This is a genomic window from Streptomyces sp. NPDC002734 (genome assembly GCF_040295685.1).
Lineage (GTDB): Bacteria > Actinomycetota > Actinomycetes > Streptomycetales > Streptomycetaceae > Streptomyces.
Genome location: NZ_JBEOVU010000027.1, coordinates 1 through 56,772 on the forward strand (window position 1 = coordinate 1; position 56,772 = coordinate 56,772).

Annotated in this window: 49 protein-coding genes, 2 pseudogenes and 3 riboswitches (1 of these 54 only partly in view); of the genes and pseudogenes, 22 read left to right on the forward strand and 29 right to left on the reverse strand. The window is 73.5% G+C overall.

Going from position 1 to position 56,772, the window contains the following annotated elements:
* Positions 1-77: 77 nt before the first annotated feature.
* The 11 genes from ABT026_RS22635 to ABT026_RS22685 form a co-directional block, all read right to left on the reverse strand.
* Complete coding sequence (locus ABT026_RS22635) at positions 78-1,265, reverse strand: 3-hydroxybenzoate 6-monooxygenase (protein WP_351116793.1); 1,188 nt, start codon at positions 1,263-1,265, stop codon at positions 78-80.
* Between the two features lie 12 nt (positions 1,266-1,277).
* Positions 1,278-2,561, reverse strand: a complete 1,284-nt coding sequence (gene aroA / locus ABT026_RS22640) for a 3-phosphoshikimate 1-carboxyvinyltransferase (RefSeq protein ID WP_351116795.1) — start codon at positions 2,559-2,561, stop codon at positions 1,278-1,280.
* 40 nt (positions 2,562-2,601) lie between these two features.
* Positions 2,602-2,934: a hypothetical protein gene (locus ABT026_RS22645; protein ID WP_351116797.1), complete on the reverse strand. Its 333-nt coding sequence runs from the start codon at positions 2,932-2,934 to the stop codon at positions 2,602-2,604.
* Complete coding sequence (locus ABT026_RS22650; protein WP_502968031.1) at positions 2,922-4,826, reverse strand: anthranilate synthase family protein; 1,905 nt, start codon at positions 4,824-4,826, stop codon at positions 2,922-2,924. The genes ABT026_RS22645 and ABT026_RS22650 overlap by 13 nt, the downstream gene beginning before the upstream one ends.
* Positions 4,823-5,464, reverse strand: a complete 642-nt coding sequence (locus tag ABT026_RS22655; protein WP_351116799.1) for an isochorismatase family protein — start codon at positions 5,462-5,464, stop codon at positions 4,823-4,825. The genes ABT026_RS22650 and ABT026_RS22655 overlap by 4 nt, the downstream gene beginning before the upstream one ends.
* Before the next feature lie 27 nt (positions 5,465-5,491).
* On the reverse strand, positions 5,492-6,262 hold the full coding sequence (locus ABT026_RS22660; protein ID WP_351116800.1) for a 2,3-dihydro-2,3-dihydroxybenzoate dehydrogenase: 771 nt from the start codon (positions 6,260-6,262) through the stop codon (positions 5,492-5,494).
* A gap of 20 nt (positions 6,263-6,282) precedes the next feature.
* On the reverse strand, positions 6,283-7,449 hold the full coding sequence (locus tag ABT026_RS22665) for a 3-deoxy-7-phosphoheptulonate synthase (protein ID WP_351116802.1): 1,167 nt from the start codon (positions 7,447-7,449) through the stop codon (positions 6,283-6,285).
* A gap of 270 nt (positions 7,450-7,719) precedes the next feature.
* Positions 7,720-8,481, reverse strand: coding sequence for an SDR family NAD(P)-dependent oxidoreductase (locus ABT026_RS22670; protein ID WP_351116804.1), 762 nt, complete (start codon positions 8,479-8,481; stop codon positions 7,720-7,722).
* Between the two features lie 71 nt (positions 8,482-8,552).
* Positions 8,553-10,019 carry an MFS transporter gene (locus tag ABT026_RS22675; protein ID WP_351116806.1) on the reverse strand — a complete coding sequence of 489 codons (1,467 nt, stop codon included), beginning with the start codon at positions 10,017-10,019 and terminating at the stop codon, positions 8,553-8,555.
* An 8-nt stretch (positions 10,020-10,027) separates the two neighbouring features.
* Positions 10,028-11,689 carry an FAD-binding oxidoreductase gene (locus tag ABT026_RS22680; protein WP_351116807.1) on the reverse strand — a complete coding sequence of 554 codons (1,662 nt, stop codon included), beginning with the start codon at positions 11,687-11,689 and terminating at the stop codon, positions 10,028-10,030.
* Positions 11,690-11,764: 75 nt separating this feature from the next.
* The gene (locus ABT026_RS22685; RefSeq protein ID WP_351116808.1) at positions 11,765-12,253 is read right to left on the reverse strand and encodes a cupin domain-containing protein; all 489 of its coding nucleotides are present in this window, start codon (positions 12,251-12,253) and stop codon (positions 11,765-11,767) included.
* Between the two features lie 286 nt (positions 12,254-12,539).
* Here ABT026_RS22685 and ABT026_RS22690 point away from each other — a divergent pair, with 286 nt between their 5' ends.
* Positions 12,540-13,655, forward strand: a complete 1,116-nt coding sequence (locus ABT026_RS22690; RefSeq protein ID WP_351116810.1) for a transaldolase family protein — start codon at positions 12,540-12,542, stop codon at positions 13,653-13,655.
* Between the two features lie 154 nt (positions 13,656-13,809).
* Here the strand turns inward: ABT026_RS22690 and ABT026_RS22695 are convergent, their stop codons facing one another.
* Positions 13,810-14,526, reverse strand: a complete 717-nt coding sequence (locus ABT026_RS22695; protein WP_351116811.1) for a 50S ribosomal protein L11 methyltransferase — start codon at positions 14,524-14,526, stop codon at positions 13,810-13,812.
* A gap of 281 nt (positions 14,527-14,807) precedes the next feature.
* Between ABT026_RS22695 and ABT026_RS22700 the strand changes: the two genes are divergently transcribed.
* On the forward strand, positions 14,808-16,790 hold the full coding sequence (locus ABT026_RS22700; RefSeq protein WP_351116813.1) for a helix-turn-helix domain-containing protein: 1,983 nt from the start codon (positions 14,808-14,810) through the stop codon (positions 16,788-16,790).
* Here ABT026_RS22700 and ABT026_RS22705 read toward each other — a convergent pair.
* Positions 16,775-17,956, reverse strand: a complete 1,182-nt coding sequence (locus tag ABT026_RS22705; RefSeq protein WP_351116814.1) for an IS701 family transposase — start codon at positions 17,954-17,956, stop codon at positions 16,775-16,777. The two genes, ABT026_RS22700 and ABT026_RS22705, sit on opposite strands and share 16 nt — an antisense overlap.
* Positions 17,957-18,591: 635 nt before the next feature.
* Here ABT026_RS22705 and ABT026_RS22710 point away from each other — a divergent pair.
* From ABT026_RS22710 to ABT026_RS22730, 5 genes are all read left to right on the forward strand, one after another.
* Positions 18,592-19,989 (forward strand): condensation domain-containing protein, encoded by a 1,398-nt coding sequence (locus tag ABT026_RS22710; protein WP_351116816.1) that lies wholly within the window; start codon positions 18,592-18,594, stop codon positions 19,987-19,989.
* Positions 19,990-20,182: 193 nt separating this feature from the next.
* Positions 20,183-20,297, forward strand: a riboswitch (cobalamin riboswitch).
* Positions 20,298-20,339: 42 nt separating this feature from the next.
* Positions 20,340-23,936: a cobaltochelatase subunit CobN gene (gene cobN, locus ABT026_RS22715; RefSeq protein WP_351116947.1), complete on the forward strand. Its 3,597-nt coding sequence runs from the start codon at positions 20,340-20,342 to the stop codon at positions 23,934-23,936.
* A complete protein-coding gene (cobF, locus tag ABT026_RS22720) occupies positions 23,933-24,676 on the forward strand; it encodes a precorrin-6A synthase (deacetylating) (RefSeq protein ID WP_351116818.1) in 744 nt (247 codons plus the stop codon). The genes cobN and cobF overlap by 4 nt, the downstream gene beginning before the upstream one ends.
* Complete coding sequence (locus ABT026_RS22725; protein ID WP_351116819.1) at positions 24,673-26,154, forward strand: cobyric acid synthase; 1,482 nt, start codon at positions 24,673-24,675, stop codon at positions 26,152-26,154. Before cobF ends, ABT026_RS22725 begins: the two co-directional genes overlap by 4 nt.
* Positions 26,151-26,879: a cobalt-precorrin-6A reductase gene (locus tag ABT026_RS22730; RefSeq protein ID WP_351116820.1), complete on the forward strand. Its 729-nt coding sequence runs from the start codon at positions 26,151-26,153 to the stop codon at positions 26,877-26,879. Before ABT026_RS22725 ends, ABT026_RS22730 begins: the two co-directional genes overlap by 4 nt.
* Positions 26,880-26,891: 12 nt before the next feature.
* Here the strand turns inward: ABT026_RS22730 and ABT026_RS22735 are convergent, their stop codons facing one another.
* The 6 genes and pseudogenes from ABT026_RS22735 to ABT026_RS22765 all read right to left on the reverse strand — a co-directional run bounded on the left by ABT026_RS22735 (position 26,892) and on the right by ABT026_RS22765 (position 34,056).
* Positions 26,892-27,269 carry a cupin domain-containing protein gene (locus ABT026_RS22735; RefSeq protein WP_351116821.1) on the reverse strand — a complete coding sequence of 126 codons (378 nt, stop codon included), beginning with the start codon at positions 27,267-27,269 and terminating at the stop codon, positions 26,892-26,894.
* 104 nt (positions 27,270-27,373) lie between these two features.
* A pseudogene (locus ABT026_RS22740) lies at positions 27,374-27,877 on the reverse strand (GNAT family N-acetyltransferase); the annotation flags it as partial.
* Positions 27,878-27,897: 20 nt separating this feature from the next.
* A complete protein-coding gene (locus ABT026_RS22745) occupies positions 27,898-28,890 on the reverse strand; it encodes a cobalamin biosynthesis protein (protein WP_351116823.1) in 993 nt (330 codons plus the stop codon).
* A complete protein-coding gene (gene cobBC, locus ABT026_RS32195) occupies positions 28,872-31,322 on the reverse strand; it encodes a bifunctional hydrogenobyrinic acid a,c-diamide synthase/histidinol phosphate aminotransferase CobBC (RefSeq protein ID WP_502968032.1) in 2,451 nt (816 codons plus the stop codon). The genes ABT026_RS22745 and cobBC overlap by 19 nt, the downstream gene beginning before the upstream one ends.
* Positions 31,316-31,930, reverse strand: a complete 615-nt coding sequence (cobO, locus tag ABT026_RS22760; protein WP_351116825.1) for a cob(I)yrinic acid a,c-diamide adenosyltransferase — start codon at positions 31,928-31,930, stop codon at positions 31,316-31,318. Before cobO ends, cobBC begins: the two co-directional genes overlap by 7 nt.
* Complete coding sequence (locus tag ABT026_RS22765) at positions 31,930-34,056, reverse strand: VWA domain-containing protein (RefSeq protein WP_351116827.1); 2,127 nt, start codon at positions 34,054-34,056, stop codon at positions 31,930-31,932. The genes cobO and ABT026_RS22765 overlap by 1 nt, the downstream gene beginning before the upstream one ends.
* A gap of 42 nt (positions 34,057-34,098) precedes the next feature.
* A riboswitch (cobalamin riboswitch) is annotated at positions 34,099-34,245 on the reverse strand.
* 32 nt (positions 34,246-34,277) lie between these two features.
* Here ABT026_RS22765 and cbiE point away from each other — a divergent pair.
* Positions 34,278-35,558, forward strand: coding sequence for a precorrin-6y C5,15-methyltransferase (decarboxylating) subunit CbiE (cbiE, locus tag ABT026_RS22770; protein WP_351116829.1), 1,281 nt, complete (start codon positions 34,278-34,280; stop codon positions 35,556-35,558).
* On the opposite strand, the gene cobM is transcribed toward cbiE, so the two are convergent.
* Genes cobM through ABT026_RS22790 form a run of 4 tightly spaced genes read right to left on the reverse strand, consistent with a single transcriptional unit; the run spans position 35,530 to position 39,435 of the window.
* On the reverse strand, positions 35,530-36,297 hold the full coding sequence (cobM, locus tag ABT026_RS22775) for a precorrin-4 C(11)-methyltransferase (RefSeq protein ID WP_351116830.1): 768 nt from the start codon (positions 36,295-36,297) through the stop codon (positions 35,530-35,532). The two genes, cbiE and cobM, sit on opposite strands and share 29 nt — an antisense overlap.
* The gene (locus ABT026_RS22780; RefSeq protein ID WP_351116832.1) at positions 36,294-37,853 is read right to left on the reverse strand and encodes a precorrin-2 C(20)-methyltransferase; all 1,560 of its coding nucleotides are present in this window, start codon (positions 37,851-37,853) and stop codon (positions 36,294-36,296) included. Before ABT026_RS22780 ends, cobM begins: the two co-directional genes overlap by 4 nt.
* Positions 37,850-38,542: a precorrin-8X methylmutase gene (locus ABT026_RS22785; protein ID WP_351116834.1), complete on the reverse strand. Its 693-nt coding sequence runs from the start codon at positions 38,540-38,542 to the stop codon at positions 37,850-37,852. Before ABT026_RS22785 ends, ABT026_RS22780 begins: the two co-directional genes overlap by 4 nt.
* Entirely contained in the window at positions 38,539-39,435 is an 897-nt protein-coding gene (locus ABT026_RS22790; protein WP_351116835.1) for a ferredoxin-like domain-containing protein, read from the reverse strand. The genes ABT026_RS22785 and ABT026_RS22790 overlap by 4 nt, the downstream gene beginning before the upstream one ends.
* Positions 39,436-39,490: 55 nt before the next feature.
* A riboswitch (cobalamin riboswitch) is annotated at positions 39,491-39,694 on the reverse strand.
* Between the two features lie 55 nt (positions 39,695-39,749).
* Between ABT026_RS22790 and ABT026_RS22795 the strand changes: the two are divergent.
* Positions 39,750-40,282 (forward strand): annotated as a pseudogene (locus tag ABT026_RS22795) (DUF1028 domain-containing protein); the annotation flags it as partial.
* 147 nt (positions 40,283-40,429) lie between these two features.
* Positions 40,430-40,594, forward strand: a complete 165-nt coding sequence (locus ABT026_RS22800) for a putative peptidoglycan binding domain-containing protein (RefSeq protein WP_351116950.1) — start codon at positions 40,430-40,432, stop codon at positions 40,592-40,594.
* Between the two features lie 311 nt (positions 40,595-40,905).
* On the opposite strand, the gene ABT026_RS22805 is transcribed toward ABT026_RS22800, so the two are convergent.
* From ABT026_RS22805 to ABT026_RS22815, 3 genes are all read right to left on the reverse strand, one after another.
* Positions 40,906-41,673 carry an alpha/beta fold hydrolase gene (locus ABT026_RS22805; protein WP_351116837.1) on the reverse strand — a complete coding sequence of 256 codons (768 nt, stop codon included), beginning with the start codon at positions 41,671-41,673 and terminating at the stop codon, positions 40,906-40,908.
* A 64-nt stretch (positions 41,674-41,737) separates the two neighbouring features.
* Complete coding sequence (locus ABT026_RS22810; RefSeq protein WP_351116839.1) at positions 41,738-42,373, reverse strand: GNAT family N-acetyltransferase; 636 nt, start codon at positions 42,371-42,373, stop codon at positions 41,738-41,740.
* Positions 42,374-42,418: 45 nt separating this feature from the next.
* Positions 42,419-42,943: a YcxB family protein gene (locus tag ABT026_RS22815; protein WP_351116840.1), complete on the reverse strand. Its 525-nt coding sequence runs from the start codon at positions 42,941-42,943 to the stop codon at positions 42,419-42,421.
* Positions 42,944-43,108: 165 nt separating this feature from the next.
* Here ABT026_RS22815 and ABT026_RS22820 point away from each other — a divergent pair, with 165 nt between their 5' ends.
* From ABT026_RS22820 to ABT026_RS22845, 6 genes are all read left to right on the forward strand, one after another.
* Positions 43,109-44,188: an MFS transporter gene (locus ABT026_RS22820; protein ID WP_351116842.1), complete on the forward strand. Its 1,080-nt coding sequence runs from the start codon at positions 43,109-43,111 to the stop codon at positions 44,186-44,188.
* Positions 44,185-46,485 carry a molybdopterin oxidoreductase family protein gene (locus ABT026_RS22825; protein WP_351116844.1) on the forward strand — a complete coding sequence of 767 codons (2,301 nt, stop codon included), beginning with the start codon at positions 44,185-44,187 and terminating at the stop codon, positions 46,483-46,485. The genes ABT026_RS22820 and ABT026_RS22825 overlap by 4 nt, the downstream gene beginning before the upstream one ends.
* A gap of 8 nt (positions 46,486-46,493) precedes the next feature.
* Complete coding sequence (locus ABT026_RS22830) at positions 46,494-47,093, forward strand: 4Fe-4S dicluster domain-containing protein (protein ID WP_351116846.1); 600 nt, start codon at positions 46,494-46,496, stop codon at positions 47,091-47,093.
* On the forward strand, positions 47,090-47,767 hold the full coding sequence (locus tag ABT026_RS22835) for a QcrA and Rieske domain-containing protein (protein WP_351116848.1): 678 nt from the start codon (positions 47,090-47,092) through the stop codon (positions 47,765-47,767). The genes ABT026_RS22830 and ABT026_RS22835 overlap by 4 nt, the downstream gene beginning before the upstream one ends.
* Positions 47,764-48,147 carry a hypothetical protein gene (locus ABT026_RS22840; protein ID WP_351116850.1) on the forward strand — a complete coding sequence of 128 codons (384 nt, stop codon included), beginning with the start codon at positions 47,764-47,766 and terminating at the stop codon, positions 48,145-48,147. Before ABT026_RS22835 ends, ABT026_RS22840 begins: the two co-directional genes overlap by 4 nt.
* Before the next feature lie 186 nt (positions 48,148-48,333).
* Positions 48,334-49,503, forward strand: coding sequence for a nitrate/nitrite transporter (locus ABT026_RS22845; RefSeq protein WP_351116952.1), 1,170 nt, complete (start codon positions 48,334-48,336; stop codon positions 49,501-49,503).
* 57 nt (positions 49,504-49,560) lie between these two features.
* On the opposite strand, the gene ABT026_RS22850 is transcribed toward ABT026_RS22845, so the two are convergent.
* Positions 49,561-50,472: an aminoglycoside phosphotransferase family protein gene (locus ABT026_RS22850; RefSeq protein WP_351116852.1), complete on the reverse strand. Its 912-nt coding sequence runs from the start codon at positions 50,470-50,472 to the stop codon at positions 49,561-49,563.
* Between the two features lie 256 nt (positions 50,473-50,728).
* On the opposite strand from ABT026_RS22850, the gene ABT026_RS22855 reads away from it, so the two are divergent.
* Positions 50,729-53,215, forward strand: a complete 2,487-nt coding sequence (locus ABT026_RS22855) for a molybdopterin oxidoreductase family protein (RefSeq protein WP_351116854.1) — start codon at positions 50,729-50,731, stop codon at positions 53,213-53,215.
* On the forward strand, positions 53,212-53,721 hold the full coding sequence (locus ABT026_RS22860; RefSeq protein WP_351116856.1) for a hypothetical protein: 510 nt from the start codon (positions 53,212-53,214) through the stop codon (positions 53,719-53,721). Before ABT026_RS22855 ends, ABT026_RS22860 begins: the two co-directional genes overlap by 4 nt.
* 24 nt (positions 53,722-53,745) lie before the next feature.
* Here the strand turns inward: ABT026_RS22860 and ABT026_RS22865 are convergent, their stop codons facing one another.
* On the reverse strand, positions 53,746-54,165 hold the full coding sequence (locus tag ABT026_RS22865) for a VOC family protein (RefSeq protein WP_502968033.1): 420 nt from the start codon (positions 54,163-54,165) through the stop codon (positions 53,746-53,748).
* A gap of 206 nt (positions 54,166-54,371) precedes the next feature.
* On the opposite strand from ABT026_RS22865, the gene ABT026_RS22870 reads away from it, so the two are divergent.
* Positions 54,372-54,524 (forward strand): hypothetical protein, encoded by a 153-nt coding sequence (locus ABT026_RS22870; RefSeq protein WP_351116859.1) that lies wholly within the window; start codon positions 54,372-54,374, stop codon positions 54,522-54,524.
* Positions 54,525-54,547: 23 nt separating this feature from the next.
* Here ABT026_RS22870 and ABT026_RS22875 read toward each other — a convergent pair whose 3' ends face one another.
* Positions 54,548-55,267, reverse strand: coding sequence for a TetR/AcrR family transcriptional regulator (locus ABT026_RS22875; protein WP_351116861.1), 720 nt, complete (start codon positions 55,265-55,267; stop codon positions 54,548-54,550).
* A gap of 124 nt (positions 55,268-55,391) precedes the next feature.
* Here ABT026_RS22875 and ABT026_RS22880 point away from each other — a divergent pair, with 124 nt between their 5' ends.
* The 3 genes in view from ABT026_RS22880 to ABT026_RS22890 are tightly spaced (at most 26 nt apart) and all read left to right on the forward strand, a layout consistent with a single transcriptional unit that may run on beyond the window.
* Positions 55,392-55,856 carry a hypothetical protein gene (locus ABT026_RS22880; protein WP_351116863.1) on the forward strand — a complete coding sequence of 155 codons (465 nt, stop codon included), beginning with the start codon at positions 55,392-55,394 and terminating at the stop codon, positions 55,854-55,856.
* Positions 55,857-55,882: 26 nt separating this feature from the next.
* Positions 55,883-56,353 (forward strand): low molecular weight protein-tyrosine-phosphatase, encoded by a 471-nt coding sequence (locus ABT026_RS22885; RefSeq protein WP_351116864.1) that lies wholly within the window; start codon positions 55,883-55,885, stop codon positions 56,351-56,353.
* Positions 56,350-56,772, forward strand: the beginning of a protein-coding gene (locus tag ABT026_RS22890) for a fructosamine kinase family protein (protein ID WP_351116866.1). 441 nt of this gene lie beyond the right edge of the window; 423 of the gene's 864 nt are visible here — the first part of the coding sequence; the start codon lies at positions 56,350-56,352; its stop codon lies off the right edge, out of view. Before ABT026_RS22885 ends, ABT026_RS22890 begins: the two co-directional genes overlap by 4 nt.

The following is a 56,772-nucleotide window of genomic DNA, read 5'->3' on the forward strand; positions in this document are numbered from 1 at the left end:
GCCGGCCGGAAGTCCTTCCAGCGTCGCGACGAGTGCGGGTCCGTGGGACTCCCCCGCGGTCAGCCAGCGCAACCTGCTCAACGGTGCTCCTCCTGTCCACCGATGCGAGCGCCGTGCAGCCACTCGACCTTGTCGTACAACTCGTCGACCGTGAGGGAGGACAGCATGGCGTTGCGGGCGACCGCGGCGTGACCGGCCGGATGGTAGAGCTGCTCACCCATCGCCCGTGCCACCATCTGCGTCCTGGCGGCACGCTCGTACCGCTCCGCGTTGTACTTCTCCAGGCGCTGGGGGACGTCCGCAGTGGCCCCCGCGAGCAGTTGACCGATGAGGACGGCGTCCTCCAGAGCCATGCAGGCGCCCTGTGCCGCGTACTGGAGCATGGGGTGCGCGGCATCGCCCAGGAGGGCGACGCGGCCGTCCGTCCAGCGGTCGGCCGGGTCACGGTCGCACAGGACCCATTGCTTCCAGTCGGTGCCGAGCTCCAGCAACTGTCGGGCGGTGTCGCCGAGTTCTGGGAACTCGGACAGGACGTGCCTCCGGTCGGCGGGCCTGCCGACCACCGCCTCCCGGGCACCGTCGTCGCGGGTGGCCGCGAGGTTGAGAAATGTGCCGCCGGCGATCGGGTAGTGGACGAAGTGCCACTTCGGCCCGGCCCACAGGGTGACGGTGTTCCAGCGCAGTTCCCGCGGCACTTGTTCCATAGGGATGACGGACCGGTAGATGGTGTGGCCGGACACCCGCGGCGGACCGTCGTCGAGGAGCTGCCGGCGCACGGCGGAGCGGATGCCGTCGGCCCCGATGAGCACCTCGCCCGTGTGGCGCTGCCCGGCGCCGGTGATGGTGGTGACGCCGTCCTCGTCCTGCTCGTAGCGTTCCACGGAGGAGTGGGTGTGCAGCGTGACGCGGGGCTCCGCGACGCATGCGTCGAGAAGCGCCTGGTAGAGGTCACCGCGGTGCACGACGGCATACGGGTTGCCGAAGCGGGTGCGATAGGCCCCGGTGAGCGGCATGCTCGCGACCCGCCGTCCGGTGGTCCCGTCCATGAACCGCAGTTCGTCGATGTGGACGGCACGTTCGCGCACTTCCGCGCCGACACCGAGACGGTCCAGGGCGTGGAAGGCGTTCGGCCCCAGCTGGATGCCGGCACCCAGTTCGGCGAACGTGTCCCTTCGCTCCAGCACGGCGACCTGATGGCCGCGTCGCGCGATGCCGAGCGCTGCCGCGAGGCCGCCGATGCCGCCCCCCGCGATGAGTGTCTTCATGTCTGCTCCTTGTCACTGTCGAGAAACGGATGGGGCGGCCGGGGGAAAGAGCCGGCGCAGTTCCTCGTGGAATCCTGGGAAGGTCTTCCCGACGCAGGAGGGGTCGTCGAGCGTGATGCCGGGGACGCGAAGACCCAGGACGGAGAAGGCCATGCCCAGCCGGTGGTCACGCCGGCAGGCCACTCGGGCGCCGCGGGGGGAGCCGGGGTGAACGGTGATCCGGTCGTGGCCCTCTTCGGTGCCGACGCCGAGGGCCCGCAGGTTCTCCGCCACGGCGGCCACGCGGTCCGACTCCTTGAGCCGGGCGTGGGCCACGCCCCGGATGGTGATGGGCGCGTCGGCGAGCGGTGCGACGGCTGCCAGCGTCATGAAGGTGTCGGAGATCTCGCCCATGTCGACGTCGAAGCCGCCACGCAGGCGGCCGGTGCCGGTGACCGTGGTGCCGGTCCCGGTGACCTCGACCCGTGCCCCCAGCCGCCGCAACACCTCCACGAAACGCAGGTCGCCCTGGAGGCTGCCGTGGCCCAGCCCGGGCACGGTGACGGACTCGCCGGTGACCGCGGCGGCGGCGAAGACGTACGAGGCGGTGGAGGCGTCCGGCTCGACGGTGAGGTCGACGGGACCGTAGCCCCCCGGCCGCACCTCGATGACGTCACCGGGCCCCTGGGAGACCTCTGCGCCGAACCGGCGCATCAACGCCAGCGTCATGGTGATGTAGGGGCGGCTGACCAGGCTGTCGACGGCGAAGATCACCGGCGTGCGCATCAGAGGGGCCGCCATCAGCAGCCCGGACAGGAACTGACTGCTCATCGAGGAGTGCACGGTGACCGCACCACCCTCGAGTCCGCCGGTCTCCACGGTCATGGGCAGCGCGCCGCCCGGAGCGGTCCGGACGAGGGCTCCCAGAGCGGTGAGGGCGTCCGCCAAGGGCCGTAGCGGCCGGGCTCGGAGCTGGGCGCTCCCGTCGAAGGCGAACCGTCCGCTCCCGGCGGCCGCGAAGGGCGGGAGGAACCGGGCGGCCGTCCCGGCGTCCTCGCACCAGATCTCGGACTTCCCGGTGGGGCCGCGCCCCGTGCCGGTGACCTCCCAGACCACGTCGCCCTCCGGCGCGTCGACGCGGAAGCCGAGTTCCACCAGCGCTCGGCGAAACGCGACGGTGTCCGCGCTGACCAGCGGCAGCCGCAACCGGGAGGTGCCCGTCGCGGCCGCCGCCAGCAGCAGGGCCCGGTTGGTGATGCTCTTGGAGCCGGGGACACGAGCGGTTCTCCCGGCGCGACGCGGAGCCGCGTCCGTCATGATCCTCCTCCAGCACGCAGGTCGTCGGGGCGGTGCGGACTCAGCCCGTGAAGGCGAGGCCGAGGCGGGCCAGGCCGGCGGTGTCGTACAGGCCCTCGGCGGTCGCCTCCACGTCGAAGGCGTGCCTCACGGTGGGCGGGCGGCCGATGAGTTCCGCCGCTCTGGCCGGGACGGGAGCCTCCGCGGCCTGCTCCGACTCCCACAGGAAGACGGCGCCCCACCGGTCGGCGCTCCGGTCCGAGATCCACACCTTGAGGCGCAGTCCCGGCACCTGGGAGAACCGGTCCACGGCCTCGTCGCGCAGGAAGTCCCGGAGCGAGGTGATGGTCTGTCCGGAGCCTTCGAGGTCCCACCAGGCGATCACCACGCGCATCGGCGCAGCACCCCCGCCAGCGCGTCGCCGACGATGCGCATCCCGTCCGGGGTGAGCACCGACTCGGCGTGGAACTGCATCGAGGCGAAGCCAGGCCCGCGCAGCGCGTGCACCTCTCCGGAGTCGCGGTCCCTGCTCACCTCGACGGTGCCCGCACCGGGAACCGTCAGGGCGTCCGCCGGGCAGCGGGCCGCGAACGTGTTGTAGAAACCGACCCGTTCACGAGCGCCGAACAGGTCGATCTCCCGCTGCGCCCCTTGGTTGGGGACGGGCCGGCGCACCAGCTCCAGGCCGAGGAGGGTGCTGAGCACCTGGTGGCTCAGGCAGACCGCGAGGAACGGCCGGCGCTGGTCCAGGAGCGTCCGGACGGCGGACCGCAGGTGCGAGATCTTCGGATGGTCGACGGCGCGCGGATCGCCCGGTCCGGGTCCCATGACGACCAGGTCGTGCCCTTCGAAGCTGTAGGGCTCGTCGAAACGCCTGACCGTGGGGCTGAGCCCCAGCGCGCGCATCTGGTGACCGATCATGGAGGTGAAGGTGTCCTCCGCATCCACCACCAGGACGCTGCGGCCGGCGAGTTCCGGCCGCGCTCGGCCCGAATTGGCCGGTCCGTCGATCCAGAACCCCGCGAGGGAGCTGTTGCGTTGCTCGAGGGCCTCGCGCACCCGTGGGTGGCCGGCGAGGCCGCGAGGGTTGTCCGCGCCCAGCGCGGAGAGCAGGCCGGCCGCCTTAGCCCGGGTCTCGTCGACCTCGGAGGCCGGGTCGGAGTGCCGGACCAGGGTGGCGCCGACGCCGATGCTCAGCCGTCCCGCCCCGTCGATGTCGGCGGTGCGGATGAGGATGGACGAGTCGAGCGTGCGCCGCCCCTGCCCGTCCCGCCCGATCAGCGCCAGGACCCCGCTGTAGTAGCCCCGCCCGTGCGGCTCGTAGCGGTTGATCACCTGGCAGGCGCTCTCCAGTGGACTGCCCGTCACCGTGGGTGCGAAAAGGGTCTCCCGCAGGATGCTGCGGGGATCGTGGTCGCTCAGCCCCTCGATGAAGTACTCGGTGTGGGCGAGCCGCGCCATCTCCTTCAGATAGGGCCCCACGACCCGCGGAGCGGGGTCGCAGATCCGGGACATCATCTTGAGTTCCTCGTCGACGACCATGTACAGCTCGTCGGCCTCCTTGCGGTCGGCGAGGAAATCCATCACCCCTTGCAGGGTGGGGCCGGAGGGCGGGTAGCGGTAGGTGCCGCTGATGGGGTTCATGACCGCCCTGCCGGCCAGCAGGCTCACGTGCCGCTCGGGCGTGGCGCCGACGAAGGTCCGGTCGCCGGTGTGCACGACGAAGGTCCAGTAGGCTCCCTGCTCGCGCTCCAGCAGTCGCCGGAAGAACGCCAGGGCGCTGCGCACCGTGTAGTGGGAGATGTCGGCGACGAACGACCGCTTGATGACGAAGTTCGCCCCCTCGCCGGTACCGATCTCGTCGTTGATCACCTTGCGCACGATCCCGGCGTACTCGTCGTCGTCCACGTCGAAGGCGCCACCGCTGAGCACGACCGCCTCGCCGGGCAGTCGCCGCAGCGCGTCGCTCACGGCGACGCTCGTCTGCTCCTCGACCGACATCACGATCAGCGGTTCGCCGTCGTCGGTGCAGGCGTATCCGCGCTCGGTGATCTGACGGAAGGGGACCACCGCCAGGACTTCCTGGCGGGCGCCCGCCCCGGCGACGGGCGTCCCGTTCACGGGTATCCGGTCCACCGTGTCGACCGTCGACGTCGTGCCGGCGAGGACTTCGAGGGCCCCCGGATCGCCGGCCTCGGGCCGGTGCAGCAGGGCGAAGGCGGACGCCTGCGACCGGAGCACCCGGTCGAGCAGGTCGTGCGTCGGGTCGGGCCTCTCCTCGCTCACCGGCCCAGCTCCTCGACGACGGACTTCGTCGTGGTCACCAGGGCGCAGCGTTCGGCCGCGTAGTCCAGGGCCAGCCGGTGGTACGCCTCGGTGAAGTCGGCGACGGCGTCGGCGACCAGGAAGGTCTGGATGTCGTTGGTGAAGGCCTCCACCGCGGTCGACAGCACACCGATGTGCGCGTACACGCCGCAGAGGATGAGCTGGTCGCGCCCGCGGGTCCGCATCCGCTCCAGCAGGTCGGAGCGGAAGAAGGCGCTGTAGCGCCACTTGGTGAGGACCCAGTCCTCGGGGCCCGGGGTGAGCGGTTCGACGATCTCCCGGTCGGCCGGGTCGACCCGCATGCCCGGCCCCCAGAAGTCCTGGAGCAGACCCCGCTGTTCTTCGGTCATGCCACCCGGCTGAGCGGTGTACGCCACGGGCATGCCGGACGCGACCGCCTGTTCGCGCAGCCGGACCGCGTTCCGCACGAGGTCTCCACCGGGCGCCTCTCCTTCGGGGAAGTTCCGGAGGAAGAACCGTTGCATGTCGTGGACGAGAAGAACGGCGCGGTCCGGATCGGCCTGCCATGTGGCCGTGTTGTCCGGCAGGTCACCGGCCTGGGGCATCGGATAGGGCTGGATGGAAGGTATCCCTGGCATGGTCTTCCTCGTGTGGGGATGGGGTGGTCAGACGCCGAGGGTCGCGCCGCCGTCAACGGTGAGGGAATGCATCGTGATGTGGGAGGCGCGGTCGGAGAGGAGGAACACCACGGCCTCCGCCACGTCCGACGGACGGGCCAGCTTGCCCAGTGGTATGCCGACCCGGTAGGCGCCCGGTGAGCCCTCCAGGGTCGCGGTGCGTCCCTGCTCGTCCTTCCACATGGACGTGAGCATCGGAGTCTCGGTGGAACCGGGGGCGACCACGTTGCAGCGGATGCCGTACTCGGCGGCCTCGAGACCGAGGCACTTGGTGAACATGGCGGCCGCGGCCTTGGACGCCGAGTAGGCGGCCATGTCCGCACGTGCCGTGCCCGCGGCGTTGGAGGCGATGGTGACGACGGCCCCCGACCGCCGGGGAATCATCCGCCTGACCACCGCGCGCGACATGAAGAACGCACCCGTGACGTTGACCGCGAAGGTCTCCGCCCAGTCCCGGTCGGTGAGTTCCCACGCCTTCGCCAGGCGCAGCACACCCGCCCCGTTGACGAGGTGACCGAGGGGGCCCACGGTGTCCTCGACGTCCGCGACCAGCCGCTCGGCCCCGTCACCGGTGGTGACATCGGCCGGGAACGCCCGTACAGGCAGTCCCTCGGCAGTCAGCTTGCCGACCACCTCCTCCAGCCTGGCGGCGTCCTTGTCCACCGCGGCCACGGTGACCCCGAGGCCGCCCAGCGCGCGGACGACCGCCTCTCCTATTCCTCCGGCGGCTCCGGTGACCAGTGCCGTCCTGTCCCGCATCATCGGATCGTGCCCGCCTTTCATCGACGCCAGGAGGAAGCGACCTCCGCGGCCTGGACCGGATTGAGCCGCGGGTCGCAGAAGCTTGTGTACTTGTCGCCGACCGAATCGAGGGAGGAACGGTCGGCCACGCATTCCGTGACCGGATCGGGCGTGGTTTCCAGGTGCAGGCCGCCGAGAATTCCTCCGGCCGCTGCGACAGATTTCTGAAATTCCTCGAGTTCGCGCACGACGCTCGTCACGAAACGTGTTTTGAGGCCGTCGGGTCCACATTCGGTGTTGCCGTGCATCGGATCGCACAGCCAGATCGCGGGGTGTCCGGCCTCCCTTACCGCGGCGGCGAGCGCGGGGAGCTTCCCGGGCCCCACGCCGGCCCCCATGCGCGAGATGAGCGTCAGCCGTCCCGGGACGCGATCCGGGTCGAGCCGCTCGCACAGGCGCAGCAGTTCGTCAGGATCCATGGTCGGGCCCACCTTGCAGGCCACCGGGTTGCGCACGGCCGCGAGCAACGCCACATGGGCGCCGTCCACCTGCCTGGTGCGCTCGCCGATCCACGGCCAGTGGGTCGAGGCGAGCAGCAGGCCGCCGTCCTCCTGCCGGCGCACCATGGGCAGTTCGTAGTCGAGCAGGAGCGCCTCGTGGCTGGTCCACACGGGAGCCTGCGCGCGGGGGACCCGGCTGCCCCAGCCGAGGTGCCGCACGACTTCGCTCGCGGCGTGGTATCCGGTCAGCAGGCGGCGCGGGTCGGGCTGCCGCAGGACCGGGTCCGGATTGGGGTCGTTCACCATGTGACCGCGGTAGACGGGCAGTTCCACGCCTTGGACCACTTCGGTGGGCCGGGACCGTGGCTTGGCGTACTGGCCGGCGAGCCGCCCCACGCGTACCACGGGCCTGCCCGTGCTGACGCGCATGACGCCCGCCAGCAGATCGAGCACCGCGGCCTTGCGCTCGACGTCCACGGGGCTGTTCTCGGCCCAGTCCTCGGCGCAGTCGCCGGCCTGGATGACCTGGGCCTTGCCTTCGGCGACCGCCCGGAGGTGGTCGTGCAGCCCGGCCACGTCCGCGGCGTCGACGAGCGGCGGCAGCGCACCGAGTTCCCGTCTCACCCGCTCCGTCTGCGGATTCCCTTGCCAATCGGGTTGCTGGAGTGCGGGCGAGGACTCGATGTGAGCTAGCTCGCTGTTCAACTTTTTTCCTCTCGTGGGCGTGATGAAGGACTTCTTCAGCTGAACACGTGAGTTGCTGTGCTTGATTCTGCGGAATTGCGGAACTCCAGTGAAGAGAGGAATCGTTACTTCGTCAGGTTCCGCGATGAGGGCGTGAATTACCGCAAGAGACGGCAGGGGTTCTCGGGTCGTTTTCCGGAGAGCAGAAGAAAAAACGCGTCCCGGTCGCGTGGACCTCTCGGGTCCACGCGACCGGGACGTATGCGCGCGGTGATGGGGACGGTCAGCGGATCAGCTGGTGACCCCGCCGTCGACGACGAGGTCCTGACCGACCACGAAGCTCGACTCGTCGGAGGCCAGCCACAGCACCGCGTTGACGATCTCGTCCGTCGTCGCCACGCGGCCGATCGGGACCGTGGTGGCCAGCCGGGCCGCGCGGTCGGCGTCGGTCTCCCCGGGCCGCAGGGACATGTTGGTGTCGGTCGCCCCGGGGCTCACCGCGTTGATGCGCACGCCATCCTTGATGTGGTCCAGCGCTGCGACCCGCGTGAGGGTGCTCACGGCGGCCTTCGACGCGGCGTAGGCGGCCATCCCGGGACGGCGGCCGTGATAGCCGATGTTGGAGGCCGTGTTGACGATGACACCACCGCCGTGCGCCCGCATGTGCGCGATCTCCTGCTGCATGCTGTGCAGGACGCCGTCCAGGTTGACGTCCAGCACCGACCGCCACAGGGACAGGGGCAGATCGCCGACCGGGGTGGGCCGGCCGAAGACGCCGGCGTTGTTGTGCGCGACGTGGAGACCGCCGTGGCGCTCCACCGTGGTGCGCACCAGGCGCTCGATGTCCTCCGGCCGGGTGACGTCGGCGACCACGGCCTCGGCGTCGCCGCCCTCGTCCACGACGAGCCGTACGGTCTCCTCGATGGACTCGTGCCTCGCTCCCGAGGCGACGACGGTGGCCCCCTCGCGCGCGAAGGCCCTGGCACTGGCCCGGCCGATACCGGATCCGGCCCCGGTGACGATGACGACCTTGTCCTTGAATCGGGCAGACATGGGGGTACTCCTTGCAGCGTGTGTAGTGGGATGAGACTTCCGCCGGCTCGCACGGCGGAGGCGTGCGGTCCTCAGGTGCCGTCGTGGGGCGTCCGAGGACGAAGGAGGAAGCCCGCGCAGACCGCGGCGACGGCGAACACCACCGCCGCGACGGTGAAGGCGAAGCCGTACCCATCGGTCTGGGCGGACGACGCGCTCGCGCCGGCGTGCTCCAGCCGCGTGGCGTGCCCCGTGGCCAGGGTCACCAGCACGGCGAGACCGATGGCCGGCCCGGCTTCCAGCGCGGTGTTGACCACGGCGCCGGCCAGTCCGGCCTGTTCCCGCGGAACGTCCGTCGTCGCCGTCACGGTGGAGGAGGCGAACACCAGGGCCACGCCGGCGGGGAAGAGCACCAGCCCCGCCAGCACCGCGCCGGCATAGGGCGTGTCCGTGCCGATCAGGCCCAGCGCCGCCAGCCCCAGACCGGAGAGCGTCAGCCCCGTGACCAGGACCACGCGCGGTCCGAAACGCTGCACCAGCCTGCCCACGCACATGCCGCTGAGGACCAGCGTCAGACCGAAGGGCAGGAAGGCGGCCGAGGTCTCCAGTGCGGAATAGCCCCTGACCTGCTGGAAGTACAGGGCGAGCATGAAGAAGATCGTGGTGATGCCGGCGGCGCCCAGGAAGACCGCCAGCAGCGCCACGGCCCTGCGGCCCGACGCGGGGAACGCCAGCGGCAGCAGCGGCTGCGGCACCCGTGCCTCGACGACGACGAAGCCCAGGAGCAGTGCGACACCGCCGGCCAGCGGACCGAGCGCCGCGGGGGACGTCCATCCGCGCTCCGGGGCCTCCACCAGGCCGTAGCTGAGAAGAGCGATGCCCGCGGTGACGAGAACCGCTCCCAGGAGGTCCAGCCGTTCGCTCCGCGAGACCGGGCCCTCGGGAATCAGCCGCGGGGCGGCGGCCAGGGCGACCACCGCCACCACGACCGGGACGACGAAGACCCAGCGCCAGGAGTCCGACGCGGCCACCACGCCGGAGAGGATCATGCCCGCCGTGCCCCCGGAAGCCGCGAGCCCGCCCCAGACCGCCATGGCACGGGCGTGCCGCGCGGGCTCGGGGTGCACGACACGTACCAGGGCCATGGCGGCCGGCACCGCCAGAGCGGCGCCGGCTCCCTGGAGGAAGCGTGCCGTCAACAACGTCCACAGCCCCGGGGAGATCCCCGCGAGGGCCGAACTGGCGCCGAACACCAAGGTGCCGACGAGGAACATCCGACGGTTCCCGTACAGGTCCGACAGCCGCCCGCCCAGCAGCAGCAACCCGCTGAACGACATTCCGTAGGACGCGGAGAGCAGGGCGAGTTCGGGGCGGTCGAGCCCGAACTCACGCTGGATGTCGGGCAGAACCACGTTGAGCACGCTCATCGCGAGGATGAGGACGAACTGGACGGACGCCAACAGGGCGAAGGCCAGGCCCCTTCTCCCGCCGGGCGCCGCCGGGGCAGCCGAGCCGGCCGGAACCACCGGTTTCGACGCGGTGACATCACGCTGCTGCACGGCTCGCCTCACGTGTGGTCGGGAAGGGTGACGGACTGGGAGTGCCGGAAGACGTTCCGAGGGTCGTAAGCGGCCTTGATCCGCTGCAGACGGGGGTAGTTGCCCTTGTAGTACAGCGTGTGCCAGGGCACCCCGGTCGTGTTCACCCTGGTGTCGGTGATGTCGGCGTCCGGGTAATTGATGTAGCAGCCGTCGGTCGCCGCACCCGGCACCGGGTAGCCGCCGGTGGCCGAGAAGACCTCGCCGAACACATCACGCGTCCAGCCGATGTTCTCGGCGTCGCCCTCCGCGCCGGACCAGAAGCTCTGGAACAGTCCCTTGAAGATCGAGTCGCGCTGCGCCGCCGCGGTGTCGCCGGACCCCACCGTGTTGATCTTCCCGCCGTACGAGAGCAGGACGACCATGGACTGAGGATTCGGGTGGTCGGCGCGTGTCAGGTGACGGTACATCGCGGCCGCCTGTCCGTCGCTGACGTTCTTGCGCAGGTAGGCGGACTTGTGGTGACCGCGCAGCGTCGGATTGGTCAGGGTGGGGTTGCTGGTACCCAGCAACTTGACCGAGTGCAGCCAGGGAAGGCGCTGCGGCGTGAACAGGGCGGGCAGCGGCCCCAGTTCGCCGACCGGTTCGGACATCGGTCGCACGGCGGCGTCGGACAGCGGCGAGGTGACCTCGGTGAGGAAGTCCTGCAGCACCTGCTGCGCGTCCGGAACGGTGGCGTCGATCTGGGTGAGCAGGCCGATGCTTCCGTTCGCCTGGTGGTTCATCATCAGGAAGCTGCACAGTGAGGCGGCGGAGGTGCCGGTCCCGGCGTTCCTCTCGTGCCAGGCGCCGAACTTCTGCACCATGGCGGTGAAAGAGGACTTGTCCAGCTCGCTCCACGGGAGGGCGATCGCGCTGACGAGCACCTCCTTCGGAGGCCTGGGCAGCAGTGCGGAGGGGTTGGCGCCGGTGGCCCCCGGGCTGCGGAACCAGTAGCGGGTGACGACCCCGAAGTTGCCCCCTCCGCCCCCGGTGTGGGCCCACCACAGGTCGCGGTGGGGGTCGGCGGCCTCCCGCGTGGCCACCACGCTGCGCGCCTTGCCGCTCGCGTCCACGACGACGACCTCCACGGCGTAGAGGTGGTCCACCGTCAGGCCGTGCCGGCGCGACAGCATCCCGTACCCGCCGCCGCTGATGTGACCACCGGCTCCCACGGAGTAGCACATGCCGCCGGGAATGGTGACCCCCCACCCCTTGAAGAGCGCTTCGTAGATATGGAGGAGCGTGGCTCCCGCTCCCACCTCGAAGGCGTTGAGCCTCTCGTCGAAGGCCACCCTGGTGAGCAGGGAGGTGTCGATGACCACCTTGACGTCGGCGTTGAAGACGAAGTCGGCGTAACAATGGCCGCCGCTGCGGACCGAGATCCGCTTGTTCCCGTCCACGGCTTCCTGCACGGCCTGCACCACCTGCTCGGTGGTGCGCACCAGGCGGACGGCGTCGGGTTGTGCGACCCAGCGCGCGTTGTTCCCGACGACGAGATCGGCGTAACGGGGGTCGCTCGGAAGGACGGTGACGGCGCCGGCGGCCGTGGCGTCGGCGGCGGCCGTCGCGACCGTCGCGGAGGGACCGGCCTCCAGGGCCGTGGCGGCTATCGCGGCGGCAGTGCCGGTCAGGACGCTTCGTCTTCTCATCGGCTCGCGTTCTCTTTCTGCTTCGGTGCCATCTTGGGCTGCTCGGGTATCGCGTATCTGCGAAGTCAGGAGCGGTCACTCACCCCAGACGACGCCGAGGCTGAGTTTCTCCGCGAAGTCCACGGTGCGGTCGACCGACCACGATGCGCCGACCGGGGCGGACGTCCCCGTCCGGACCGGGTAGCCGGCCTCCGAGAAAAACCTCTCGAACCCGCCAGGAGTGGTGATGACGTAAAAACGCGCGGTCTCGCTCTCCACAAGATAGGAATGCGGAATTCCTCGCGGAAGGAACAGCACGCCGGCGCCCTCCACCACCTCGGTGCGCTCTCCGGCGGTGAGGCGGATCTGCCCGCCCTCGACAATGAATATCTCGTCCTCGAGGGTGTGGGTGTGGCGTGGCGCCCGTTCTCCGGCGACGGCGCTGAAGTGCGTGACACCCAGCAGACCACCGGTCTCCCGGGCGGAGAGTTTGGTCGTGACGACCGATCCCTTCCCCCAGAGCCGGGAAGTCCCCTCGCCGTCACGCCGGATCACCGGCGACCGTCCATCGGGCGTTGCGGTCAAGTCCCCTCCCGGGAGCGCTGCGATTTCCCCATTCACCATTCGGCCGGGAGCCTCACACGCGGTCGCCGCCCCCCGCAACGCGTCGCCCTTATTTTGTCAGGTCGCCGGATCGCGCTCCGGAACACATGACGGGCCGTAGCGCAACCGCTCCGGCATTCTTTGTCAGGTGTCCCGGTCGCGTCCCCACTCGGACCCCGTCGTCGAAGTTGTGTGGACGAATGGGTGAAGCCCGGACCTAGAATCAGCACTTCCTCTGTCTCGTTCGGCTGCCTGAGCGGAGCATTCATTGATCACCTGGCCGGGATCGGAACGCGGAAATGACGTCCTGGAACAACTCTCGGCGGAGGGAGTGGCGCTCTGGCTGGAAGATTTCCATCGCGGCCGACTGGCCGACGGCAGCCTCGAGAGACTGGTGGCCGACGGACTGGTCGTCGGCGTCGTCTCCCGGCCCGCGGCGATCGCGCGTGCGATGGCGGACAGCTCCGTCTATCAGGACCAGCTCACCGGCCTTTCGGCAACGTCCTCCTCGGCCGAGGAACGTGTCCGCCACGTCGTCTCGCAGGACGCCCGTGACGCGTGCGCCGTACTGGAACCGGTGTTCCGGGGGACGAACGGGATGCAGGGCTGGGTCTCTCTCGCGGTCGCCTCGCCGGCCGGGGACGCGCAGGCGTTGACCGCACACGTACGAGGCGTCGTGGAGATGGTCGGCCGCCCCAATCTGCTGATCCGGCTCCCGGCCGTGGACGGGGGTCTGGCAGCCGCCGCGGACCTGCTCGCCGACGGGATCGCCGTGCACGTCACCTCCGTGTTCTCCGTTCGGCGGTACGCGCAGGCGGTCGACGCCTACTTCCGCGGGCTGGAGCGGTTCGTGGCCGACGGCCGGCACCCGGCAGGCGTCACCTCGGTCGTGTCCATGGACGTCGACCACCTGGACGCCGCCGTGGACGCGCTGCTGGAGGGGGCGGCCGCTCCCCGCGCCACAGCCCTGCGAGGGCAGGCGGGAGTGGCCACCGCCCGGCTGCTCTACCGTCGGTACGAGGAGAGTCTCGGCCGCCCCCGCTGGCGCTCCCTGGTGGCGGCGGGCGCCCGGCCGCAGCGTCTGCTCTGGACTTCGGAGAACGCACAGGACCACTCTCCGGCCGCGTTGGACCGCGTCCGGCGACTGGTCGCCTGGATGACCCTGCACGCACTGCCGCAGCCGGCGCTGGAGGCGTTGTCCCGGCACGAGGGGTTCCGCGGCGACACGCTCTCCGGTCAGCAGGACTCGGCCCGCCGGGTGACGGACGCGCTCGGGCGGGCGGGCGTCGTCCTCGACTCGCTCGGCCGCGACCTCGAGGTCGCGGCCGAGCAGAGGGAACGCGCGGCGTGGGAACACCTGCTCAGGGCGGTCCAGGGATGGTGAGCGGGATGGACAGGCTCGGCGGGGACCCGGGAGGCCGGGGGGTCCGCCGGGACTGGACGGGCGGACCCGCCGGACGCGCCGTGTGGCCCGGTGGGAGTGCCGCGCGGCCCGCGGATCGGCCGGACCGGCGATTCCGCTCGGCGTCGGTCCCGGGCTACGCCGACTCGCCGGGAAGAATGCCGATGAGGTAGTGCTCGATCACCTCGCCCCGATCGAGGACGGCATGCTTGCGGTGCACCTCCAGCCGGCGCCCCGTCTCGTCGGCGATCCGGTGCAGTCCTTCCATGTCCCCTCTGCTGCTGAAGTGCAGGAGTGCCCGGCCTCCGTCGGTGACCCTGTGCGGTGCCTCGGCCAGGTACCTGCGGTGTGCCGCGTATCCGGGGTCCACATAGGCGCGTTCCAGGTCGACGCCGAACCGGTAGCCCTCCGGAGCGCGGACGTACGGCGAGCTCCAGACGATGGTGTCGAATCGCTGTCCCGCAGGCAGTTCCCGGAAGAGGTCGCTGTGCACGGTGAGGACCCGGTCGTCGACCCCGTGCCGTCGGGCGTTCAGCGCGGCGTTCGCCACGGCCTGGGCGTTGATGTCCGTGGCGACGACCTCCTCGTATCCCGCGAGGGCCGCGGTCACGGCCACCACTCCGGTTCCGCAGCCCATCTCGAGGAAGGAGCCGCCCCGTCCTGCGGCCCCGGCGTCGAAGAGGCCCAGCAGGTCCAGGACGATCTCGGTGGTGCCCGCGTGCAGAGGGGCGAACACCCCTTCCAGCAGGTCCCAGTCCCTCCCCCGCAGAGCGAAGACCCTGGGACGGTGCTCGGGCCGCATCGAGTCACGACTGCGCTCGAGCGAACGTAGATAGCTGCTGATCTCGGACATCCCCCTCGGGCTTCCCCTCCTGCTCACCGGCGCCGCCCCTCCGGGCACTCCCGGTGGGCCGTGCGTCGTCCTGCTCGTGTACGGCTTCGAGCATGTCTCAGCGTATCGGGCCGATGACAGGTGGTCAGGTCACACAGGTGGCCGGTCGATGGGGTGGCCTGGCCACCAGGGGCGTCGGCGCCGGGTTTTCGCACATGCCTGCGTCGGTTGCCGCCCGAGGTTCGCGACCTTACGCTTCCCAGGGCCGATTTGATCGATCACGGCGATGTACGGGGGAACTGATGACGGGCGTACCGGACTTGGCCTCACCGGATGTGATGGCGGTACTGGAACTGCTGGCCGCCGGCGCGCCGACCGCACGGTTCGAGGAACTGCGGCGCGTCGCCAGGCGCGGGGCGGCCTCCGAGGCCGCTCTCGTGGAACTCGACGAGGCGGTGCAGCTGGCCTCTCGCGTCCAGGCCCGGATCGGGCACGCACAGCAGCGCGAGGCAGGACTCGCCGCACTCGTCGATGCCGCCCACGACCTCACGCTGGTGGACGGCGTGGACGATCTCCTGCACGAGACCGTGCGGCGGGCGCGCAGGCTCCTCAACCTCGACATGACGTACATCGGTCTGCGCGACGCGGACGGGAAGGGCACGGCTTCCTTCATCCGCACGGCGGAAGGCGATACGACATCGCACAGCGTCGGCCTGAAGACCACCGAGGACTCAGGTCTCGGCAGCCTGGTCCAGCGGAGCGGGGCGCCTGCCTGGACTCCCGACTACCTGGCGGACAACGACATCCCGCACGGCCCCGACATCGACGCCGTGGTGCGGGCGGAAGGGCTGCACGCCATTGTGGCGGTGCCCCTGGGGCACGGCAGCAGGATCTTCGGCACCCTCTACGGCGCCGACCGGAAGGTACGGCACTTCACTCCGGACGAAATCAGCCTCCTGCGCTCGCTGGGCAGACTGGCCGGCGTGGCGATCGAGCACATGCGGCTGCTGGAGGCGACCCGCGCCGAGGTGACCGAACTCGAAAGGGACAGCTCCCGGGCAAGAAGCAGTCTGGACGCACAGCGGCGCGTGGAGAAGGCCTACATCCGACTGATCGACCTGGTGCTCAGCGGCTGTGACCCGCAGACCCTCGCCGAAGCGGCGGTCAAGGAGCTCTCCGGGTCACTGATCGTCAGGGACTGCGTCGGACGCGCGGTCGTCGTGACCGGCACGCCGCCCCGGTTCGAGGAGGACGACGTCCGCAGGTGGACCTACGACGCCCACGCCGCCGGCTGCCCGGTGTCCATGCCCCAGGGCGGCTGGGTCGCGCCGGTCACCGCCGGCGGGGAGAACCTCGGGGCGATCGTGCTGGCGCCGGACGAGCCGCTCACCGAGGGCTTCGGGGTGCGGCTGCTGCAGGTCACGGCGCGGGCGGTCGCACTGATTCTGTTGCTGCAGCGCACCTCGGTCGTCGCACACGACCAGATACGCGACGAACTGCTGGAGGAGCTCCTCAGCGACATCCGGCCGCAGCCGCCCCAGCTGATCGCGAGGGCCCGTCGGCTCGGCATCGCCGTCGACGAACCCCACGTGATGGTGGTCGCCCGTTCCGAAGGAGGCTCGGAGGGCCGTGCCGCGGCCTGGGCCTCGTCGTACGCCCATCGTACGTCCGGGCTGATGCGGGTCGTCGACCGCTGTGTGACGCTGCTGGTCCCGGGTGAGGACCCGCTCGCCGCCGGCAACGCCGTGTCCGCGGAGCTCGCTCCACTGCTCGGACACACGGTGACGGTCGGGGCGGCCGGGCCGGTCTCCGGCCCGGAGGCTGTGGCCAGGGCACACCGCGAAGCCCTCAGCTGCCTGGAGGCGCTCACCGAGCTGGGCAACCTGGGCTGTGTCGCCACCCCTCAGCAGATGGGCTTCCTGGGAGTCCTGCTCTCCGAGACCCATGGCGTCGGCAATTACATCGAATCCGTGATCGGCCCGGTAATCGACTACGACAGCCAGCGGTTCACCGAGTTCACGCGCACACTCGAGGCGTACTTCGCCTCCTCCTCCAGCCCGACGCGCGCCGCGTCGAAGCTCCACGTCCATCCCAACACGGTCTCCAGGAGGCTGGAGCGCATCACGGAGCTCCTCGGGCCCGCCTGGCAGACCCCTGAACGCGCCCTCGAGATCCAGCTCGCCCTCCGGCTGCACCGCACGCGGCGGACCCTGCAGCACCGGGACGCCACCGACCGCCAGGCCCGTGGCGCGGTTTCCGGCCGTCCGGATCAGGCGCAGATCTGACGCGTCCGAGCGTCCAGCGCGTCGGGCCGCTCCAGCGCCGACACCGAGTGGGCGACCGAGGCCAAGGTCATGTGACGGTGCCAGCCTCGGAACGAGCGCCCCTCGAAGTCCCGCAGGCCCACCTGTTGGCCGATCTGCTTCTCGTCCCGCGCGACCCTCCCGGCCAGCCGGGTGGCCCGGACCATGTCACCGTCCGTCGCTCCCGACGGAGCCGACAGCCACAGCGCGGTCGGCGTCCGCCCGTCGTCGTGCCACTCACCGATCAGCAGCAGTTCGGTCGGGAACCCCGACTCGGCGAGTCGCACCCTGACCGTCGACACGAGGGCAAGCGGGTGAACGGGCCCCGTGGCGGTCCCCAGCGGACGGCGCAGGCTCCGCACCGATTCCAGGATGCGGTGAGCGGGGATCGCTCCCGCCCGGTGTCCGGGCACCGCCGGGTCCGCCACGATCAGCCGGGTGCCCGCCCGCACCCGGGTGAGTAGGGGGACCCCCGCCGCGACGAACGGCCGCACGAGCCGGCTGAGGCCGCTCACCCGGGCGTCCAGAAGGACGGGGCGCCCCATCTCCCTCCACCGGCGCAGCGCGGTCAGCGCCGTCGTCGTCGCGCACTCGTCCGGCGTCTCCGCCTCGGCGTCGTCGGGTATCTCCGCCCGGCGGCGCCTGCGCGGGTCCTCCAGCCAGGATTCGGGCAGACGCAGTCGCCACCGGACCGGGACTGCGGCCTTCTCGCCCACCGCCCAGGTGCCGAAGGCCAGCTGTCCGTTGGCCTCCTGCCCGAGCTCCGGGACGAGCTGTCGCTCCACCCCCACCGAGTGGTCTCCGGCCTTGGGGATGAACAGCGGCCGCACCACCCAGGCCCGCGGCGCAAGAACCTGCTCGACCTGCTCGACGAGTGCCGCACGGATGGGCGACCAGTCCCAGGTGGAGCTGCTGATGAAGTGGTGCAGGCTCTGTTCCACCGCAGCCCCGCCGGTGAGAGTGGCGATGTTGCGGATCGACTTGCGCCCCTGGGCCGCCAGCAGGCCGCCCAGATACTGCCGGGCCCTCAGCCTCTGATCACTGCGGCGCAACGACGAGAAGAGCACCGCACCCAAGTCGTCGCGCCCATGGCCGACCAGGTGGACGTCTTCGCGCGTCCGGTGGCTGGCGACGACTTGCGCGTTCACGGTCTTCCTCCGCTCTCCGACGTCAACGGCCTCGCCACCACACTGGCCGCTCGGGGCGCGGGAAGGGGAGGTGCTCCGGGAACACACCTGTGCCGGTGGGCGGTCGTCGGGCCCCCGAACGGTGACCGATGCGCAGGTCGCCGCAGTGGTCACCAGCGCGCTGGAGTCGGCGCCGAAGAGCTCTGCGCACCAGCCGCACCGGTCGGAGACGTTCGAGCTGTCGACCCGTCCGGGTCTGCGTGGGCATCGCATCGTCTCCGACTGCGCCATGGCCGGGTCGAGGTCGATCACGGTCGCCCCGAACAAGGTGCAGGAAGCGGTCGGAGCAGGTGGACAAGTGGTGACTCCCGGGTCGTCGGTCCGGCGGGAGCCCGCGGCGAACTTCCCACGCCGGACGGGGTTTTGGGGGCGCCGGGGACACACGCGCCACCGCGGGCCGCGGTCGCGCCCGCGGCCCGACCCGTTTCCTCGCTCTCGGCCGCCTCGTTGGGCATGCGTCGAAGAAGCCCGGGCGGACGAGGCTTCGGAGGCGGTCGGCGGGGACGAGGGCTCGTGTTCGCCGTCGGGAGCCGGGCCGGTGAACGGGCCGACGCGAGGTTCCGCCTTCTCCGCCCCCTACGAAGGGAAACGCCCCGGTGCGAGTGACCGACATTCAGCGGTGCGACGTGCGCCCCGGACTGCTCGTCGAATGGACGCTCAGTCCGGACACGGTCGAGGCGGCCGCCGGCCTGCCGGAGGACTCCCGGCCACCCGCCTACGTGCAGGAGTCGCACATCAGGACGGCGCGGTCGGTGCGGGAGGACGGCCTGTTCGTGCCGACCTGGGTCGGCGCGGCGTTCGACATCCCCGGCACGGTCGACCTGGAGGCACTGCAACGGGCGCTGCACGACTGGACGTTGCGGCACGAGACGCTGCGCAGCGGGTTCCGCTGGGACCAGGGCGTGATGCGGCGGTTCACCCTCGGGGCCGGGGCGGTGCGACTGCGCCGCGAGGTGGTGGGCGCCTTCGACGACGCGCAGCGGCTCGTCGCCCACCTGCAGGACCGGTTCGACGTCGCCGCGGACGCCCTGGACTGGCCGAACTTCCTCTACGCGGCGGTGGTCCGGCCGGACTGCACCAGTGTGTACATGGCCTTCGACCACAGCAACGTGGACGCCTACTCGCTGCACCGGATCCCGGCCGAGGTCCACGAGTTCTACGCCGCGGCCGTCGAGGGCCGGACGGTGGCACAGCCTCCGGCGGGCAGCTACGTGGACTTCTGCGAGGCCGAGCGGGCGGACGCGGACCGGGTCGACGACGGTCACGAGATCGTGGCGCGGTGGCGCGAGTTCGTCTCGCGGTGCGACGGGCAGCTGCCCAACTTCCCGGTGGACCTCGGCCTGGACGCCGTGGAGGGCAAGCTCCCGACGCAGAAGCTGCTGCAGGACACACTGGTCGGGGCGGAGGACGCGGCGGGGTTCGAGGCGTACTGCCGGCCGTTCGGCGGAAGCCTGGTGGGCGTGCTGGCCGCGACGGCGGTGCTGGTGCGGGAGATCGCGGGCACGTCGGTGTACCGGACGGTGGTGCCCTTCCACACCCGGGCGCAGTCGCGGTGGCAGGACTCCGTGGGCTGGTACGTGGGCGGGGTGCCCATCGAGGTCGACCTCTCCGACGGGGCCGGGTTCGAGGAGGCGCTGCGGCGGGTGCGGGCGGCGCTGCGGGGGAACCGGAAGCTGGCGCGGATGCCGATCGCCCGGGTGCTGCGGCTGCTGGGCGCGGAGTTCCGGCCGCGTTCCCCCGACCTGTACTCGATCGTGTCGTTCGTCGACGGGCGTGGGGTGCCGGGCTCGGAGAGGTGGGACGAGCTGCACGCGTACGGGCTGCTGCGGGTGTCGTACGGGGATCAGGTGTGCGTGTGGGTGAGCCGCGTGCACGAGGGGCTGCAGTTCGCCGCGCGGTATCCGGACACCGGGCCGGCGCTGCGGAGCATGGAGCGGTACCTGGAGGGACTGCGGGAGACCGTCTCGCGGGTGGCCCGAGCGGGCGGCGCGTAGGGGCACGGCGCGTGGGGCGGGCGGGGCGTGAGGCGGGCGGCTGAGGCCGCGGGCGCCGAGGCGGAGGGCCCCGACCGCGCGTGGGGCAGGCGCCCCGGTGCGCGGCGCGGAGAGGTCCTGGTCCGCGGCGGACAGGGGCATGGTGCGCGGTGGGAAGGGGCCCTGGTGCGCGGCGGGCGGTCACCCGGATAGGGTGAGGGCCACTTCCCGTGGTGCAGGAACCCGGTGCGATTCCGGGGCGGTTCCGCCACTGTGACGTTCCCCGTTCGGGGACGCAGCCAGACACTGGCCACGGGTCGTCCGACCGTCGTACGGGGCGAGAACCCCGAGGGAGGATCACGGCCTTGACCGTGCCTGTTGCGCTGCTGTCCACGTCCGACACCGATCTGCTCTCCGCGCGGGCCAGTGGCGCCGCGTACGTGTGGGCCAATCCGTCCCGGGCCTCCGACGAGGAACTCTCCGCCGTGGTCGACGGCGCCGCCCTGGTGGTGGTGCGGCTGCTGGGGTCTCCGCACGACCTGTGGCCGGGGCTCGCGGCCGTCCGTGAGCGGGGTACGCCGCTGGTGGTGCTGGGCGGTGAGCTCCAGCCGAGCGCCGAGCTGATGGAACACTCGACGGTGCCGGTCGGCGTGGCGGCCGACGCCCACCGGTATCTCGCGGAGGGCGGGCCGGCCAATCTGCGACGGCTGCACGCGTTCCTCTCCGACACCGTGCTGCTCACCGGCGAGGGCTTCGAGCCTCCGGAGGCGGTGCCGCTGTGGGGGTTCGCGGCGCGGGAGGGCCGGGGCACGGCGACCGGCGACGGTCCTCTGCCCAAGGTCGGGATCCTCTACTACCGGGCCCATGAGGCGGGCGGCAACGCGGCGTTCGCGCACACCCTGGCCGACGCGGTGGACGCCACCGGTCGTGCCGTGGGCGTGCCGGTGTTCGCCGGCTCGCTGCGGTCGGCGCCGGACGAGCTGTACGAGGCGCTGGCCGGTTTCGACGCGCTGGTGGTGACGGTGCTGGCGGCGGGCGGCAGCGTCCCGGCGTCGGCGAGTGCGGGCGGCGACGACGAGGCCTGGGACGTGGAGCGGATGGCCGCCCTGGACGTCCCGGTGTTGCAAGGGCTGTGCCTGACGAGTTCCCGTGAGGAGTGGGCGGCGTCGGAGGACGGCGTCACGCCGCTGGACTCGGCGAGCCAGATCGCCATCCCGGAGTTCGACGGGCGGATCATCACGGTGCCGTTCTCCTTCAAGGAGATCGACCGGGACGGCCTGCCGCGTTACGTCGCGGACCCCGAGCGGTGCGCTCGGCTGGCGGACATCGCGGTCAACCACGCCCGGCTGCGGCACGTGCCGAACGGGGAGAAGCGCGTCGCCGTGGTGCTGTCGGCCTACCCGACCAAGCACTCCCGCATCGGCAACGCGGTCGGTCTCGACACCCCCCGCTCCGCGGTGCGGCTGCTGCGGCGGCTGCGGGCGGAGGGTTACGACCTGGGCGCGGAGGGCGACCTGCCGGGCCTCGACCTGCCCGACGACCAGGAGGCCGGGGACGCGCTGATCCACGCGGTGATCGCCGCCGGCGGCCAGGACGAGGAGTGGCTGACCTCCGGCCAGCTCACCGACGCCCACGTGCGGATCACCGCCGAGGAGTACGCGGCGTGGACGGCCGGCGTGCCGTCCGTGCTGCGGGACGCGATGACCGAGGCCTGGGGCCCGGCTCCGGGCCGGCTGTTCGTCAACGAGGCCGGGGAGATCGTGCTGGCCGCGCTGCGGGCGGGCAACGTGGTGGTGCTGGTGCAGCCGCCGCGCGGCTTCGGGGAGAACCCGGTGGCGATCTACCACGACCCGTCGCTGCCGCCGAGTCATCACTACCTGGCCGCGTACCGCTGGCTGGAGAACGGTTTCGGCGCGGACGCCGTCGTCCACCTGGGCAAGCACGGGTCGCTGGAGTGGCTGCCGGGCAAGAACGCCGCGCTGTCGGCGGCCTGCGCCACCGACGCCGCGCTGGGCGGGATGCCGTTGGTCTACCCGTTCCTGGTGAACGACCCGGGAGAGGGCGCGCAGGCCAAGCGGCGTGCGCACGCCACCGTCGTGGACCACCTGATCCCGCCGATGGCGCGCGCCGAGTCCTACGGCGACATCGCGCGCCTGGAGCAGCTGTTGGACGAGCACGCGAACATCGCGAGCATGGACCCGGCGAAGCTGCCGGCGGTGCGGGGCGAGATCTGGTCGCTGATGCGCGCGGCGGAACTGCACCGCGACCTGGGTCTGGAACAGCGCCCGGACGACGAGGAGTTCGACGACTTCCTGCTCCACGTCGACGGCTGGCTCTGCGAGATCAAGGACGCGCAGATCCGCGACGGCCTGCATGTGCTGGGCGAGGCCCCGGCCGGTGAGGCCCGGGTCAACCTGGTGCTGGCGATCCTGCGGGCGGCCCAGGTGTGGGGCGGCGTCGGCGGTGCCGTGCCGGGACTGCGGGCGGCGCTGGGCCTCAAGGGCGACGACGCCTCGGCCGTGGTCGACGGCGTCGAGGCGCGGGCCCGGGAGCTGGTGGAGCGGATGGAGGCCGCGGGCTGGGACCCGGCGGCCGCCGCGGCCCTGCACTACGACCCGGAGGTGCGGCGGGTGCTGGAGTTCGCCGCCGAGCAGGTCGTGCCGCGACTGGCCCGTACCACCGAGGAGTTGGACCACGTGGTGCACGCCCTCGCGGGCGGGTTCGTGCCGGCCGGGCCGTCGGGTTCGCCGCTGCGCGGGCTGGTGAACGTGCTGCCGACCGGACGCAACTTCTACACCGTGGACCCGCGGGCGGTGCCGTCGCGGCTGGCCTGGCAGACCGGTCAGGCGATGGCGCGCTCGCTGGTGGAGCGGCACCTGGCGGACACCGGGAGCTACCCGGAGTCGGTGGGCCTGTCGGTGTGGGGCACGTCGGCGATGCGGACCTCGGGCGACGACGTGGCGGAGGTGCTGGCGCTGCTGGGCGTGCGGCCCGAGTGGGACGAGGCGTCCCGTCGCGTGTCGCGGCTCGAGGTGGTGCCCCTGGAGGAGCTGGGGCGTCCCCGGATCGACGTCACGGTCCGCATCTCCGGCTTCTTCCGCGACGCCTTCCCGCACGTGGTGGCGATGCTGGACGACGCGGTGCGGATGGTCGCCGTGCTGGACGAGCCGGAGGAGCGCAACTTCGTGCGGGCGCACGCCCGGGCGGACCTGGCGGTGCACGGTGACGAGCGCCGGGCCACCACCCGCATCTTCGGCTCGAAGCCGGGATCCTACGGCGCCGGGATCCTGCAGCTCGTGGAGTCGGGCAGCTGGCGCGACGACCGCGATCTCGCCGAGGTGTACACGGCGTGGGGCGGCTTCGCCTACGGCCGCGGCCTGGACGGCGTGCCGGCGGCGGACGACATGCGGGCCAACTACCGCCGGATCAAGGTGGCGGCGAAGAACATCGACAGCGCCGAGCACGACATCGCGGACTCCGACGACTACTTCCAGTACCACGGCGGCATGATCGCCACGGTCCGGGCGCTGACCGGCTCCGACCCCAGGGCGTACGTGGGCGACTCGACCACGCCGGACGCGGTGCGCACCCGGACGCTGGCCGAGGAGACGGCCCGGGTGTTCCGCGCCCGGGTGGTCAACCCGCGGTGGATCGCGGCGATGCGGCGCCACGGCTACAAGGGCGCGTTCGAGCTGGCGGCGACGGTCGACTACCTCTTCGGGTTCGACGCGACGGCCGGCGTGGTGCACGACTGGATGTACGAGAAGCTGGCCGCCGAGTACGTCCTGGACGAGGAGACGCAGGAGTTCCTGCGGCGCTCCAACCCGTGGGCGCTGCACGGCATAGTGGAGCGGCTGCACGAGGCGGCGGACCGCGGCCTGTGGGCGGAGCCGGATCCGGAGACGTTGCGGGCGATGGCCGAGGTGTACCTGGAGGTCGAGGGCGAGCTGGAGGAGCGGTCCGAGTGAGCGCCGCGGTGAGGGTGCGGATCCTGGGCATCGGCATGGGGCCGCGGCACCTGACCGCCGAGGTCGTCGAGGCCCTGCGGGGCTGCGACTACGCGGTGGCCGCCCGCAAGGCGGAGGACGACGGGCTGCTGGAGGCGCGCCGCGTGGTGTGCGAGGCGCACGGCGTGGAGCTGGTGGAGGTGCCGGACCCGGAGCGTGACCGGCGTGACCCGAAGGACTATCCGGGGGCGGTGGCGGCCTGGCACGAGGCGCGGGTCGCCGCCTACGAGGGGGTGCTGGCCGCGCGCGGGGGGACGGCGGCCTTCCTGGTGTGGGGCGATCCCTCGCTGTACGACTCCACGGTGCGGATCGTGGAGCGGATCGCCGCGCGCGGCGTGGTGCCGGTGGAGTACGACGTACTGCCCGGGGTGAGCGCGCCGCAGCTGCTGGCGGCGCGCCATCGCATGGTGCTGCACGAGGTGGGGCGGCCGGTGCATGTGACGACGGCCCGCCGGCTGGCGGCCGCGGTCGCGGAGGGTCAGGAGAACATCGTGGTGATGCTGGGCGCTCAGCCGCGGTTCGAGGGGCTGGCGGACTGGTCCGTGTGGTGGGGGGCCAATCTCGGCGCGGACGGCGAGGAGCTGGTGGCCGGGCGGGTCGGGGAGGTGCTGCCAGAGATCCTGCGGGCGCGGGAGCGGGCGCGTCGGGCGGCCGGGTGGGTGATGGACGTGTGTCTGCTGAGGAAGGGCGCGGTGGCGTGAGCGGGCTGCTGGTGGCGGGAACCACCTCGGACGCCGGGAAGAGCGTGGTGACGACGGCGCTGTGCCGGGCGTTCGCCCGGCGGGGGCTGCGGGTGGCGCCGTACAAGGCCCAGAACATGTCGAACAACTCGATGGTGTGCCGGGGCCGGGACGGGGCGACGGCCGAGATCGGGCGCGCCCAGTGGGTGCAGGCGGTGGCGGCGCGGGCGGTGCCCGAGCCGGCCATGAACCCGGTGCTGCTGAAGCCGGGCACCGACCGGCGTAGCCATGTGGTGCTGATGGGGCAGCCGGCCGGGAACGTCTCCTCGTCGAACTGGGAGGCGGGGCGCCGTCATCTGGCGCGGGCGGCGCACGCCGCCTACGACGACCTGGCCGCCCGGTACGACGTGGTGGTGGCCGAGGGCGCGGGGAGCCCCGCCGAGATCAACCTGCGGGCCGGCGACTACGTGAACATGGGGCTGGCGCGGCACGCCGGGCTGCCGGTGGTGGTGGTCGGCGACATCGACCGGGGCGGGGTGTTCGCCTCGATGTACGGGACGGTGGGGCTGCTGGAGCCGGCCGACCAGGCGCTGATGGCCGGGTTCGTGGTCAACAAGTTCCGCGGTGACGTGGGTCTGCTGCGGCCGGGGCTTGAGGACCTGGAACGGCTCACCGGGCGCCGGGTGTTCGGTGTGCTGCCGTGGGACCCGGGACTGTGGCTGGACTCGGAGGACGCCCTCGACCTGGAGGGCCGCCGGGCGCGCGGGGACGCGGTGCGGCGGGTGGCCGTGGTGCGGCTGCCGCGGGTCAGCAACTTCACCGACGTGGACGCGCTCGGCCTGGAGCCGGACCTGGACGTGGTGTTCGCGTCGGGGCCCGGGGACCTGTCGGACGCCGACCTGGTGGTGCTGCCGGGGACCCGCTCGACGCTGGCGGACCTGGCGTGGCTGCGCTCGCGTGGCCTGGACCGGGCGGTGGTGGAGCACGTCCGGCGGGGGCGGCCGGTGCTGGGGGTCTGCGGGGGCTTCCAGATGCTGGGGCGGGTCGTCGCCGACCCGGAGGGCGTCGAGGCGGAGCCGGGCGCGTCCGCGGAGGGGCTGGGGCTGCTCGACGTGCGGACGGACTTCTCGGCGGAGAAGACGCTGCGGCTGCCGGAGGGTTCGGCGCTGGGGGCGCCGGCGTCCGGCTACGAGATCCACCACGGTCGGATCACCGTGGGCGACGGGGCCGAGGAGTTCCTGGGTGGGGCCCGGGCGGGCAACGTGTTCGGGACGATGTGGCACGGCAGCCTGGAGGGCGACGCCTTCCGGTCGGCGTTCCTCGGCGCGGCGCTGGGGTGCGCGCCCTCGGGCGTGCGGTTCGCGAAGGCGCGGGAGGCCCGGATCGAGGGCCTGGCCGACCTGGCGGAGGAGCACCTGGACGTCGACGCGCTGGTCGCGCTGGCCCGCGACGGGGCTCCGGCCTCGCTTCCGGTGCTGCCGCCCGGAGGTGTGCGGTGAGGCTGCTGCTGCTGGGCGGGACCTCGGAGGCGCGGGAGCTGGCAGCGCTGCTGGTGGACGCCGGGATCGACGTGACGACCTCGCTGGCGGGCCGGGTGGCCCGGCCCCGGCTGCCGGTGGGCGAGGTGCGGATCGGCGGCTTCGGCGGCGTGCCCGGGCTGCGGTCGGCGCTCGCCGGCTTCGACGCGGTGGTCGACGCGACGCATCCGTTCGCACAGGGGATGAGCGCCAACGCCGAGGCGGCGTGCGGGAGTTCGAGGGTGCCGCTGCTGCGGCTCGAGCGGCCGGGGTGGGAGCCGGATCCGGCGTGGTCGTACGTCTCCTCGCACGAGGAGGCCGCGGGGTGTGCGGCTCGGCTGGGGGTGCGGCCCTTCGTGACGGTGGGGCGGCAGGAGCTGCGCCGGTTCGTGCCGACTCTGGCGTCGACTGCCGTGCTGGCGCGGGTCGTTGACGTCCCGGACCTCGAACTGCCTCCCGCGTGGCGGTTGGTGACCAGCCGGGGCCCCTACTCCCTTGACGGTGAGCGGGAGTTGTTCCGTGAGCACGGCGCGGACGTGCTGGTGACCAAGGACTCCGGGGGCACGTACACCTGGCCGAAGATGGAGGCCGCGCGCGAGCTCGGCGTGCCCGTGGTGGTCGTCAGGCGGCCACCGGGCGCGGCGGGTGTGCCGGTGGTCCACGACGTGGCCGAGGCGTTCGCCTGGGTTCGTGCGGCGGCCGGCTGACCGGTCCTGCGCTCACGCCTCCCCGGCCGCGGGCACCGCGTAGCCGGGGACGGAGGGCCAGCGCACGGTGAGCACCACCGACTCCTCCTCCGCGACCCAGGAGTGGTCCACGCCCTCGCCCCACACGACGTAGTCCCCCTGCCGCTCCAGCACGACGCTGCGGTGGGGGAACTCGACCCGGAACCGCCCGCTGACGAGCACCTGCAGTGCGGTGCGCTTCTCGCCGCGCACCCACTGGGCCCGCCGGTCGCCCCGGGGGTGGACGCCCCACTTGATCTCCAGGGCCTCGCTGTGTCGCGGGTCGCCCGGCTCCTTGAAGTGCCCGAGCAGCCAGCCCCGGTCGAGGGCCGCGTCCTGGCCGGCGTTGCCCGTGTACACGCTGTCGTCCATGGCTTCGGACGTTAGCAGCCGCCCGGCCCGGACCCGCGGCGCGGGGGCGTGGCGTCCCCCGGCCGCCCGGTCCGTGCCGGACGGTCGGCGTCACGCTCCCGGCGCAGGTCCCTGCCCGGGTCGATCACCCAGTGGTTGGTCCTGAGGACCCGTCCCGCGAAGCTGATGTCGGCCTCACGGAGGTGGCGGAACCCGACGGAGCGGCAGATGCCGTTGGACGCCGCGTTGTCCACGGCCGGGAAGGCGTGCACCGGGCCCCAGCGGTTCTGGTCCCTGGCCTCTTCCAGCAGGGCGCGGACGGCTCGCTTGCCGAGGCCCTGGCCCTGCCATTCGGGCAGGACCATCCAGCCGATCTCGGACATCGGCCCGTCGCCACTCTCGTGGGACCAGATGGTCACGGTCCCGGCCACCACTTCGGGACCGGCCCCGTCAGGGACGATCATCTTCAGCCACGCGATGTCGTCCGCCGCCTCCCGGGCGTCGCGACGGACCTTGTCCGCCATCCCCTCCCGCGGCAGGGGGCCGCCCAGGTCCGCCATCATGACGGGATCGCAGCGCATCCTGATGTACGCGCCGAGGTCGTCCGGTGCGACGTCGCGCAACCGCATCTGCTTCTCCTCGGTACCGGTCACGCCCGGGTCGGCGAGTCGCTCGTGCTCTCGCGTCGGGCAGAGGTCCGTGCCGCCGCGAATGCCGCCGCGGCGAGGGCGGCGCTGAGGCCGACGCGGCGGGCCAGGGTGGTGGCGCGGGGGATGTCGGGTGGGGTGGGGGGTGCGCCGTCGCCCATGGTCGGGCGGTGTTCGGTGCCGGAGGCGTAGTGGTTGGTGCCGCCGAGGGTGAGGCCGAGGGCGCCGGCGAAGGAGGCCTCGACGACGCCCGCGTTGGGGCTGGGGTGGCCGGCGGCGTCGCGGCGCCAGGCAACCAGGGGCGCGGTGGGGCCGTTGGGCGAGGTGGCGGCGGTGAGCAGGCCGGCCAGGCGGGCGCCGGGCAGGTTGAGGAGGTCGTCGAGGCGGGCGGAGGCCCAGCCGAAGCGCACGTGGCGGGGGGTGCGGTGGCCGACCATGGCGTCGAGGGTGTTGGCGGCCCGGTAGGCGATCAGGCCGGGGACGCCGGCCAGGGCGCCCCAGACGAGGGGGGCGACCACGGCGTCGGAGGTGTTCTCGGCGACGGACTCGACGACGGCCCGGGCGACCTGTCCCTCGTCCAGGGTGGTGGTGTCGCGGCCCACCAGGGATCGGAGCCGGCGGCGGGCGGCGGGCAGGTCGGGGGCGGCGAGGCGGGCGTGGACCGCGGACGCCTCGCGTTCCAGGGAGCGTCCGCCGAGGACGGCCCAGGTGGCCAGGGCGGTGACGGCCACGTGGGTCACGGGACGGCGGGCGGCGGCCCGTTCGGCGGCGACGCCGAGGGCCGCGGCGCCGCCGACCAGCAGCGCGGTGTAGGCGGCGCCCCGGGCGCGGGAGTCGGCGTGCAGGCGCCGTTCGAGGGCCCCGGCGACGGTGCCGAAGCCGGCGACCGGGTGGAAACGGCGCGGGTCGCCCAGGAACCGGTCGGCGGCGTGCCCCAGGAGGAGACCGGCCGCGCGGGTGCTCGCCGGGGAGGCGGTCACGCGGGAGCGGCGCATGCCCGCACCTCCGCGAGGGCGTCGAGGAAGCGGCGGGTGGTCTCCGGCGGCCGGACCGCGAGGCGGATCCAGGAGGCGTCCAGGCCGGGGAAGGTGTCGGCGCGCCGGGCGGCGACGCCGTGCTCGCGAAGCAGGCCGTGCAGCCCCTCCCCCGGCCGGGCGAGGACGAAGGGGCCGCTGGAGGGGGTGAACGGCACCCCGGCGGCGGCCAGCCCGTCCTGGAGGAACTCCCGCCACACGGCGAGCTGTTCGGCCCGGGCACGGGCCTCGGGGAGCGCCTCAGGGGCGGTGCAGGCGACGGTGGCGGCGACGGCGGGCGACGACAGCGACCAGGGGGTCTGGGCGCGGGCCAGTTCCCGCACGACGGCCGGGTCGCCGACGACGTAGCCGGCGCGTATGCCGGGGATCGACCAGTGCTTGGTGAGGCTGCGGATCACCAGCAGCCCTTCGGCGCGCTCGTCGGCGAGGGACTCCGGCTCGCCGGGGACGGCGTCCATGAAGGCCTCGTCGACGACGATCAGGCGGCCACGGCGGCGCAGCGCACGCAGCGTGGCCGCCGGGTGGAGGGCGCCGGTGGGGTTGGTGGGGTTACCGATGACGACGAGGTCGGCGTCCTCGGGGACTGCGGCCGCATCGAGGGCGAAGCCGTCCTCGGGGCGGCAGAACACGCTGGTGACGGTGTGTCCGGCCTGTTCGAGGGCGGCGTGGGGCTCGGTGAACTGCGGGTGGACGACCACCGGGCGCCGCCAGGGGCGCAGGCGGGCGACGAGGGTGAACGCCTCGGCGGCGCCCGCGGTGGGCAGCGCCTCCTGCGGGGGCCGGTGGTGGCGGCGGGCGACGGCCCGGCGGGCGGGTTCGGCGTCGGGGTAGGCGGCGGCGTCGGCGATGCTGTCGTGCAGCGCGCGGTCGAGCCAGTCGGGGCGCTCGCCCGGGTAGACGTTGACGGCGAGGTCGAGAAGTCCGCCGCGGGCCTCGGAGTCGCCGTGGTGACGCAGTGGGTCCCAGGCGGCAGGGCCGCCGGGTCGCGGGGCGGCGGACGCGCCCGCGCGGTGGACGGCGTCGGCGAACCGCTGGGCGAGCCGGGGGTGTCCGGCCCAGTGGACGTGCAGGTAGGAGGCGTGCAGCGTCGGTGAGGCGAAGCCCTCGGGGCGGCCGTCGATCTCCCAGGCGGGAGTGGTGGCGCAGGCGCCGGGGGCGGTGCGGGTGCGGTGGAACTCGTGCCCGGTGACCCGCTCCCCCGCCCTGGTCAGGAGGGTGTCGCCGGGCGAGGTCGCGTGCGGGTAGCGCAGGGTGAGGCGTCCGGTCATCGCGGCCTGGGCGGGGAGCACGCCGGCCATGGGGATGTCGTCGAGGGTCTCGGTGAGGTAGAGCAGGCCTGCGCATTCGGCCACCGTGGGCAGGCCGTCCCGGACAGCCTGCCGGACGGAAGTCAACAAAGCCGCGTTGGCGGCGAGTTCGGCGGCGTACACCTCGGGGAAGCCGCCGCCGAGGTAGAGGCCACGGGTGCCGGGGGGCAGGGCGGGGTCGGTCAGCGGGTCGAAGGCGACGACCTCGCAGCCCGCGGCGGTCAGGAGTTCCTCGGTCTCGGTGTAGCGGAAGGTGAAGGCGCGGCCGCCGGCCACGGCGACGACGGGGCGTTCGCCGCCGGGCGGCGCGGTGACCTCGTCGGCCGGGTTCCAGGCCACGGCGTCCAGCGGCGGTGCGCTGCGGGCCAGGGCGAGGACGGCGTCGACGTCGACGTCCCGGGCGATCCGCTCGCCGAGCCGGCGGACGGCGCGGGCCGAGTCCTCGCGTTCGGCGGCGGGGACGAGCCCGAGGTGGCGGGAGGGCGCGCCGATCTCCTCGTCGCGGTGCACGACGCCGAGCACAGGCAGCCGCAGGGAGCGGCGTATCTCGGCGACGTTGCGCTCGGAGCCGGCCTTGTTGAGGATGACGCCGACGACGTCGACGGCGGGGTCCCAGGAGGCCATGCCTTCGACGATCGCCGCGGCCGAGCGGGACATCCGGGAGACGTCGACGACCAGGACGACCGGCGTGTGGGTGAGGGCGGCGACGTGGGCGGTGGAGGCGAAGCCGTCCGTGCCGATCCGCCCGTCGTGCAGGCCCATCACGCCCTCGACCACGGCGACGTCGGCGCCGCGGGCTCCGTGCAGCAGGAGCGGCGCGACGCGCTCCTCCCCCACCAGGTGGGGGTCGAGGTTGCGGCCGGGGCGGCCGGTGGCGAGGGCGTGGTAGCCGGGGTCGATGTAGTCGGGGCCGGTCTTGTGACCGCTGACGGTGTGGCCCGCGGCGCGCAGCGCGGCCATCAGGCCGGTGGCGACGGTGGTCTTGCCCTGACCGGTCATCGGGGCGGCGATCATGATCCGGGGCAGCGGCACGGGCGGGGTGCCGTGCGGGGCCGGCGAGGGTCCGGGCCGGGCGTGCGTCACCATTCGATGCCTCGCTGGCCCTTCTGCCCCGCGTCCATGGGGTGCTTGACCTTGGTCATCTCGGTGACCAGGTCGGCGGCCTCGAGCAGTTGCGGGGCGGCCCGGCGTCCGGTGATCACCACGTGCTGGCGGCCGGGGCGCTCGCGCAGGGCGGTGACGACGTCCTCGACGTCGATCCAGCCCCAGGCGAGGGGGTAGGTGAACTCGTCGAGGACCAGCAGGTCGTGCGTCTGCTCGGCCAGGCGCCGCTTGATCTCGGCCCAGCCCTCGGCGGCGGCCGTGGCGTGGTCCTCGGCGTCGCCGTGCTTGCGGGTCCAGGACCAGCCGGAGCCCATCTTGTGCCACTCGACGGGACCGCCCTCGCCGGTCTCCGCGTGGAGCCGGCCCAAGCGCTCCAAGACCGTCTGCTCGCCGATGCGCCACTTGGCGGACTTGACGAACTGGAAGACCCCGATGTTCCAGCCCTGGTTCCAGCCGCGCAGGGCGAGGCCGAAGGCGGCGGTGGACTTGCCCTTGCCGTCGCCGGTGTGGACGACCAGGAGGGGCTTGTTACGGCGCTGGCGGGTGGTGAGTCCGTCGTCGGGCACGACGGTCGGCTGTCCCTGGGGCATCAGGCGGCCCTCTCTCGGACGGCGGTGCTCAGCGCGTCGGCGCTGACCTCGCGGACGGGCAGGTGGTCGGCGTGCAGGCGGGCGGCCAGGCCGGCGGCCAGGCCGAGCCGCAGGGGGCCGGACTCGCTGTCGACCACCACGGCGCTGACGCCGAGGGAGGCGACCTGGTCGGCGGCCCGCAGCGAGCGGGCGACGGCGTCCTTGCCACCGGTGGCGCGGCCGTCGGTGACGACGACCAGCAGGGGACGCAACCGCGGGTGGCGCCGGCGTTCGCGGGCGACGACGCGGGCGGCCTCCAGCAGTCCCTCGGCGAGGGGCGTGCGGCCGCCGGCCGGAAGGTCGTCGAGGCGGGCGGCGGCGATGTCCACCGAGTGGGTGGGGGGCAGGGCGAGTTCGGCGTGCTGCCCGCGGAAGGTGATCAGGCCGACCTTGTCGCGGCGGCGGTAGGCGTCGAGGAGCAGGGAGAGGACGGCGGTCTTGACCTGGCTCATGCGCTTGCGGGCCGCCATGGAACCGGAGGCGTCGACGCAGAAGAGGATCAGGTTGGCCTCGCGGCCCTCCCTGACGGCGGTGCGCAGGTCCTCGCCGCGCAGCCGCAGCGGGCCGTCGGCGCGGCCGGTCCGGGTGCGGGCCGCCGCCGCGCGCACCGTCTCGACCAGGTGCAGGGAGCCCCCGGCGTCCTGGCCGGGCCGGGCGACGCCGACCCGGCGGCCCCGGCTTCCCAGGGCGCGGCTGCGGCGGCCGTCGGTGCCCTCGCCGGTGCCCCGGACGGTGAGCAGTCGCGGGCGGTAGGGGGCGGTGGCCTTGACGGTGGTGTCCTGCGCGGCTCCCCGGCCGGGGGGTGCGGCAGGCGTCCGGTCGGCGTCCGCGTCCGGGGAGTCGTCCGGTCCGGCGGCGGGCTCCGGGGCCTTCGGGGTGGCGTCGTCGGGGGCCTGACCGCCTTCGGCGCCGCCTCCTGTCGCCCCCGGTTCGCGCGCGTCGTTCTCCCCGGGTGCGTCCTCCCCGAGTCCGTCGTCGCCTGGTCCGTCGTCGCCCGCCCCGTCCGGGCCCTCGTCGGCCGGGGGCTGGGAGGGCGGCGGGTCCGGTGGGAGTTCGTCGTCGCCCAGGATCCGGTCGAGCAGGTCCTCGTCGAGCCCGGGCGCGTCGAAGGGGTTGCGGCGGCGCCGGTGCGGCAGGGCGAGCCGGGCGGCGCGGCGGATGTCGGCGCGGGTCACGGTGGTCCGGCCGGCCCAGGCGGCGTGGGCCACCGCGGTGCGGGCGGTGACGATGTCGGCGCGCAGCCCGTCCACGTCGAACGCGGCGCATATCTCGGCGATCTTGGTGAGCGCGGTGTCCGGGAGGAGGACTTGGCCGAGCCGCTCGCGGGCCGCGGCCACCCGGGCCGCCAGGGCCTGTTCGGCGGGACGGTGGCGCGCCGCGAAGCCGGCCGGGTCGGCGTCGTAGGCCATCCGCCGCCGCACCACCTCGGCACGGGGCGCGGGATCGCGAGGCGCGGCGACCTCGACGGTGAGGCCGAACCGGTCGAGGAGCTGCGGCCGCAGCTCGCCCTCCTCGGGGTTCATGGTGCCGATGAGCAGGAACCGGGCGGAGTGCTCCACGGAGAACCCGTCGCGTTCGACGGTGACCCGCCCGGTGGCGGCGGCGTCCAGCAGCAGGTCGACCAGGTGGTCGGGGAGGAGGTTGACCTCGTCGGCGTACAGGATGCCGCGGTGGGCGCGGGCCAGCAGACCGGGCTCGTAGGCCACCTTGCCGTGCGCGAGGGCCTTCTCGAGGTGCAGGGAGCCGAGGACGCGGTCCTCGGTGGCGCCCACGGGGAGTTCGACGAGCCGCACCGGGCGGCTCTCCACCGGGGCGCCAGCCGCGAAGGGGCCGTCCGGCGAGGCGTCGTCGGGGTCGGCGGGGTCCGTGGAGAAGCGGTCCTCGGGGTGGACGTCCACGGGCGGCAGCAGGGCGGCCAGCGCGCGGGCGGCGGTCGACTTGGCGGTGCCCTTCTCGCCGCGGACGAGGACGCCGCCGATCGCGGGCGAGATGCCGGTCAGGACCAGGGAGAGGCCGAGGTCGTCGAGTTCGCCGGCGTCGCAGCCGACGATCGCGGAAAAGGGGTAGTGCGAACGCACCAATGGCATGTGAGGCTCCCGCTCGTTTCGCCATCCGTATGGGGGCGGGCGCGAGGCCGGTCTTCGGACTTGCCGAGTCCTCGTGAGCGAGGCTCGGTTCACCGCAGCGGGCCTGTGCCGGAATCTCACCGGGCTTCCCAGATTCTCCCCGCCGGCCGTCCTCACCGTTTCCGATGGCTGGGCCGTAGGGGCACCTCGTGCCTGTGATGGACCACGATAGCGTCACCGGCATGACGATCGGCACGCCCCCTCCCCCTGCCTCCACGAACACCGCCTCCACGAACACCGTCTCCCAGGCCGCCGCTTCCCGGATCACCGTCGTCGGCGTGACCGCCGACGGCTGGCCCTCGCTGCCCGAGCGGCTGCGACGCACGGTGCTGGAGGCGGAGGTGGTGCTGGGCGGGCGGCGGCATCTGGCGATGCTGCCGGAGGTGACCGGGCAGCGCCGTGAGGCGTGGCCCTCGCCACTGCGCGAGGGCCTGCCCCCGCTGCTGGCGTCGCTGGGCGGGGCGCGGGTGGTGGCGCTGGCCTCGGGCGACCCGCTGGTGTCCGGTATCGGCACGACCCTCGTCGATCTGCTGGGAGTCGGCTCGGTGGACGTCGAACCGGCGGTTTCCTCGGTGGCGTTGGCGCGGGCCCGCATGGGCTGGCCGTCGGAGCGGTGCGCCGTGGTGACGCTGGTGGGCCGTGATCCGCGGTTGCTGCTGCGGGAGTTGGCGCCCGGGCACCGGGTGCTGGTGCTGTCCTCCGACGCTGCGACCCCGACCGCGGTGGCGGCGCTGCTGGCGGGCGCGGGATACGGGCGGAGCGTGGTGACGGTGCTCGGCGACCTGGGCACGGACCTCGAGTCGCGGTTGTCGGGCACGGCCGACGACTGGCTGGCCTCGCCACCCGGCGAGGCGCCGGCCCTGAACGTGCTGGCTCTGGAGCTCGCGGGGCCGCCGGCCCACGGTCTGGTGGCGGGGCTGCCGGACGACGCGTTCGAGAACGACGGCCAGCTGACCCGGCGTGACCTTCGGGCCTCGGCGTTGGCACGGCTGGCGCCCGCGCCGGGACAGCACCTGTGGGACGTGGGCGCGGGCGCCGGATCGGTGGGCATCGAGTGGATGCGGGCGCACCCCACCTGTGTCACCACCGCCGTGGAGGCGGACGCCGGACGCGCCGCCCGCGTCGCCCGTAACGCGGGCCGGCTGGGCGTGCCGGGGCTGCGGGTGGTGACCGGGCGGGCCCCGGACGCGCTGGCCGGACTGGCCGCGCCGGACGCGGTGTTCATCGGTGGCGGGGCCACCCGGCCAGGCGTCCTGGAGGCATGTCTGGGGGCGCTGCGGCCGGGCGGCCGGCTGGTGGTGCACGGGGTGACGCTGGAGACGGAGACGCTGCTCGCGGACGCCTACCGCCGCCACGGCGGGGAGTTGACCCGCCTGGCGGTGGAGACGACGGCGCCCATCGGTTCGTTCACCGGCTGGACGCCGGCGCGGACGGTCACCCAGTGGAGCCTGACGGTGGGCTGAGGCGAGGGCGGGCCGGGTCGTAGAGGAACGACTCGCCGCCGGGGGCCGGGTCGAGCGCCCGGCCCACCAGGATGACGGCGGCCTGCCGCAGGCCGGCCGTCTCCACCGCGTCGGCGATGTCCGCGACGGTGCCGCGCAGCACCGACTCCTGCGGCTGGCTGGCCCGGTGGACCACCACCACCGGACAGTCGGGGCCGTACTCGGGCGTCAGCTCCTCCATCAGTTCGCGGATCCGGGTGATGGCCAGGTGCAGCACCAGGGTGGCCCGGGTGGCGGCGAACGCGGCCAGCGACTCGGTCGCGGGCATCGCGGTCGACCGGGCCCGGGTGCGGGTGAGGACCACGGACTGGGCGAGCAGCGGGACGGTCAGCTCCCGCCCCGCCACGGCCGCGGCGGCGGCGTAGGCGGGGACGCCGGGGGTGACGTCCCAGGGGACGCCGTGGGCGTCCAGGCGGCGGGTCTGCTCGGCGAGCGCCGAGTACAGCGAGGGATCGCCGGAGGTCAGGCGGACGACCTCCTGGCCCTGCCGGTGGGCGTCGACCAGGTGCTCGGTGATCCGGTCCAGGTCGAGCCGCTGGGTGTCGACCAGTTCGGCGCCGGGCGCGCAGTGGTCGAGGACCAGCGGGTCCAGGTAGGTGCCGGGGTAGAGCACCGTTCCGGCCGCGGCGAGCAGGCGCACCGCCCGGACGGTGAGCAGGTCCGCGGCGCCGGGGCCGGCGCCGACGAAGTGGACGGTCACGGCTTCACCCACCTCGGTGTCCAGACCCGGCCCGACGCCGAGACGCGGGTGCCGGAGGCGCCGACGATCAGCAGGCAGCGCATGTCGATGGTCGCGGGGTCGAGTTCGCCGAGCGTGGTGACGGTGAGCGACTCGCCGGGCCGTCCGACGCCCCGGCCGACCACGACGACGGTCTCCGGCGCGCGGTGCTCCAGCAGGACGCGGCGCGCAGTGGCGATCTGTTCCGTGCGGGAGCGGGAGGCGGGGTTGTACACGGCCAGCGCCAGGTCGGCCTCGGCGACGGCGTGCAGGCGGCGTTCGACGACGTCCCACGGCTTGAGCCGGTCGGAGAGGCTGACGACCGCGAAGTCGCCGCCCACGGGCGCGCCGGCCCGTGCGGCGACGGCCTGGACGGCGCTGACACCGGGCAGCACCCGCACCGGCACGTGCCGCAGGTCCGGGTCCTCGGCGGCCTCGAAGACGGCGGTGGCCATGCCGAAGACCCCGGCGTCCCCGCCGGAGACCACCGCGACGCGCTCGCCCCGTGCGGCCAACTCCAAGGCCAGGCGTGCGCGTTCGAGCTCCACGGTGTTACCGGAGGCGTGTCTGGTCAGGCCGGCACGCTGGGGGACCCGGTCGACGTAGGGGCCGTAGCCGACGACGTGGTCGACCTCGGCGAGCGCGGCGGACGCCTCGGGGGTCAGCCAGGCATCGGGGCCGGGGCCCAGGCCGACGACCAGCAACTCGGCCGCCGAGGTTGCCGAGGCCGGCGAGGCCGGCGTCGCGGAGACGACACCGTCCGGTGCGGATCCCGTGAGGGACGCGGCCTGTTCCCCGGGGGTGCGTGAGCGGGCCCCGTTGCGGCTGTCGCCGGTGACGAGGATCAGCGAGAAGTACGGCACGGTGGACGGGTCCACCTCGGCCACGGGCAGGCGCCGTTCGCCCTCCATCGAGGCGCGTTCGACGTAGACCGCGTGGTCGAGCCGCCCCGCCGCCTCCAGCGCGCGGCGCACGGCCGGGAAGGTGCGTCCCAGCTTCATCACGACGGCGGCGTCGGTGTCGGCGAGCCTGCGGGCGAGCTCCGGTTCGGGCAGGGTGCCCGGGAGCACGGTGAGCACGTCGGTCTGCCGGGAGAGCGGGGCCGCGGCGGCGGCCGCGGCGGCGGCGAACGCCGGGACGCCGGGCACGATCTGCGTCTCGAACCGCTCGGCGAGCCGGTCGTGCATGTACATGTACGACCCGTAGAACAGCGGGTCGCCCTCGGAGAGCAGCACGACGTCGCGTCCGGCCTCGAGGTGGGCGGCGAGCCGGGTGGCGGACTCCTCGTAGAAGTCGGCCAGGGCGCCCGTGTAACCCCCGGGGTGATCGGTGGCGCCGGTGGTGACCGGATAGGTCAGCCGCTCCTCGACCGCGGTGTCCGGGATGAGCGAGGCCGCGATGCGGCGGGCGTTGGACTCCTTGCCGCGGCCCGCGTGATAGGCGACCACGTCGGCGGAGGCGATCAGCCGGGCCGCCTTGAGAGTGATCAGTTCGGGGTCGCCGGGGCCGACGCCGACTCCGTGGAAACGTCCGGTCACTCCTCCTCCTTGGCGAGTGCGTTGAGGGCCGACGACGTCATGGCGGAGCCGCCGCGGCGGCCGTGGACGGTGACGTACGGGATGTCGATGCCGTGGGTTCCGGCGAGTTCGGTGAGGGCCTGCTTGGACTCGGCGGCGCCGATGAAGCCGACCGGGCAGCCCACGATCGCCGCGGGGCGGGGCGCCCCGTCGACGAGCATCTCCAGCAGGTGGAACAGGGCGGTGGGCGCGTTGCCGACGGCGACCACGGCGCCCTCCATCAGCGGTTCCCAGAGGGAGACGGCGGCGGCGGTGCGGGTGGTGCCCCAGCGGCGGGCGAGAGCGGGCACCCGCTCGTCGCCGAGCAGGCAGACGACATCGTTGTCGCGTGGGAGTCTGCCGCGGGTGACTCCGGTGGCGACCATGGTGACGTCGCAGAGGATGGGCGCGCCCGAGCGCAGGGCGGTGCGCGCGGCGGGCACCAGTTCGGGGTGGATCACCAGGTCGTCGGCGAGGTCGACCTGGCCGGCGCCGTGGATCATCCGCACGGCGAGACGTTCCGCCTCGGCGGGGACGTGGTCCAGGCGGGCCTCGCGGCGGATGGTGGCGAAGGAGTCGACGTAGATGGCCGGGCCGTCGGCGAGGTAGTCGTAGTGCCGGCCGGGCCTGCGGGGCTCGACGGGGCGCCCGGATGCGGTGGTGGCGCTCATGCGGCGGCTCCCGGGACGATCACGCCGCGCCAGGGGGTGACGGTGAGTTCGGTGGCGCCCGCCGCGTGGGCCTCCTCGACGAGCCGGGCGACGTCCTCGGAGCCGAGCCCGGATTCGGGTACGGGCACGTGCCGTCCTCCCTCGGGCAGCGGGCCTGGTGGCAGGGGTGGTTCGGGGCTCGGCAGTCCTGGGTCCGGGGCGGCCGACTCGCCGAGGGGTTCGGGCAGTTCGACGACGTGCCAGGGGGCGGTGGGGCCGATGCCCCGGGCGTCCATGAAGCGCCGGGCGAGCCCGGTCAGGGCCGGCGCGGCCTCGGACAGCGGGACGCGGGCGCCCCAGCCGTCGCCGACGCGCAGCTGCGCGGTGCCGTCGTCCAGGGCCACCAGGCCGAGGTCGCAGGTGCGGGTGATCAGGTCGCCCCGGCCGTCGTCGAGGACGAACAGGAAGCGTGCGGGCAGACCGGCCAGGCAGGGCTCGGCGCACAGCAGCCGGTCGAGTTCGGCCGCCACCGGGCCGAGGTCGGCGCGCCCGCCTTTGACACCGGTGCGGGGGGAGACCATGACGTTCCTGACGAGTTCGTGGGTGCGCGAGGGCAGCAGGCCGGTGGCTTCGACGGCGTCGAGGACGGCGCTGCCGAGGCGGCCCTGGTTGCTGGGCAGGGCCCGTATCTGGAGGTTGGCGCGGCCCGTGACGTGGACGCGGCCGTCTCCGTGGCGTTCGGCGACGGCGGTGAGGGCGGTGAGGGACTCCGTGGGCAGGCGGCCGCCGATGAGGCGCAGCCGGACCAGGAGACCGTCCTCGGCCTGCCAGGGGCGCAGCACGCCCGGGCAGCGGTCGCGCCGGGCACGCCGGGCACGCCGGGCGGACAGGAAGGCGGAATCCATCGGGGACATACGAGTCCTTCGAGGTCAGGGGCCCGTTCGCGGGGTCCTCGGTCGACCTGGCGGCCCGTCACCGCCAGCGCCAGCAGGTCTTCGGACTCGGGTTCCTCCGGTTCGGGCGCCTTCCCGGAGCGTCGCTCCAGTGGCTGCGCGGCGCCTGTTGCGCCCGCACGTGCCCGACCGTCACCCTCACCGCTGCGCGTCAGTCCCGGAATCTCACCGGGTTCCCTGACCCCACCTCGTGGAGTTCGACTGGCGCGACGAGCCTACCGTGCCGGACGGACGGCGTGGGTGGGGGCCTCGAAGCGGGGGGTTAAGGTCCGGCCATGACTTTCTCGATCGCTGCGCGCAGTGCGGACGGGACCTGTTTCGGGGTCGCCGTCGCGTCGAAGTTCCTCGCCGTGGGGGCGGCCGTTCCGGGGGCGCGGGCCGGGGCGGGCGCGGTCGCCACGCAGGCGCTGGCCAACCTCGCCTACCGCCCGGACGGCTTGGGCCTGCTGGCCGAGGGCCGCTCCGCCGGGGACACGCTGGAGGCGCTGATCGCCGCCGACGAGCGGCGCGACGACCGGCAGGTCGGGGTCGTCGACCGGGAGGGCGGCTCGGCGTCCTGGACCGGGCGGGCCTGCATGACGTGGGCGGGCGGCGCGTCCGGGCCGAACTACGCGATCCAGGGCAACATCCTGCCGGCCCAGAGGTGGTGCGGGCCATGGAGGAGGCCTGGCTGGCGGCGGACGAGGAGCTTCCGCTGGCGAGGCGCCTGCACGCCGCGCTGCTGGCGGGCGACCGTGCCGGCGGGGACAGCCGGGGGCGGCAGAGCGCCGCCCTGCTGGTGGTGTCGCCGGGCGGCGGCTACGGCGGCGGCAGCGACGTGCTGGTGGACCTGCGGGTCGACGACCACGCCGATCCGTCGGCGGAACTGGGCCGGCTGCTGGAGCTGCACGACCTCTACTTCGGCCGGCCGGACCCGGGCACGTTGCTGCCGCTCGACGGTGAGCTGGCCGAGGAGGTGGCCGGGCGGCTGGACGCGCTGGGGCACCGCGGGGTGGAGCTGGAGGTGGCGCTGTCGGAGTGGGCGGGGATCGCCAACCTCGAGGAGCGGCTGGTCGACGGGGCGATCGATCCGCTGGTCCTGGAGCAGCTGCGGGCGGCCGGGGAGGACGCGGGGGCGTAACCGCCGGGTGCGGCGGTGGGCCTCGGGCGACGCGGTTGCGAACGCCCCCTCGGGCGACGTGTCCCGACCGGGCCACGCCCGCACCGGCGGGTGCCGGGCCCCTGCCCCGGCCCCTGCTCCTCCGCCGGCACACGCCGCTCGGCCCGGCGGCGAGGTACGGCCTGGCCGCCCGGCGTCGCGGCACGAACCGGTAGCCCGGCAGGGCGGCACGAACCGGCCGCTCGCCGGCGCGGCATCGGACCGGTAGCCCGGTGGGGCCGCGCGGGCCGTCCCGGGCCGAGGGCCCCTCGCGTGCCGCGCGGCCGCGGAGGTCAGCGGGCGTCGAGGAACGCGGACAGTTCGGCCACGAAGGCCGGGTCGCGGACAGCGCCGAGGTGGTCGCCGCGCAGCATCCGCAGGGTGGCTTCGGGGAGGGCGTCGGCGAGCACCTCGGGCCGGGCGGCGAGCGGGTCCTCGCCGCCGGCCAGGAGCAGGGTGGGAGCGGTGACCTCGGCCAGGGGTATCGGTCGCTGGTGGATCGCCCGGGCGTGCGCGGCCAGGGCGAGCCGGTCGCCGCCGACGGCGTCGACGAAGGCGCGGAACGCGGCCGCGGCCGGGTCCTTCACGGTCGCCGGGTCGTCGACGGTCAGGGCGTCCACCAGGACGTCGCCGCCGATCACCCGGCTGTCCACTCCCCCGAGTTCGACCACGGCGGCTCCCACGCCGCCGATCACCAGGCGGCGGACCCGGCGGTCCTGTGCGGCCGTCAGCAGGCTGACCACGGCGCCCATGGAGTAGCCGACGAGGTCGTAGGCGCTCTCCCCGAGATGGTCCATCAGTTCGCGCAGGTCCTCGGACATGCGGGCCTCGCCGTAGCGTGCCGGGTCGTGGGGCTTGGCGCTGCGTCCGTGGCCGCGGGCGTCGAGGGCCAGGACCCGGCGACCCGCCTCGTTGAGGAGCCGTACGACGCCGGGGGCGACCCACTCGATGTCGGAGTCGGCGATGAAGCCGTGGTGCAGGACGATCGGCGGCAGGTCGGACTCCGCCTCCCAGAGCTGGTAGTGGATCTCGAGGTCGTCGGAGGTCTTGAGGAAGGGCATGCCGGTGCTCCGTTCCGGTCGGGGGCAGGGGTGTCTCGGACTGTCGCGTGGCGGCCGGGGCGGGTCAGCCGTCGCGGTGACGGACGTGGACGTGGCCGGGGTCGGGGAACTGCGGTGGCCAGGGCGGCAGGACGCGGCCGAGGGCGTAGCCGCAGCGTGCGGCGACCCGGCAGGAGGCGTGGTTGGACTCCTGGTGGGTGAGCTCCAGGGCGGTCAGCCCGTCGAAGGAGGCGAACGCCCAGCCGGTGAGCGCCTCGAGGGCGCGCGGGGCCACCCGACGGCCGCGGGCCCACGCGGCGGTCCAGTAGCCGACCTCGCCGACAGGGGCACCGGGGTGCGGGAGACGCAGCACCACCTGGCCCACGAGGTCGCCGACCGCCTTCAGGTCCGCGGCCGCCGCGGGGTCTCCGGCTCGCTCGCCCAGGCCCTGCCCCTCCCCCAGGACGGCCCGCTCGTCCCTGTCGGCGCCCTCCTCCACGACCACGAAGGAGAACCGCTCGCCGCGCCCGGCCGCCTCCTCCTGCGCGTCGATCCACCCGCGGGCCGCGGCCACGTCGTCGATTGGATCGGTCAGCCACCGGCGCATGGCCTCGTCCCGGTGGGCCTCGACCAGGGCGGCGGCGTCCGCCGGACGCCAGGGACGCAGGTGGAGGCCGTGGGCCGGGGCGGGGGAACGAGGGGCGGGGTACGTCGCACGCATGACCGAAGCCTCACACGGCGTCGCGGGCTCGCGCGGCCGTTTCGGTCAGATCGGCCGGTCCGCGGCGGGCCGGTTCTCCAGCAGGGTGCGCAGCCGGTCGCCGGAGCCCTCCTTCGGCAGGACGGCGAGGCAGGACTGGGCCCGGTCGGCTCCGATCAGCAGGAACAGGCGCTCCGTCTCCAGGTGGCGGGCGATCTCCGTCCAGGCGTACCGCCGCTGCTCGCCGCCCTCGGTGACGCGTACGCCGTCGGCGTCGACGCGGACCCGCTGCCCGCCGTTCTCCGCGGCCCGGGCGGCGGCCCGGCCGGCCTGCGCCCTGGGCAGGAAGACCAGGGCGAAGAAGAGGTAGGCGACGCCCATCACCAGGGACAGCACGGTGACCGAGCCGCCGCGGACGCCCACCGCCATGACCGCGACGGTCAGCGCGAGGGTGAGGGCGAGCCGGAGACGGCCGGCCCGGGTGGAGCGCGCGTGGGCGCGGTGCGCTTCGCGGAAGTCGCGGGCGGTCGGGGTGCTCCGGAGGTCGATCCGGTCCGTCCGGGTGTTCTTCTGCCGGTTGTCGGTGGTCACGTGCGTTCGGCTGCCTGTTCTGTCGTGCGGGGGTGGCCCGGGGCGGGGGTGCCGCCCCGGGGAACCGACGGCGGGGATGCCGCCGGGGGGACCGGTGGAGTGAGACATGCCCGCCCGAGGGTACAAAAGGGGCACTTGCGGCCCACCCTCTCCTAGTGTGCCCGTGTGAGCGAGTCCAATCCCCCGCCCGTCGCGCCAGGGCCCGCACGTCGCCTCGACCGGCTCTCGGTGGCCGGCCGGGCGACCCTCGCGGGCACCGTGGCGGCCGTCCTGCTGATCCTGGCCATCGTGTTCGGCAGCAGACTGCTGCGGGACTTCGACTCCGCGTTGCTGCCCTACGCGGCCGCCTCCGTCTTCCTCGTCTTCGGGCTGACGTACCGGTACACCGTGTGGGTCTCCTCGCCGGCCGCCCGCCGCCTCTTCCAGAAGGGCTGGCGTGCCTTCTTCTCCGTGGAGAACTTCCGCCGGGCACCCACCGCGGTGCCCCGGATGATCGCCACCTACCTCGGCTTCCAGAAGTTCCTGGGCGCCCGCTCGCACGGCCGCTGGGCCGCTCACCAGCTGATCTTCTGGGGCTGTGTGCTGGCCGCCGTGATCACTTTCCCGCTGACCTGGGGCTGGTTCACCTTCACCTCCCCCACCGGCTCCGGTCCGGCGTACGAGTGGCGGATGTGGGGGGTGAAGCTGATGACGTTCGACTCGCTGAGCGTCTTCGGCTGGCTGCTCTTCCACGGCCTGGACATCGCGGCGGTGCTGGTGATCCCGGGCGCCGCGTACTTCCTGTGGCGGCGGATGCGTGACCGCGGGGCGATGACGGGTCAGCGGTTCGCCTACGACCTGCTGCCGCTGATCGCCCTGGTGGTGATCTCGGTGACGGGGCTGCTGCTGACCTTCTCGGCGATCTTCCTGCACGGTCAGGGCTACGAGTTCCTGATGGTGCTCCACATGATCGCGGTGGTGTTCACCCTGATCTACCTGCCGTTCGGCAAGTTCTTCCACATCGTCCAGCGCCCGGCGGCCGTGGGCATGCAGCTGTTCAAGTACACCGACCGGCAGGACGAGAAGGTGTTCGCCTGCCGCCGCTGCGGTACCACCGTGGACACCGCCGCCTACGTGGAGAACCTCCGCGGCACCATGCGCGACCTGCGGCTCGAGTTCGACGAGTGGACCGAGTACTGCCCGCGCTGCAAGCGGGTGCTGCGCGGGTCCGCCTATCTCGAGAACGTGAAGAAGGGCTACCAGTGAACCGGCCGACCGTTCCGCTCGACCCCACGTCGGCGCCTCCGGGGGCGCAGTCCTTCCGTGACGCGGGCGGCATTCCCGCCGACCGGTGGCACGCGGACCAGCGGGGCGAGACGCTTGTCCCCACCCACTGCTGCTTCTGCGGCGTGCAGTGCGGCATGTACCTGCGGGTGAACGAGGCGGGCCGGGTCTTCGGCATGGAGCCCCGCAACCACGACATCAACCGGATGCGGCTGTGCCCCAAGGGCGTCAACGCCTACCAGCAGATCAACCACCCGGAGCGGCTGACCGCTCCGCTGATCCGGAGCTCGCGCGACGAGCCGTTCCGGGAGGCGAGCTGGGAGGAGGCGCTGGACTTCACCGCCGGTGAGATCCGGCGCGTCCAGGAGACCTACGGCGCCGACGCCTTCGGGATGCTGGGCGGGGCCAGCCTGTTCACCGAGAAGACCTATCTGGTCGGCAAGTTCGCCCGGGTGGCGCTGACGACGCGGCACGTGGACTACAACGGCCGGCTGTGCATGGTGTCGGCGGCCGCCGCCAACAAGGCGGTGTTCGGCATCGACCGGGCCGGCAACCCCTTCGCCGACATGCTGGTGACCGACTGCCTGCTGGTGGCGGGCGGCAACATCGCCGAGTGCTTCCCGGTGCTCACCCAGTACGTGTGGGGCGGGCGCGACCGCGGCGCGAAGCTGATCATCGTGGACCCGCGGGAGACGGCCATCGCGCGGACGGCGGACATCCACGTCGCGCTGCGCCCGGGCACCGACTCGGTGTTCTTCAACGCCGTGCTGCACGTGATCGTCGAAGAGGGGCTGGTGGACGAGGAGTTCGTCGCCGCGCACGCCACCGGCTGGGACGAGGTTGTGCGCTGCGTGCGGAACTATCCGCCCTCGCGGGCCGCGGAGGTCTGTGGGATCCCCGAGTCCCAGGTGTACGAGGTGGCCCGCATGTTCGCGGGCGCGGGCAACGCGATGGCCTGTCACGCCCGGGGCATCGAGCACCAGACGCAGGGCGTGGAGAACTGCCTGAGCGTGGTCAACCTGATCGTGGCGACCGGCAACGTGGGCCGCCCGGGCGCGGGTTACGGCACGCTGACGGGCCAGGGCAACGGGCAGGGCGGCCGGGAGCACGGCCAGAAGTCGGACATGCTGCCCGGCGGCCGGGACCTGAAGAATCCGGAGCACCGCCGGCAGATCTGCGAGATCTGGGGCATCGACGAGGCCGATCTGCCGGGTGTGGGCACGTCGATGATGGAGATGGTCTGGCAGATGCAGCGCGGCGAGATCCGCGGGCTGCTGGGCGTGTGCAACAACCCGCTGGTCTCGCTGCCCAACCACGCGACCGTGCAGGACGGTTACGACCGGCTGGAGTTCCACGTCCAGCTCGACTTCTTCCTCTCCGAGACGGCCGCCAACGCGCACGTGGTGCTGCCGGTGACGGTGTGGGCGGAGGACGAGGGGGTGACGGCGAACGCCGAGGCCCGGGTGGTGAAGCACAACAAGGCGCAGGAGCCGCCGCCGGGTGTGCGCACCGACACCTGGGTGCTGTGCGAGCTGGCGCGGCGGCTGGGCGTCGGGGACAAGTTCGCCTTCTCGGGGTCGCGGGACGTCTTCGAGGAGCTGCGGGTGGCGACGGCCGGGGCGCTGGTCGACTACTCGGGCATCACGTACGAGCGGCTGGAGGAGACCGGCGGCATCTGCTGGCCGTGCCCGTCGACCGACCATCCGGGGACGCCGCGGCTCTTCGAGGACCTGCGCACCTACCACCCGGACGGCAGGATGCACCTGCAGACCGTGGAGTGGCACCCGCCGGCGGACGTCTACACCGCCGAGTACCCGCTGACCCTGACCACCGGCCGGACGGTGGCGCACTTCCTGTCGGGCACGCAGACGCGCCGGCTCGGCGGTCTGGTGGAGCAGACGCCGCGGCCCTGGGTCGAGGTGCACCCCGCGCAGGGTTTCCGCAACGGCGACCCGGTGCGGGTGGTGACCCGGCGCGGCAGCGCGGTGTTCCCGGCGCTGGTGACCGAGGCGATCCGGCCGGACACCGTGTTCGTGCCCTACCACTGGCCCTCGCCGGCGTCCGCCAACGTGCTCACGGTGGACGCGCTGGACCCGCGTTCACGGATCCCGGAGTACAAGGTGGCCGCCGCCCGGCTGGAGCTCGCGGAGCGGCTCGACGAGGTGCCGCTGCCGCCGGTTCCGCCCGGCCGGGCCTCCTACGAGGAGGTCCAGGTCTCCCTGTCCGACCCGTTGCCGCCGTCCGCGTCGCAGGGCCGCGGTACCGCGGAGAGGAGCTGACGCCAGTCATGATGGGCCGCACCATCTTCATCGATCCGGGCCGCTGCATCGGCTGTCAGGCCTGCGTCTCGGCCTGCCGCGAGTGCGACTCGCACCGTGGCAAGTCCCTGATCCACCTGGACTATCCGCAGGAGGGCCTGTCGACGGCGGCGCTGCCGACGGTCTGCATGCACTGCGAGGACCCGGTGGCGCCGTGCGCCGAGGTGTGTCCGGCCGACGCGATCCTGGTGACGGCCGACGGGGTCGTGCAGGAGGCGGACACCACGCGCTGCATCGGCTGCGCGAACTGCGTCAACGCCTGCCCGTTCGGCGTCCCCAAGATCGACCTGACGGCGAAGCTGCAGCTCAAGTGCAACCTCTGTTACGACCGCACGGCGTTCGGCCTGGCCCCGATGTGCGCCACCGTCTGCCCGACGGGCGCGCTGTTCTACGGGACGGTGGAGGAACTGCGCGAGGAGCGGCCGGGCGTGCAGGTGGTGGACGAGTTCACGTTCGGGCAGAGCACGGTGCGCACGGGGGTGGCCATGGTGGTGCCCGCCGAGCGGGCCCGGTGGCCGGTCCCGGGCGGCCTGCCGGTCGTCGAGGTGAACGGGGTGGACGTGCGATGAGCGTGACCGAGCAGGGTCCCGGGCCTGATCGGGGCGCGGGGCCGGACGACGGGGACGGCGGTGGGCGGCCGGGCGGGGAGCAGGGCCACGACGCGGCGCAGGAGGCGATGCGGGAGCGGATCGCCGCGCACTCGCTGACCACCCGGCGGGACTGCCTGCGGCTGGTGGCGACCGTCTCCGGCGGCCTGGCGGTGGGCGGGGTCGCGGTGGCGGCGGGCGTGCTGCACCGGCACGGGGACAGCGGCGGGGAGCAGCCGCCGCGGGTGCGGATCGCGGACCGGATCGAGCCGGGGCAGTCGGTGGCGTTCCGGTACCCGGAGGAGGACGACCGGGCGGTGGCCGTCCGGCTGGGCGACGGGACGCTGGTCGGCTATTCGTCGGTGTGCACCCATCTGGCCTGCGGGGTGATGTGGCGGGCGGACCGGGGCGACGAGGGCGAGCTGTACTGCCCGTGCCACGAGGGAGTGTTCGACGCGCGGACCGGCGAGGTGACGGCGGGCCCGCCGCCGCGGCCGCTGCCGCGGGTGTACCTGACCGAGGAGCAGGACGGCAGCGTGTGGGCGTTCGCCACGGCCCGGTCGGGCGAGAACGTGACCGACGCGCTGTGCCGGCAGTTCCACCAGCCTGAGCTGCGGCGGCAGCTGGGCTGTCCGGGAGAGGGTGAGGACGGATGAGCGAGGACGCCTCCAGGCGCCGTTCGATCGGCTTCGGCAGCGCGGGGTACCGGCCGGCCGCGGACCGGCGGCTCAACCGTCCGCTGGACGAGCGCTATCCGCAGATCCGGCCCACCAGCGGCTACGGCGACGGGCGGATCCGTCACACGGGCCCCGGCCCGGGCGCCGGCAGCGAGCAGGAGCCGGAGCGGGCCTCGAAGCTGTCGGCGCGCCTGGTGCTCGCCTTCTCGGTGCTGGCGGGCCAGTTGTGGGGGCTGACGGTGGTGGTCAACACCTGGATGTCGGGGCAGGTCGGGACCGCCTGGTGGGGTGCGGCCTTCCTGGTGCTGTCGTTCCTGGTGGTGCTGGGGCTGTGGTGGCTCGACCCGAAGGACCGGTGAACGGCCTCCGGGCGCGAGCGGCGCGTCCGGTTCGGGCGGGGGTCGTGGGGGTGGCGGGGCCCGAATGAGGGGCCGCCGTCCGGAGTAGTCCGCCGGGCGGGCGCCCTGGCCGCTTCCTAGCGTGGAACCGTGAATCGACCACAGGGGTCCGCGGCGGACGCGGCGACGACGGCGGACGCCGACCGGGTGCCCGGGGCGGCGTACCGGAATCTGCTCACGGCGACGGTCGGGTTCGCGCTCACCTTCTGGGCGTGGAACCTGATCTCGCCGCTGGCGGGCGACTTCGGGCAGCGGCTGTCGCTGAGTTCGTTCCAGCAGTCGTTCCTGGTGGCGGTGCCGGTGCTGGTCGGCTCGCTGGGCCGGATCCCCGTGGGCGCGCTGACCGACCGGTACGGGGCCAAGCTGATGTTCTCGCTGGTCTCGGCCCTGACCATCGTGCCGGTGCTGCTGGTGATCCCGGCGCGCGACTCCTTCGGCCTGATGATCGTGGTGGGCTTCCTGCTGGGTCTGGGCGGCACCACCTTCGCCATCGGCATTCCGCTGGTCAACTCGTGGTTCCCGCCGTCGCGCCGAGGGCTGGCGCTGGGCATCTTCGGCATGGGCATGGGCGGTGTCGCCCTGTCCGGCTACTTCACCCCGCGGATCGCCAAGCACGGGGAGACGCTGCCGTTCCTGGTGGTGGCGGTCGCGCTCGCCGTGTACGCGGTGGCCGCGTTCTTCCTCATCAGCGACCGGCCGGACCGGACCGTGCCGACGGCCTCACTGGCCTCCCGGCTGGGGCGGGCCGCCCGGCTGCGGGTCACCTGGGAGCTCTCCGCGCTCTACGCGATCGGGTTCGGCGGCGTGGTGGCGTTCGGCGTCTACCTGCCGTCCTACCTGAAGACCTGGTACGAGCTGAGCCCGACGGACGCCGGCACCAAGGCGGCGGGCTTCGCGCTGGTGACGGTGATCTTCCGGCCGCTCGGCGGCTGGCTGTCCGACCGGATCCACCCGGCGATCGTGACGGCCTGTGCGCTGGCCGTGGTGGCGTTGTTCGCCGTCGTCCAGGCCTTCGACCCGCACCTCTACCCCATGGGGACGATCTGCCTGCTGGTGATGGCGGCGGGGCTCGGCACCACCAGCGGCAGCGTGTTCGCGCTGGTCTCCCAGGTGACGCCGCAGCAGCAGGTCGGCTCGGTGACCGGTGTGGTGGGCGCGATGGGCGGGCTCGGCGGCTTCGTCCCCCCGCTGCTGATGGGCGCCATCTACAGCTCCAAGGGCTCCTACTCGATCGGCTTCATGCTGCTGTCGGACCTGGCGCTGGCCGGGTGCGTGTACGCGTACGGGCGGATGCGCAACGTCAAGCCGGCGGCGTGAGCGGCGGGCGGCGGGCGGCGGGCGGCGGGCGGCGGGCGGCGGGCGGCGGCGTGAGCGTCAGGCGGCCTCGTCCTCGAGGAGGGCGAGGAGGGTCGAGCGGGCCAGGTCGGACATGACCGGGTTGGTCTCCCGGTAGTACCAGAGGCAGCCGATGGCCTGGGCGAAGGCCCAGCCCTTGCCCCGGTCCCAGGCCGCGTCGTCGGCGCCGAGCGCGAGCCGGAAGGCTTCGCGGGCGGTGGGGTCGAAATGGTTCCAGGCGGGCTGGAGGTCGAGGGCGGGATCGGCCACGTCCGCCTGCCCGACGTCGATCACTCCGGCCAGCCGGCCTCCGTCCGCGAGGAGGTTGCCGGGCATGAGGTCCCCGTGCGTCCACGTGTCGGGCTCGGTGCGGGGCGTGCCGCGCAGACGCTCCCACAGGCGGGCCAGAGCGTGCGTGTCGATCAACTCCCGGCTCCGGTCGAGCCCTTGGGCGACGTAGTCGTCGTATGCGGTGAGGACGCCCCCGCGGCCCCGGCCCCGGAACGTCCTGCCCTCGGTGTCCTGGGCGCGGACCTGTAGGACGAACTGGGCCAGGTCCTCGGCGAAGGCGGTGGAGTCGTGGACGTCTGCCGCCGTGGCGGTGGTGCCGGGGATCCAGTGGTAGACGCTCCACGGCAGCGGGTAGTGCGGTCCGGGTTCGCCGAGGGCGGCGAACCGCGGGGTGGGGACGCGCGTGGCGCCCTCGATCCTCCGCGCGGCGTCGATCTCCCGCCGGATCTCCTGGCGCTTGGCGTCCGCGTCGTCGCCGAGGAGCGGGAGCCGGGCGACCAGGTCGTCGCCGATGCGGAAGAGCGCGTTCTCGGTGCCGTCCGAGGGGCAGGCACGGACCGGGAGTTCCTTCCACCGGGGGAACTGTGCGGCCACCAGGGCCGCCGTCTGCTCCTCGGTGACCAGGAGTTGACCGGGATGCATGGGTGAGGAGGTCGGCATGGCCGCATTCTGCCCCCGAGGGCGTCCGACGCACCCGCGGATTTCCGGGGAGGGGACGGTGGAGGGACGGGGACTGCGGCGGGCGGGGTGACTGAGGCCCCGCCCGCCGCGTTGCCGTGACCATGATCCGGGTTGCCCGCGGCGCGGCCGCCAAACGGATGAGCCCACGCGAGGGCACCGGGTGCGGGGGCCGTTAGCGGTGCCGTGGCGGGGGTACCGGTGACCGGTTCGTCGGTCCGAGGCAGGAGGCAGCCGCATGGACGAGACGGTGGACCGGATCGCGCTTCCGTGGGGCGGGCGGACACCCTACGACCGGCACGGGGTGTGGCCGGAGCGGGTGGACGCGTTCCTGGAGGACGGGGTGGACCCCGCCTCGGTGGAACGGTGGGTGCAGACGGCCTCGATCCTCCACTCGGACGGGGACGCCATGGACGTCGCGGTCCGCGACGGTCGCATCGTCGGCGTGCGCGGCCGGGCCGTGGACCGGGTGAACCGCGGCCGGCTCGGACCCAAGGACCTCTTCGGCTGGCAGGCCAACGCCTCCGCCGACCGGCTGACCCGTCCGCTGGTCCGCGAGGGCGGGGAGCTGGTGGAGTGCGACTGGGACACCGCCATGGAGCGGGTGGTGCGCCGCTCCCGTGAGCTGCTGGACGAACGCGGCCCGGGATCGATCGGCTTCTACACCTCCGGGCAGCTGTTCCTGGAGGAGTACTACACGCTCGCCGTCCTCGCCCGCGCGGGGATCGGGACCAACCATCTCGACGGCAACACCCGCCTGTGCACCTCCACCGCGGCGGAGGCGCTGAAGGAGTCGTTCGGCTGCGACGGCCAGCCCGGCACCTACGACGACATCGACCACGCCGACGTGATCGCCCTGTTCGGCCACAACCTGGCCGAGACCCAGCCGGTGCAGTGGATGCGGATCCTGGACCGTCTGGAGGGCGCCGACCCGCCACGGCTGGTCTGTGTCGACCCGCGCCCCACCCGGGTGGCCCAAGCAGCCGCCGTGCACCTGGCGCCCCGTCCGGGCACCAACCTCGCGCTGCTCAACGCGCTCCTGCACGAGATCGTGCGCAACGGGTGGATCGACCGGGGGTACATCGACGAACACACCGTGGGCTTCGACGAGTTGGCGCAGCAGGTACGCGACTGCACACCGTCCTGGGCGGCCGGGATCTGCGACGTCCCGGAGGGGCGCATCCGTGCGGCGGCCGAGCTCCTGGGGACGGCGGACCGCCTGCTGTCGACGGTGCTGCAGGGCGTCTACCAGTCCCACCAGGCCACGGCCGCCGCGGTGCAGGTCAACAACCTGCACCTGATCCGCGGCATGCTGGGCCGGCCGGGGGCGGGCGTGCTGCAGATGAACGGTCAGCCGACCGCCCAGAACACCCGCGAGTGCGGGGCCAACGGTGACCTGCCGGGTTTTCGGAACTGGCAGAACGACGCCCACGTCGCCGATCTCGCCCGGGTGTGGAACGTCGAGCCGGCGACCGTCCCGCACTACGCTCCCCCGACGCACGCGATGCAGATGTTCCGGTACGCCGAGCAGGGGTCGATCCGGATGCTCTGGGTCAGCGGCACCAACCCGGCCGTCTCGCTGCCGGAGCTCGCCCGCATCCGGTCCGTGCTCGCTCAGGACCGGCTGTTCCTGGTGGTGCAGGACCTGTTCCTCACCGAGACGGCGCGGCTGGCGGACGTGGTGCTGCCGGCGGCCACCTGGGGCGAGAAGACGGGCACCTTCACCAACGCCGACCGCACGGTGCACCTGTCGCTGAAGGCCGTGGACCCTCCGGGCGAGGCGCGGCCCGACCTCGACATCTTCCTGGAGTACGCCCGCCGGATGGACTTCCGCGACAAGGACGGCGGCCCGCTGGTCGCCTGGCACGATCCGGAGTCGGCCTTCGAGGCGTGGAAGCGGTGCAGCGCGGGACGGCCCTGCGACTACACCGGCATGAGCTACGACAGGCTGCGCGAGGCGAGCGGGATGCAATGGCCGTGCGGCGAGGACGCGCCGGACGGCACCCTCCGGCTCTACACCCGGGGTGTCAGCTGGGCGCGGCCGGACGACTGCGAGACCTTCGGCAAGGACCTGGTCACCGGCGCGGCGCAGGACGCGGTGGAGTACCGCTCGCTCAATCCGGACGGCAAGGCGATGATCAAGGCGGCGGAGTACCTTCCGCCGCACGAGGAGCCGGATGCGCGGTACCCCTTCCGTCTCACCACCGGCCGCACCGTCTATCACTTCCACACCCGCACCAAGACCGGGCGCGCTCCTCAGCTGAACGCGGCCGCACCCGACGTGTGGGTCGAGCTGGCCGCGGTCGACGCGGAGCGGCTGGACCTCCGGGAGGGTGATCTGCTGGAGGTGCGCACGCCGCGGGGCGCGCTCCGGGGCCGCCTGCGGATCACCGGGATGCGGCCGGGCGTGGTGTTCGTCCCGTTCCACTACGGCTACTGGGACACCTCCTCCCCCGCCGGACCGGACGACCGGACGCCACCGCGGGCGGCCAACGAGACCACCGTGACCGACTGGGATCCCGCGTCCAAGCAGCCCCTGTTCAAGACGGCGGCGGCCGCGGTGACCCTGGTCGCACGGGGCGACGGCAGCCCGTCGCCTGCGCCCACCACCACGGCGTCGGCCCCGGTCGCCGGGAGCTCCGTTCCGCCGACGGCCGGAGGTCCGGCGGCGGAAGTGCGGCAGAGCAGCGGGGGCCGTCGCGAGGCGCGAGGAGGAGAACGGTGAAGGGGATCGAGCTCACCCTGCGGGCGCTCCACCACGGCGAGGGGTCGCTGGCGCGGCAGCTGACGGCCGCGGCGGAGCGGCACCGCGCCGAGCACGAGGTGCACCACGTCGCCCTCGACCTGGCCGACTGGTCGAGGGAGCACGTGCGCCGGCTGGCGGAGGCGGCGGACGCTCGGGGAACGCGCCTGGACGGGGAGGCCGGCTCCCGGGAGGACGGCTCCGGGAAGGACCGTGGACTGCTCGGCGCGCTGCGGGGCAAGGCCGGCGAGGCCCTCGCCCACCGCACGGAGCCGGGTCTGCTGCTCCTGCGCGACCTGCGTGAGCTGCACCTGGCCGCCGCGGAGAACTCGCTGCACTGGGAGATGCTGGCTCAGGCCGCGCAGGCGGCCCGGGCCGGCGAACTGCTGGCGCTGGCCTCCGCCTGCCACCCGCGGACGTTGCGGCAGATGCGGTGGACCAACGCGACGATCAAGAACCTGGCGCCACAGCTGCTCACCGCCCTGTGACCTGGGCCTGTCCGGCCGCCGGGGTCACGACGTCGAGATGTTGACCATCCAGTCGATGCCGAACGCGTCGGTGCAGGCCCCGAACTCGTCGCCCCAGGGCTGGCGTTCCATGGGGACCGTCACGGTGCCGTCCTTCGACAGCTTCTCCCACCAGCCGCGCAGCTTCCCGGCATCGTCCCCGGTCAGGGCGACGGTCACGGCGCTGCCCCGCCGGTACTCGCCCTCGGGCGGGACGTCGGCGCCCATCAGGGTGGGGCCTGACTCCGACTCCAGGCTGCCGTGCATGATCTTCTCCCCCTGTTCCGGCGGGAGTTCGGCGCCCATGTCGAGGGCGTCGTAGCGCATCAGCTCCAGCTCGCCGCCGAAGACGGTGCGGTAGAACTCCATCGCCTCCCGGGCGTTCCCGTCGAAGTTGAGGTACGGGCTGATGTACGCGTTGCTCACCACGGCCTCCTCGGCCCCCTGCGCGAAACGGACCGGGCCATCGTGCCCTGAGGCGCACAGGAGGACAGGTCCGGCGCGCGGGACAAGTCCCCCGGTCGAACGTCTGCCGGGCGCGCGGCGCGCCGGGTCCGCCACCCGTGCCGGCTCCGCCACCCGAACGGACGGGCCGGGCTGCGGCGCCCGGAACGCCGGTCGATCATGAACGGGTGATCAGCGGCGCCTCGATGGGCCTCGGTCTGCGACTCGGCGACGAGAAGCCGGTGAAGACCTGTCCGGCCTGTCTCCAGGAGGACATTCCGGAGGGCGCCTCGAAGTGCAGGTACTGCGGGACCGAGCAGCTGCCGGTCCGGGTGGGCTGAGCGAAGGGCGTGTCGCCGAGGGATCAGCCGTTCGCGCCGGGAGCGGTGATCCCGCGCAGCAGCATGTCGCCGAGGGCCTCGGCGTCCTGCTCCCCGGCGTCGCGGCCGATGCCTCCGACGGTCAGGGCGAACGGCTGGAACGTGACGGCGTGCAGCAGCGTCCCCGCGACGAGGCGGTGGTCGAGTCCGGGCCGCACGACGCCGTCGGCGGCCGCCCGGTCCAGCAGTTCCTCGAGTACCGCGCGCAGCGGGGCGAACGCCCGCGCCATCTCCTCGGGACGCTCCGTGAGCAACTGCCGGGCCGGTTCCGGCATGCCGAGGACGGCGTGCTCGCGCGCCCTCTCCCCACCGCCGGGGCGCGGCCGGCACAGGCGGGCGTACTCCGGCGTGAAGCGGCGCAGGCAGGCGGCCGCGTCCGGCTCCTCGGCGAGCGTCCGGCGCAGTCGGTCCGCCGCCCTGCGCGCCGACTCCTCGAAGAGGGCCAGCAGCAGTTCGTGCTTGCCGGTGAAGTGCTGGTAGAAGCTGCGCAGCGACTGGCCGGAGGTCTTCACGACGTCCTGGACCGTGAAGTCCCCGCCCGGGCGGGCGGCGAGGAGTTCCAGCGCGGCGTCGACGAAGCGCCGTGCCCGCTGCTCGGCCCGTGCCCGCTCCGGGTCCGCCGGCCGGGCGACGGCGGGCCTGCGCGGGCCGGCGGAGGGGGTCCGCGAGGCCTCGGGCTCCGCCGACGGAGGGTGCGCTGTCATGCGCCGATCCTAATGTTCGACAGAGGCACGGTGCCGGAGGCGGTCGTCCCGGGCGGCGGGCGGCCCGGGGGCGCGGTAGCGTGCCGGGACCGGACCCGGCCGACTTCCTCCCCCGGAGGGCAGCATGCGTGATCCCGTACCGCACCCCGCCCTTCGGCGGCTGCAGCCGCTGGTCGGCGTCTGGGACATGTACGCGCGGGGCGCGGACGTCGGACCGGTGCGCACCGAGTTCGCCTGGCTGGAGGGCGGCGCCTTCCTCGTGCAGCGCGCCTGCCTCGGGCCGGAGACCGTGCTGCCCGAGGACTGGCGGGGGCGCGCCCCCTTCCCCACGTCCTGCGTGACCGGGTACGACGACACCACGGACGGGTTCACCGTCCTGTACGCCGACGGGCGGGGCGTGGCCCGGGTCTACCGTGCCGACCTGGTGGACGGGGTGTGGCGGCAGTGGCGGGCGGCGCCCGGCTTCCATCAGCGGTTCGCCGCGACCGTCGGCCCGGAGGGCGCCTCGCTGACCGGCGCGTGGGAGTTCAGCGAGGACGGCACGGCCTGGCGGCACGACTTCGACGTCACGTTCCGACGGGTCCGCTGACGGCCCGTCCGCCGTGGTCTGGGCGGGTGCACCTCACCTTCGTCTGCAGCGGAAACATCTGCCGCTCCCCCTCCGCCGCCCTGGTGGTCGCGGAGCATCTGCGCCGGGCGGGGCTCGACGACCGGGTCCGGGTGACCAGTGCCGGCATCGGCGACTGGCACGTCGGGGAGCCCGTCGATCCGCGTTCCGGCGGCGCGCTCGCCGCCCGGGGTTATCCGACCGGCCACGCGGCCGCCCAGGTCGGCCCCGAGCATCTGGACGCCGACCTGTTCCTCGCCATGGACCGTACGCACGAGAAGGCGCTGCGCGGTCTGGTCGCGGATCCCTCGCGGGTCCGGCTGCTGCGCTCCTTCGACCCCGCGGCCGTGGCCTTCGGCGACCTGGAGGTTCCGGACCCGTACTACGGAGGGGAGCAGGGCTTCGAGGACGTCCTGGACATGATCGAGGCGAGCGTCCCCGGTCTGCTCGCCTGGGTCCGCGAGCACCTGGCCGGATGACCGCCGAGGACGGGCCGGGGGCGGCCGCGGCGCGCCTGACCGGCCGTCGGGTCGCCGGGGAGCGGCGTGCGGCGGGCGGGCCGACCGAGGTGGAACTGGACGACGGCCGCCGGGTGATGGTCAAGCGCGGCGAGGACGCCCGGGCGGTACTCGCCGAGGCCGCGGGGTTGCGCTGGCTCGCCGGGGCGGGGGCGGTCCGGGTGCCGGTGGTGCACGGCTGGGACGACCGGTGGCTGGTCAGCGACCTGGTCGCCGAGGGCCGTCCGGATCCGGGCGCCGCGACGCGTTTCGGCCGGGCGCTCGCAGCGCTGCACGCCTCGGGCGCGGACGCCTTCGGCGCCGCCCCGCCCGGCGGGCCGGCGGAGGCGTACATCGGGGCGGCGCCGATGCGCAACGTGCGCGGCGAGCGGTGGCCGGCC

Coding starts and splice junctions, on each gene's coding strand:
- ABT026_RS22670 (WP_351116804.1), bottom strand. CDS start 8,481: ATGTCTGCCCGATTCAAGGACAAGGTCGTCATCGTCACCGGGGCCGGA.
- ABT026_RS22745 (WP_351116823.1), bottom strand. CDS start 28,890: ATGCGCCGCTCCCGCGTGACCGCCTCCCCGGCGAGCACCCGCGCGGCC.
- cobBC (WP_502968032.1), bottom strand. CDS start 31,322: ATGGTGACGCACGCCCGGCCCGGACCCTCGCCGGCCCCGCACGGCACC.
- ABT026_RS22880 (WP_351116863.1), top strand. CDS start 55,392: ATGCGTGATCCCGTACCGCACCCCGCCCTTCGGCGGCTGCAGCCGCTG.
- ABT026_RS22765 (WP_351116827.1), bottom strand. CDS start 34,056: ATGCCATTGGTGCGTTCGCACTACCCCTTTTCCGCGATCGTCGGCTGC.
- ABT026_RS22655 (WP_351116799.1), bottom strand. CDS start 5,464: ATGCCAGGGATACCTTCCATCCAGCCCTATCCGATGCCCCAGGCCGGT.
- ABT026_RS22680 (WP_351116807.1), bottom strand. CDS start 11,689: ATGAGAAGACGAAGCGTCCTGACCGGCACTGCCGCCGCGATAGCCGCC.
- ABT026_RS22835 (WP_351116848.1), top strand. CDS start 47,090: ATGAGCGTGACCGAGCAGGGTCCCGGGCCTGATCGGGGCGCGGGGCCG.
- ABT026_RS22840 (WP_351116850.1), top strand. CDS start 47,764: ATGAGCGAGGACGCCTCCAGGCGCCGTTCGATCGGCTTCGGCAGCGCG.
- ABT026_RS22785 (WP_351116834.1), bottom strand. CDS start 38,542: ATGAGCGCCACCACCGCATCCGGGCGCCCCGTCGAGCCCCGCAGGCCC.
- ABT026_RS22660 (WP_351116800.1), bottom strand. CDS start 6,262: ATGCGGGACAGGACGGCACTGGTCACCGGAGCCGCCGGAGGAATAGGA.
- ABT026_RS22695 (WP_351116811.1), bottom strand. CDS start 14,526: ATGTCCGAGATCAGCAGCTATCTACGTTCGCTCGAGCGCAGTCGTGAC.
- cbiE (WP_351116829.1), top strand. CDS start 34,278: ATGACGATCGGCACGCCCCCTCCCCCTGCCTCCACGAACACCGCCTCC.
- ABT026_RS22635 (WP_351116793.1), bottom strand. CDS start 1,265: ATGAAGACACTCATCGCGGGGGGCGGCATCGGCGGCCTCGCGGCAGCG.
- ABT026_RS22850 (WP_351116852.1), bottom strand. CDS start 50,472: ATGCCGACCTCCTCACCCATGCATCCCGGTCAACTCCTGGTCACCGAG.
- ABT026_RS22790 (WP_351116835.1), bottom strand. CDS start 39,435: ATGTCCCCGATGGATTCCGCCTTCCTGTCCGCCCGGCGTGCCCGGCGT.
- aroA (WP_351116795.1), bottom strand. CDS start 2,561: ATGACGGACGCGGCTCCGCGTCGCGCCGGGAGAACCGCTCGTGTCCCC.
- ABT026_RS22700 (WP_351116813.1), top strand. CDS start 14,808: ATGACGGGCGTACCGGACTTGGCCTCACCGGATGTGATGGCGGTACTG.
- ABT026_RS22645 (WP_351116797.1), bottom strand. CDS start 2,934: ATGCGCGTGGTGATCGCCTGGTGGGACCTCGAAGGCTCCGGACAGACC.
- ABT026_RS22855 (WP_351116854.1), top strand. CDS start 50,729: ATGGACGAGACGGTGGACCGGATCGCGCTTCCGTGGGGCGGGCGGACA.
- ABT026_RS22830 (WP_351116846.1), top strand. CDS start 46,494: ATGATGGGCCGCACCATCTTCATCGATCCGGGCCGCTGCATCGGCTGT.
- ABT026_RS22805 (WP_351116837.1), bottom strand. CDS start 41,673: ATGCCCTTCCTCAAGACCTCCGACGACCTCGAGATCCACTACCAGCTC.
- ABT026_RS22875 (WP_351116861.1), bottom strand. CDS start 55,267: ATGACAGCGCACCCTCCGTCGGCGGAGCCCGAGGCCTCGCGGACCCCC.
- cobO (WP_351116825.1), bottom strand. CDS start 31,930: ATGCCCCAGGGACAGCCGACCGTCGTGCCCGACGACGGACTCACCACC.
- ABT026_RS22735 (WP_351116821.1), bottom strand. CDS start 27,269: ATGGACGACAGCGTGTACACGGGCAACGCCGGCCAGGACGCGGCCCTC.
- ABT026_RS22810 (WP_351116839.1), bottom strand. CDS start 42,373: ATGCGTGCGACGTACCCCGCCCCTCGTTCCCCCGCCCCGGCCCACGGC.